46 protein-coding genes (1 of these 46 running past the window's edge) are annotated in these 57671 nt (G+C 62.7%); 11 read left to right on the top strand and 35 right to left on the bottom strand.

Going from position 1 to position 57671, the window contains the following annotated elements:
- Positions 1-1836, bottom strand: partial view of an ABC transporter ATP-binding protein/permease gene (locus NCS58_RS02545; RefSeq protein WP_250537778.1) — the 5' portion only. Its footprint begins 42 nt before the window's first position; 1836 of the gene's 1878 nt are visible here — the first part of the coding sequence; its start codon is at positions 1834-1836; its stop codon lies off the left edge, out of view.
- 234 nt (positions 1837-2070) lie between these two features.
- Between NCS58_RS02545 and NCS58_RS02540 the strand changes: the two genes are divergently transcribed.
- Entirely contained in the window at positions 2071-2466 is a 396-nt protein-coding gene (locus NCS58_RS02540) for an acyl-CoA thioesterase (protein ID WP_061117830.1), read from the top strand.
- 6 nt (positions 2467-2472) lie between these two features.
- On the opposite strand, the gene NCS58_RS02535 is transcribed toward NCS58_RS02540, so the two are convergent.
- Both NCS58_RS02535 and NCS58_RS02530 read right to left on the bottom strand, forming a co-directional pair.
- Positions 2473-5586: an EAL domain-containing protein gene (locus tag NCS58_RS02535; RefSeq protein WP_250476280.1), complete on the bottom strand. Its 3114-nt coding sequence runs from the start codon at positions 5584-5586 to the stop codon at positions 2473-2475.
- Between the two features lie 198 nt (positions 5587-5784).
- Positions 5785-6264: a nitrate reductase associated protein gene (locus NCS58_RS02530; RefSeq protein WP_061117831.1), complete on the bottom strand. Its 480-nt coding sequence runs from the start codon at positions 6262-6264 to the stop codon at positions 5785-5787.
- 189 nt (positions 6265-6453) lie between these two features.
- On the opposite strand from NCS58_RS02530, the gene fdhD reads away from it, so the two are divergent.
- Positions 6454-7281 carry a formate dehydrogenase accessory sulfurtransferase FdhD gene (gene fdhD / locus NCS58_RS02525; protein WP_061117832.1) on the top strand — a complete coding sequence of 276 codons (828 nt, stop codon included), beginning with the start codon at positions 6454-6456 and terminating at the stop codon, positions 7279-7281.
- 6 nt (positions 7282-7287) lie between these two features.
- On the opposite strand, the gene NCS58_RS02520 is transcribed toward fdhD, so the two are convergent.
- The 18 genes from NCS58_RS02520 to NCS58_RS02435 all read right to left on the bottom strand — a co-directional run bounded on the left by NCS58_RS02520 (position 7288) and on the right by NCS58_RS02435 (position 29851).
- Positions 7288-8052, bottom strand: a complete 765-nt coding sequence (locus NCS58_RS02520; protein ID WP_061117833.1) for an enoyl-CoA hydratase — start codon at positions 8050-8052, stop codon at positions 7288-7290.
- A 55-nt stretch (positions 8053-8107) separates the two neighbouring features.
- Entirely contained in the window at positions 8108-9304 is a 1197-nt protein-coding gene (locus NCS58_RS02515) for an acetyl-CoA C-acyltransferase (RefSeq protein ID WP_250537777.1), read from the bottom strand.
- Between the two features lie 14 nt (positions 9305-9318).
- Positions 9319-11748 carry a 3-hydroxyacyl-CoA dehydrogenase/enoyl-CoA hydratase family protein gene (locus NCS58_RS02510; RefSeq protein ID WP_061117835.1) on the bottom strand — a complete coding sequence of 810 codons (2430 nt, stop codon included), beginning with the start codon at positions 11746-11748 and terminating at the stop codon, positions 9319-9321.
- Positions 11749-12045: 297 nt separating this feature from the next.
- Entirely contained in the window at positions 12046-13833 is a 1788-nt protein-coding gene (locus NCS58_RS02505) for an acyl-CoA dehydrogenase C-terminal domain-containing protein (protein WP_061117894.1), read from the bottom strand.
- 70 nt (positions 13834-13903) lie between these two features.
- Entirely contained in the window at positions 13904-14578 is a 675-nt protein-coding gene (locus NCS58_RS02500; protein ID WP_061117836.1) for a TetR/AcrR family transcriptional regulator, read from the bottom strand.
- Positions 14579-14848: 270 nt separating this feature from the next.
- A complete protein-coding gene (locus tag NCS58_RS02495; protein ID WP_061117837.1) occupies positions 14849-16138 on the bottom strand; it encodes a phosphatidylserine/phosphatidylglycerophosphate/cardiolipin synthase family protein in 1290 nt (429 codons plus the stop codon).
- Entirely contained in the window at positions 16135-16611 is a 477-nt protein-coding gene (gene nudB, locus NCS58_RS02490; protein WP_250476275.1) for a dihydroneopterin triphosphate diphosphatase, read from the bottom strand. Before nudB ends, NCS58_RS02495 begins: the two co-directional genes overlap by 4 nt.
- Positions 16612-16719: 108 nt before the next feature.
- Positions 16720-18522 carry an aspartate--tRNA ligase gene (gene aspS, locus NCS58_RS02485; protein ID WP_250537776.1) on the bottom strand — a complete coding sequence of 601 codons (1803 nt, stop codon included), beginning with the start codon at positions 18520-18522 and terminating at the stop codon, positions 16720-16722.
- Positions 18523-18616: 94 nt separating this feature from the next.
- Positions 18617-19279 (bottom strand): DUF502 domain-containing protein, encoded by a 663-nt coding sequence (locus NCS58_RS02480; RefSeq protein WP_061117840.1) that lies wholly within the window; start codon positions 19277-19279, stop codon positions 18617-18619.
- Positions 19280-19413: 134 nt separating this feature from the next.
- Entirely contained in the window at positions 19414-19758 is a 345-nt protein-coding gene (locus tag NCS58_RS02475; protein WP_250537775.1) for an FmdB family zinc ribbon protein, read from the bottom strand.
- Between the two features lie 144 nt (positions 19759-19902).
- Entirely contained in the window at positions 19903-20520 is a 618-nt protein-coding gene (locus tag NCS58_RS02470; protein ID WP_250476273.1) for a methyltransferase domain-containing protein, read from the bottom strand.
- Between the two features lie 11 nt (positions 20521-20531).
- Positions 20532-22100 carry a ubiquinone biosynthesis regulatory protein kinase UbiB gene (gene ubiB, locus NCS58_RS02465; protein ID WP_061117843.1) on the bottom strand — a complete coding sequence of 523 codons (1569 nt, stop codon included), beginning with the start codon at positions 22098-22100 and terminating at the stop codon, positions 20532-20534.
- A gap of 22 nt (positions 22101-22122) precedes the next feature.
- Positions 22123-22794, bottom strand: a complete 672-nt coding sequence (locus NCS58_RS02460) for an SCP2 domain-containing protein (RefSeq protein WP_061117895.1) — start codon at positions 22792-22794, stop codon at positions 22123-22125.
- A gap of 218 nt (positions 22795-23012) precedes the next feature.
- Complete coding sequence (locus tag NCS58_RS02455; RefSeq protein WP_250537774.1) at positions 23013-24017, bottom strand: Tim44 domain-containing protein; 1005 nt, start codon at positions 24015-24017, stop codon at positions 23013-23015.
- Between the two features lie 25 nt (positions 24018-24042).
- The gene (gene ubiE, locus NCS58_RS02450) at positions 24043-24774 is read right to left on the bottom strand and encodes a bifunctional demethylmenaquinone methyltransferase/2-methoxy-6-polyprenyl-1,4-benzoquinol methylase UbiE (RefSeq protein ID WP_250537773.1); all 732 of its coding nucleotides are present in this window, start codon (positions 24772-24774) and stop codon (positions 24043-24045) included.
- Between the two features lie 83 nt (positions 24775-24857).
- A complete protein-coding gene (locus tag NCS58_RS02445; protein WP_061117846.1) occupies positions 24858-25265 on the bottom strand; it encodes a gamma-butyrobetaine hydroxylase-like domain-containing protein in 408 nt (135 codons plus the stop codon).
- 9 nt (positions 25266-25274) lie between these two features.
- Positions 25275-25721, bottom strand: coding sequence for an HIT family protein (locus NCS58_RS02440; RefSeq protein WP_061117847.1), 447 nt, complete (start codon positions 25719-25721; stop codon positions 25275-25277).
- Between the two features lie 35 nt (positions 25722-25756).
- Positions 25757-29851, bottom strand: coding sequence for an FAD/FMN-binding oxidoreductase (locus tag NCS58_RS02435; RefSeq protein WP_250537772.1), 4095 nt, complete (start codon positions 29849-29851; stop codon positions 25757-25759).
- A gap of 92 nt (positions 29852-29943) precedes the next feature.
- Here NCS58_RS02435 and NCS58_RS02430 point away from each other — a divergent pair, with 92 nt between their 5' ends.
- The 4 genes from NCS58_RS02430 to queF all read left to right on the top strand — a co-directional run bounded on the left by NCS58_RS02430 (position 29944) and on the right by queF (position 33642).
- On the top strand, positions 29944-30147 hold the full coding sequence (locus NCS58_RS02430; protein ID WP_250476267.1) for a hypothetical protein: 204 nt from the start codon (positions 29944-29946) through the stop codon (positions 30145-30147).
- Positions 30148-30376: 229 nt separating this feature from the next.
- Complete coding sequence (gene ilvA / locus NCS58_RS02425) at positions 30377-31900, top strand: threonine ammonia-lyase, biosynthetic (protein WP_061117849.1); 1524 nt, start codon at positions 30377-30379, stop codon at positions 31898-31900.
- 6 nt (positions 31901-31906) lie between these two features.
- Positions 31907-32821, top strand: coding sequence for a 5'-nucleotidase (locus NCS58_RS02420; RefSeq protein ID WP_061117850.1), 915 nt, complete (start codon positions 31907-31909; stop codon positions 32819-32821).
- Entirely contained in the window at positions 32818-33642 is an 825-nt protein-coding gene (queF, locus tag NCS58_RS02415) for an NADPH-dependent 7-cyano-7-deazaguanine reductase QueF (protein ID WP_061117851.1), read from the top strand. The genes NCS58_RS02420 and queF overlap by 4 nt, the downstream gene beginning before the upstream one ends.
- Positions 33643-33697: 55 nt before the next feature.
- Here the strand turns inward: queF and NCS58_RS02410 are convergent, their stop codons facing one another.
- The 3 genes from NCS58_RS02410 to NCS58_RS02400 are packed head-to-tail and all read right to left on the bottom strand — an operon-like array spanning position 33698 to position 36484.
- The gene (locus NCS58_RS02410; protein WP_106854831.1) at positions 33698-34078 is read right to left on the bottom strand and encodes a RidA family protein; all 381 of its coding nucleotides are present in this window, start codon (positions 34076-34078) and stop codon (positions 33698-33700) included.
- Between the two features lie 31 nt (positions 34079-34109).
- Positions 34110-35594: an amidohydrolase family protein gene (locus NCS58_RS02405; protein ID WP_250476265.1), complete on the bottom strand. Its 1485-nt coding sequence runs from the start codon at positions 35592-35594 to the stop codon at positions 34110-34112.
- A gap of 2 nt (positions 35595-35596) precedes the next feature.
- Positions 35597-36484 carry a MurR/RpiR family transcriptional regulator gene (locus NCS58_RS02400; RefSeq protein WP_061117854.1) on the bottom strand — a complete coding sequence of 296 codons (888 nt, stop codon included), beginning with the start codon at positions 36482-36484 and terminating at the stop codon, positions 35597-35599.
- Between the two features lie 145 nt (positions 36485-36629).
- On the opposite strand from NCS58_RS02400, the gene NCS58_RS02395 reads away from it, so the two are divergent.
- The gene (locus NCS58_RS02395) at positions 36630-37904 is read left to right on the top strand and encodes an amino acid deaminase (RefSeq protein WP_250537771.1); all 1275 of its coding nucleotides are present in this window, start codon (positions 36630-36632) and stop codon (positions 37902-37904) included.
- Here NCS58_RS02395 and NCS58_RS02390 read toward each other — a convergent pair.
- Both NCS58_RS02390 and NCS58_RS02385 read right to left on the bottom strand, forming a co-directional pair.
- Positions 37901-38371 carry a MarR family winged helix-turn-helix transcriptional regulator gene (locus tag NCS58_RS02390; protein WP_250537770.1) on the bottom strand — a complete coding sequence of 157 codons (471 nt, stop codon included), beginning with the start codon at positions 38369-38371 and terminating at the stop codon, positions 37901-37903. The two genes, NCS58_RS02395 and NCS58_RS02390, sit on opposite strands and share 4 nt — an antisense overlap.
- Positions 38372-38388: 17 nt before the next feature.
- A complete protein-coding gene (locus NCS58_RS02385) occupies positions 38389-39984 on the bottom strand; it encodes an MFS transporter (RefSeq protein ID WP_061117856.1) in 1596 nt (531 codons plus the stop codon).
- Positions 39985-40090: 106 nt separating this feature from the next.
- On the opposite strand from NCS58_RS02385, the gene NCS58_RS02380 reads away from it, so the two are divergent.
- Positions 40091-40939 (top strand): EcsC family protein, encoded by an 849-nt coding sequence (locus NCS58_RS02380; RefSeq protein WP_250537769.1) that lies wholly within the window; start codon positions 40091-40093, stop codon positions 40937-40939.
- Here the strand turns inward: NCS58_RS02380 and NCS58_RS02375 are convergent.
- From NCS58_RS02375 to NCS58_RS02365, 3 genes are all read right to left on the bottom strand, one after another.
- A complete protein-coding gene (locus NCS58_RS02375) occupies positions 40909-41835 on the bottom strand; it encodes an alpha/beta hydrolase (protein ID WP_250537768.1) in 927 nt (308 codons plus the stop codon). The two genes, NCS58_RS02380 and NCS58_RS02375, sit on opposite strands and share 31 nt — an antisense overlap.
- Positions 41836-41860: 25 nt before the next feature.
- On the bottom strand, positions 41861-42262 hold the full coding sequence (locus tag NCS58_RS02370; protein ID WP_409241784.1) for a CHRD domain-containing protein: 402 nt from the start codon (positions 42260-42262) through the stop codon (positions 41861-41863).
- Positions 42263-42481: 219 nt separating this feature from the next.
- The gene (locus tag NCS58_RS02365) at positions 42482-43627 is read right to left on the bottom strand and encodes a porin (protein WP_250537836.1); all 1146 of its coding nucleotides are present in this window, start codon (positions 43625-43627) and stop codon (positions 42482-42484) included.
- 440 nt (positions 43628-44067) lie between these two features.
- Between NCS58_RS02365 and NCS58_RS02360 the strand changes: the two genes are divergently transcribed.
- Positions 44068-45003 carry a LysR family transcriptional regulator gene (locus NCS58_RS02360; protein WP_250537766.1) on the top strand — a complete coding sequence of 312 codons (936 nt, stop codon included), beginning with the start codon at positions 44068-44070 and terminating at the stop codon, positions 45001-45003.
- Between the two features lie 40 nt (positions 45004-45043).
- Here NCS58_RS02360 and NCS58_RS02355 read toward each other — a convergent pair whose 3' ends face one another.
- The 6 genes from NCS58_RS02355 to NCS58_RS02330 all read right to left on the bottom strand — a co-directional run bounded on the left by NCS58_RS02355 (position 45044) and on the right by NCS58_RS02330 (position 53088).
- Positions 45044-48343 carry an ATP-binding protein gene (locus NCS58_RS02355; protein ID WP_250537765.1) on the bottom strand — a complete coding sequence of 1100 codons (3300 nt, stop codon included), beginning with the start codon at positions 48341-48343 and terminating at the stop codon, positions 45044-45046.
- A 270-nt stretch (positions 48344-48613) separates the two neighbouring features.
- Positions 48614-49264, bottom strand: a complete 651-nt coding sequence (locus NCS58_RS02350; protein ID WP_250476256.1) for a response regulator transcription factor — start codon at positions 49262-49264, stop codon at positions 48614-48616.
- A gap of 110 nt (positions 49265-49374) precedes the next feature.
- Entirely contained in the window at positions 49375-50031 is a 657-nt protein-coding gene (locus NCS58_RS02345) for a response regulator transcription factor (protein ID WP_250537764.1), read from the bottom strand.
- Between the two features lie 146 nt (positions 50032-50177).
- Positions 50178-50807, bottom strand: a complete 630-nt coding sequence (locus NCS58_RS02340; protein WP_284502105.1) for a response regulator transcription factor — start codon at positions 50805-50807, stop codon at positions 50178-50180.
- 429 nt (positions 50808-51236) lie between these two features.
- Positions 51237-51767, bottom strand: a complete 531-nt coding sequence (locus NCS58_RS02335; RefSeq protein WP_061117863.1) for a single-stranded DNA-binding protein — start codon at positions 51765-51767, stop codon at positions 51237-51239.
- Positions 51768-51885: 118 nt separating this feature from the next.
- Positions 51886-53088 (bottom strand): MFS transporter, encoded by a 1203-nt coding sequence (locus tag NCS58_RS02330; RefSeq protein WP_250476252.1) that lies wholly within the window; start codon positions 53086-53088, stop codon positions 51886-51888.
- A 342-nt stretch (positions 53089-53430) separates the two neighbouring features.
- On the opposite strand from NCS58_RS02330, the gene uvrA reads away from it, so the two are divergent.
- Both uvrA and NCS58_RS02320 read left to right on the top strand, forming a co-directional pair.
- Positions 53431-56304: an excinuclease ABC subunit UvrA gene (gene uvrA, locus NCS58_RS02325; protein ID WP_250537763.1), complete on the top strand. Its 2874-nt coding sequence runs from the start codon at positions 53431-53433 to the stop codon at positions 56302-56304.
- Positions 56305-56413: 109 nt separating this feature from the next.
- The gene (locus NCS58_RS02320) at positions 56414-57505 is read left to right on the top strand and encodes an AI-2E family transporter (protein ID WP_061117865.1); all 1092 of its coding nucleotides are present in this window, start codon (positions 56414-56416) and stop codon (positions 57503-57505) included.
- The last annotated feature ends 166 nt before the right edge of the window (positions 57506-57671 follow it).

The raw sequence follows: 57671 nt of genomic DNA, 5'->3' as shown, positions 1-57671 counted from the left end.
CGCCCGCTGCTGCTGCAACGCCCACATCTGCGCAAACAGCCCGCTCGCGCGCAGCAGTTCGGCGTGCGTGCCTCGCTCCACGATGCGCCCGTGATCCATCACGATGATCTGCTGCGCATGCACGACCGTCGATAACCGGTGCGCGATGATGAGCGTCGTCCGCTCGCGCGCGATCGAATCGAGTTCGTGCTGAATCGCGCGTTCGGACTTCGAATCGAGCGCCGACGTGGCTTCGTCGAAGATCAGGATCGGCGGGTCTTTCAAAAGCGTGCGCGCGATGGCGACGCGCTGCTTTTCGCCGCCCGACAGCTTCAGCCCGCGCTCGCCGACAGGCGTGTCATAACCCGCCGGCAACGCCTCGATGAACTCGTGGATATGCGCCGCGCGCGCCGCCGCGATCACTTCGTCGCGGCTCGCCGAAGGACGTCCGTACGCGATGTTGTAGTAGATCGAATCGTTGAAGAGCACAGTGTCCTGCGGCACGATGCCGATCGCCGCGCGCAATGAATCCTGCGTCACGTCGCGAATGTCCTGTCCGTCGATCCTGATGCTTCCGCCCTGCGCGCGATCGAGATCGTAGAAGCGAAAGAGCAGCCGTCCGAGCGTCGACTTGCCCGAGCCGCTGTGTCCGACCACGGCCGTCGTCGTGCCTGCGGGAATCGTGAAATCGACGCCATGCAGAATCGGCCGCGCCTTCTCGTATGCGAAGCTCACGTTCTCGAAACGCACTTCGCCGCCGCGCACGGCAAGCGCCTGCGCGCCCGGCGCATCGGGGACTTCGCGGCCCGCGCCGAGCAGCGTGAACATTCGGTCCATGTCCGTCAGCGCCTGCTTCAGCTCGCGATACACGACGCCCAGGAAGTTCAGCGGGATATAAAGCTGCAGCATGAACGTGTTGATGAGCACGAGGTCGCCGAGCGTGAGACGCCCCGCCATCACGCCCTGCGTCGCGCGCCAGAGAATGAATACGAGCCCGACGCCGATGATCATCTGCTGCCCGAAGTTCAGCATCGACAGCGAGCGCTGTGACTTGATCGCGGCCGCGCGGTAGCGTTGCAGGTTTTCATCGTAACGGCGCGTTTCCCATTCTTCGTTACCGAAGTACTTCACGGTCTCGTAGTTGAGCAGCGAATCGATCGCGCGCGAGTTCGCCTTCGAGTCGAGATCGTTCATCGTGCGGCGGAAATGCGTGCGCCATTCGGTGACCTTCACCGTGAAGACGATGTACGAGGCGAGCGCGACGAGCGTGACGATCGCGTAATACGCCTCATACTTCGTCACGAAGAATGCGAGCACGAGACCGACTTCGACGAGCGTCGGCAGGATGCTGTAAAGCGAGTAGGACACGAGTTGCTGGATGCCGCGCGTGCCGCGCTCGATATCGCGCGACATGCCGCCCGTTTGCCGCTCCAGATGGAAGCGCAGCGACAGCGAATGCAAATGCCGGAAGACTTGCAGCGCGAGTTGCCGCACGGCGCTTTCGGTGACCTTCGCGAAGAGCAGCTCGCGAAGCTCGGTGAAAAGCGATGTCGAAAGCCGCGCGCCCGCATAAGCGATCACCAGCAGCCCGATGCCGCCGATCAGCACGATGCCCGGCGCGTCGTTCGCGCGTCCGAGCGCGGTGAGGTGCTGCACGGAAGCGAGGCTATCGACGATGCGCTTCATCACGATCGGCACGCCGAGGTTCGCGACCTTCGCGCCGATCAGGCATGTCAGCGCGAACGCGACCCGCCATTTGTACGTCGTGAGATAAGGCAGCAGCGAGCGAATCGTCTGCCAGTCGTTGCGCGGACCCTGGGCCATCGGGCCGGGCTCGCTGTTGGAATCGCGGCGCATGAGTCGTATCGTTTGAGCGCGTCGCTTGGGCGCGGCGTGGGGACGCTGTTATCGGCGGAACGGGCGCACGTCTCTCGCATGCTTTCCCGTACAATTTACTTCAGGCCCCGGCGTCATGGAGGTTTCCGCCTCGCGCGCTGGGGCTCATTCATCAACATGCATTGTCGCAGAAGGTTCGAGGGGCCGCTCACGCCGGCGGGCCTTCCGCCGCAATCGCAAACCGGAACGCCTCCCATGACAGACCACTCCAGCCTTCCCGAGAAGCACGTCGCGCTGCGCGTCGTGCCGCAGCCCGCCGACGCCAACGTCCACGGCGACGTCTTCGGCGGATGGATCATGGCGCAGGTGGATATCGCCGGCTCCATTCCGGCGAGCCGCCGCGCGAACGGCCGCGTCGCGACCGTCGCGGTGAATTCGTTCCTGTTCAAGCATCCGGTGTTCGTCGGCGACCTGTTGAGCTTCTACGCCGATATCGTCAAGACGGGCAATACGTCGATCACGGTATCGGTCGAAGTCTGGGCGCAGCGCATGAGCCTCGCCGAAGAAGTCGTCAAGGTCACGGAAGCGACGCTCACTTACGTCGCGACCGACCGCGATCGCCGTCCGCGCGTGCTGCCGTCGCTCGATTAAAGGCGATCAATGGGGCAGCACGCCCTGCTGCAACAAGCCCGGAATCGCTTCGTGCGGCATCGGGCGCGAGAACAGATAGCCCTGCATTTCGTCGCAATCGCGCTCGCGCAGGAAATCGTGCTGCGCGTGCGTTTCGACGCCTTCCGCGATCACCTGCAATTCCAGCGAATGCGCGAGCGCGATGATCGCCGACGTGATCGTTTCGTCATCCCCCGACGAGCCGATATCCGCGACGAACGAGCGGTCGATCTTCAACCGGTGCACCGGGAAGCGCTTGAGATACGACAGGCTCGAATATCCGGTGCCGAAGTCGTCGATCGCAATGCCGATGCCGAGCGCCGATAACTCCGAGAGCATCGTGATCGCTTCCTCGGCGTTGCGCATGATCGCGCTTTCCGTGAGCTCCAGTTCGAGATAGCGCGGCTCCAGCCCGGTCTCTTCGAGCACGGACGTCACGAGCCGCGCGATGTCGCGCTGCTGAAAATGGCGCGCCGACAGATTCACCGACACGCGCGCCGGCGGCAGCCCGGCATCCTGCCACGCCTTGTTCTGACGGCACGCTTCGCGCAACACCCACTCCGACAGCGGCCCGATCAGGCCGCTCTCTTCCGCGACCGGAATGAACGACGCCGGCGACACGAGCCCCTGCTCCGGATCGCGCCAGCGCACGAGCGCCTCGATGCCGACGATCGCGCGCGTCGTCATATCCACTTGCGGCTGATAGTGCAGCAGGAACTCGCCGTCGCGCAGCGCGCGCCGCAAGCGCCGTTCGAGATTCATGCGCGCGCCGACGCTCGCGTTCATCTCCGGCTGATAGAACTGATACGTGTTGCGGCCCATGTCCTTCGCGCGATACATCGCGAGATCGGCCTTCTTCATCACGGATTCGGCGTCGTCGCCGTCCTGCGGATAGAGACTCGCGCCCATGCTGCAGCCGACGTAAAGCTCTGTATCGTCGAGCCAGACCGGTTCCGAGATCGCCGCGCGCGTGCGTTCCATCCATGCGATCAGCCCGGCTTCGTCGGTGATATCGGGCAGCACGACCACGAACTCGTCGCCGCCGTGACGCGCGACCGTATCGCTCGATCGCGCCGAGCGCGCAAGCCGCTCCGCGATCACCGCGAGCAGGCGGTCGCCGACGCTGTGACCGAGACTATCGTTGACGTTCTTGAAGCCGTCGAGATCCATGAAGACGACGGCGATCTTCGTCTCGCGCCGCCGCGCGGTTTCGATCGCGTGCTGCAAGCGGTCGCGCAGCAGATTGCGGTTCGGCAGGCGCGTGAGCGTGTCGTAGTTCGCCTGATATTCGAGTTCTTCCTGATAGCGCATCAGATCGGTCACGTCGTTGATGATGCCGATGTGATGCGTCGTCATGCCCTGCGCGTCCGGCACCGGCGCGACGAAGAGCTGATTCCAGAAGAGCGCGCCGTCCTTGCGATAGTTGCGCACCACGACGCTCGCCTCCGTGTTCACGGCGAGCGCGCGGCGAATCGCGGTGAGTCCGTCCTGATCGCCGTCGGGACCGTGCAGAAAGCGGCAGTCCTGCCCGATCACCTCGCTCGGGTCGTAGCCGGTGATGCGCTTGAACGCCGGATTCGCATACTCGATCACGTTCGCGCCGTCCACGACGCCCGTGATCAGAATCGCGTTCACGCTCGCGTCAAGCGCGCGGCTTTGCAGGCGCAGCGCGAGTTCGGCGCGCTTGCGATCGGTGACATCGTGATACGAGCCGAGCACGCCGATTGTCTGTCCTTCGCCGTCGAGCAAGGGCAGCTTGCTCGTGACCACGGTGCGCAGTTGCTCGCCCATCACGATGTCGCGCTCGTAATGCATCTTCGGCACCGTCGTGACGATGACTTCCTCGTCGTCCGCGCGCACGACGTCCGCAAACGCGCTCCACGGCAGCTCGAAATCCGTCTTGCCGATGACCTGCTCGTTGTACGCGAGACCCGCATCGCGCGCGAACGCGTTGTTGCAGCCGAGATAACGCAGGTCGCGGTCCTTCCAGAACACGCGCTGCGGAATGTTGTCGATGACCGCTTCGAGCATCTCGTTGGATCTGCGCGCCTCGGCTTCCGCATTGATGCGGTCGGTCACGTCGTTCGCCAGCATGAAGATGCCAGGACGATTCGAATACGTGAGCGAGTGATGCGAGACATCCGCGCCGACGATCGCGCCATTCTTGCACCGATAACGCCACACGCCCGCCGAGCCTCGCCCCGATGCGGCACGCTCGCCGCTCTCGCCGCCGCTGCGCGCGAGCCGTGCGGCGAAGCGGTCGAAGTCGTCCGCGTGATGCAGATCGCGCAGCGTCATGTTCATGAACTCCGGCTCGTTGAAACCGAAGTGCTCGATCGCAGCCTGATTCACGGCGACGAAGCGCATCGTCTCGCGATCGACGATCCACATCGGCACCGGATGCGCCTCGAACATGCCGCGAAAGCGTTCGTTGCTGCGCTGCCTCGCACGCACGACGCCGAGCTTCTCGCGCGATTGCCGCTCGCGGCTCGCGAACAGATAGATCAGCACGGCGCTGCCTGCGAGCATCGTGAAGACGAGCAGCAGCATCGCGCCGCCCGAGGCCTGCGCGGACTCATCGAGGGCGACGATGGTCGCGTTATCGATGTGTGAGCGCACGACGTCGAGTTCCTCGTCGACGCTCTGCTGATCTTCGCCCAGCGCGACGAACGCGGCGTCGGCCCACGCGCGCGATTCGCCGGGGTCGGCGTGCTTGGCGCGCTCGAATGCGCGATCGGCATCGTGGCGCATCGCCGCGGCGCGCGCGGCGAGCGCATCGAATGCGCCCGACATGCCCGGCTCGGCTGCGATCTGCGCGCGCAGCCCGCTTTCCAGTGCATCGAGATGCGCCTCGCGCGCCTGATGCTGCGCATCGCTTTCGACGATGCCGGTCGCTTCGAAGCGGCTCAGTTGCGTGAGGGATTCGCCGAGCGTGCCGCGCCATGCCGCGAGATCGCGCAGGAGACTCATCGAGCGCAGCGTGCGCGCGTCGCTTTCGCGCAGCCCGCCGATGCGCTCGCAGGCGACGAACGCGTTCGCGCCGAGCGCGGCCAGTACCACGGCAATATTGACGAGCAAACCTCTGGAGAGGAATCGGGTCATGAGCGGCGGGCTTAATCCTTTGATGCGCGTCGGACGCGCGTCGAGGCGACGCGCGTCCACGCGAATGCGCGGCGTGAAACTCGTCCACGCCGCGATTGATGGATAACGCCCAATAACGGCACCGCTCGCCCTACATGTAGGGCTAGTCCGCAAATAATCTGATTAAAACGCGCGCTTAACGTTTGCGCGCCCCGGCGCTCACTCGGCGAGGCCGAATTCCTTCATCGCGGGGAGGAAATCGTGATTCACCTTGTCGGTGTTGCGCGAGAGTTTCGCGAGCGCGTATCGCTGGAAACGGTCGAGCCTGCCCCAACGATCGAGACTCGGCGCGCTCACGCCGCACAGGCTGCTCTGCCGGATCACGGTTTCGGGCACGGCATCGGCGTGCATCCACACCGGTTCCGGATCGCGCTCGATCTTTTCTGGCGCTGCGTTCGCGTGCGTCTTCAACATCTCTTCGAGCGCGAGGTCGAAGTTCTTCTCGAGTTCGGCATCGTCCTCGACCGGGAAGCGGGCGAGCAGCGCGCGATCGTCGTAAGGAAGCGCCTGCCATTGATCGAGCGTGATGCGCATGCCGAAGCGATCGAGATTAAAGCGCACCGCAAGCGGGATGAAGCGCAGATTGTCAGAGGATTCGACTTCGAATCCGAAGAGACGGGCGGCGTCGTAGAGTCCCATAGCGAAGCCTCGTTGGATTGAGCGGAGGTGCGCGACGCGCATCGCCGCTTAAGTTATTGTAGGGCCTTGGATCTGGCTGGAACCATTGCACTCTAGCCGCTGCTCGCGCAGCAAAGCGTGCGAACAGCAACGATAAGCAGCAAGTCATATACCCGACTTTACTCGAAGTGAGCGGTCAGGAGCATTGAAGTGAATCAACTCGAAACCGACGATCAACCAGGCTTCGTCGAGCGCCAGGTGCGCAGGCATCGCAGGAACGAGAGCACCGTCGCCGCGGACAAGGTCGGTCAGGAATGGCCCGTCGCGCTCGTTTTCAATGGCATCTCCCACGCGGTGATGATGTGCACGCCGCGCGATCTCGAAGCGTTCGCCGTGGGATTCTCGCTGACGGAGGGCATCGTCGAGCGTGGCAGCGACATTCACGATATCGAGGTCCATTTCCGCGATGACGGCGTCGCATTGCCGCATGCCGAAGTGCATCTTCAGGTCGTGCAGCAGGCCTTCGCCACGCTCAAGGACAAGCGCCGGGCGCTCGCCGGGCGCACGGGCTGCGGCGTGTGCGGCATCGAAAGTATCGAGTTGCTCGATCTTCAGCCGGAACAGGTGCCGGACACGGGCTTTCTCGCGCGCCTTGCGCCCGATGCGATCGAGCGCGCCGCACGCGAATTGCCCGCGCATCAGCAGTTGACGAAGCTCACGGGCGGCCTGCATGCCGCCGCATGGTGCGACGAAACCGGCGCGGTGCGCTACGCCTTCGAGGACGTCGGAAGACATAACGCGCTCGACAAGCTCATCGGCCAGTTGATCCTGCGGCGTGAGGACACGACGCAAGGTTTCGTGTTTCTGTCGAGCCGCGCGAGCTATGAACTCGTGCGCAAGTCGGCGCGCGTCGGCGTGCCGATGGTCGCGACGATCTCCGCGCCCACATCGCTCGCCATCGCGATCGCGAAGCAGGCGGGCTTGCGGCTCGTCAGCTTCGCGCGCGAGAACAGCTTCGTCGAATACGACGTCGAATGAAGCGCCTTACTCGAACTGGCTGAAGCTCGGCTTGCGTTTTTCGAAGAACGCCTGAAACGCTTCGCGGGCTTCGGGCGCAACCAGCATCCGCGCGAAGTGCGCGGCTTCGTCCTCCATGCGCGCGCTCACTTCATGCGTCTGCGCGCCCTTCATCAACGACTTGGTCACACGCAGCGACGATGCCGGCAGCATCGCCAGCCGCTTCGCTTTGTCGAACGCGTAGGCGTCGAGCTCGCCTGCGTCGATCGCGCCATTCACGAAGCCCATGCGGATCGCTTCGTTCACGTCGAACGCTTCGCCGAGCAGGAGCTTTTCCGCCGCGCGCTGATAACCCGCCGTGCGCGGCAGCAAAAGACTCGACGCCGCTTCGGGACACAATCCGAGCTGCGAGAACGGCAGCGAGAACTTCGCGTTCGTGCTCGCGTAGACGATGTCGCAATGCAGGAGCATCGTCGTGCCTATGCCCACCGCCGTCCCCGCGACCGCCGCCACGATCGGCTTCGGAAAGCCGCTGATGCGCCGCAGGAACTGGAACACGGGCGCGTCGAGACCCTTGGGCGGATCGTTCAGAAAATCCTCGAGATCATTGCCCGCGCTGAACGTACTGCCGTTCGCGCGAATCAGCACCGCCCGCACGGTCGCGTCCATCTCGGCTTCGTAGAGGCCGTCGGCCATTTCCTGATACATCGCCGCGGTGATCGCGTTCTTCTTTTCCGGACGATTGAGCACGATGCTCAGCACGCCGTCCGCGCGTTCGATCTGAATGTCCATCCGCTGTCTCCTTCATGCCGGTCCGCGAGCGACGACACTCGCGGACCATTCACGATCAAAGGCGTTCGATGATGCCCGCCGCGCCCATGCCGGTGCCGACGCACATCGTCACCATGCCGTACTTCAGGTTGCGCCGGCGCAGACCGTGCACGACCGTCGATGCGCGGATCGCGCCCGTCGCGCCGAGCGGATGGCCGAGCGCAATCGCACCGCCGAGCGGGTTGACCTTCGACGGGTCGAGACCGAGATCGCCGATCACCGCGAGCGCTTGCGCCGCGAAGGCTTCGTTCAGTTCGATCCAGTCGATGTCGTCCTGCTTCAGCCCTGCCGCCTTCAACGCGGCCGGAATCGCTTCCTTCGGCCCGATGCCCATGATTTCCGGCGGCACGCCGCGCACCGCGAAGCTCACGAAGCGCGCGAGCGGCGTCAGGTTGAACTGCTTCAGAACCTTTTCCGACACGACGATCAGCGCGCCCGCGCCGTCCGAGGTCTGCGAACTGTTTCCCGCCGTGACCGAGCCCTTGTTCGCGAAGACGGGACGCAGCTTCGCCAGCCCTTCCAGGTTGGTTTCGCGCGGGCCTTCATCGAGCCTGATTTCGCGATTATTCGTGCGCACTTCGCCCGATGCGAGATCCGGAAAACGCTCGTTCAGCGTGTAGGCGGCGATTTCGTCCGCGAATTCGCCCGCCTGTTGCGCGGCCAGCGCGCGGCGATGCGACTCCACCGCGAACGCGTCCTGCGCCTCGCGGCTCACCTTCCAGCGTTCCGCGACCTTTTCCGCCGTCAGGCCCATGCCGTACGCAATGCCGACGTCTTCATTGCGATCGAAGATATGCGGCGACAGCGACGGCTTGTTGCCCATCATCGGCACCATGCTCATTGATTCGCAGCCCCCCGCGATCATCGCCTCGGCTTCACCCACGCGGATGCGGTCCGCCGCCATCGCGAGCGCGGTCAGGCCCGACGCGCAGAAACGGTTCACCGTCACGCCGCCGACCGTGTTGGGCAAGCCCGACAGCAGCGCGCCCATGCGAGCGACGTTCAGACCTTGCTCGGCTTCGGGAATCGCGCAGCCGACGATCGCGTCTTCGATCACGCTCGTGTCGAGTCCCGGCACTTGCCCGACCGCGGATTTGATCGCGTGAACGAGCAGCTCGTCGGGGCGCGTGTTCTTGAACACGCCACGCGGCGCCTTGCCGATCGGCGTGCGGCTCGCGGCGACGATGTATGCGTCTTGAAGTTGTTTGCTCATTGATTGCTCCGCGATTAGTTGCGAACCGGCTTGCCGGTCTGCAGCATGCCCATGATTCGCTCTTGCGTCTTCTGCGTGCCGAGCAGTTCGACGAACGCGCGGCGCTCGAGCGCCAGCAGCCATTCTTCGTCGACGAGACTGCCCGCTTCGACATCGCCGCCGCAGACCGCTTCCGCGATGCGGCTCGCGATCAGATAGTCGTGGTCGCTGATGAAGCGCCCGTCGCGCATGTTCACGAGCGACGCCTTGATCGTCGAGATCGCCGAGCGCCCCGCCACCGGCACCTGCTTCACGCGCAATGGCGGCCGATAGCCCGATGCGCTCAACGCACGCGCCTCGCTCTTCGCGATGTCGAGCAACTCGTGCACGTTGAAGACGATCGTGTCGGACGGCTTCAGATAGCCCATCGCGCGGGCATCGAATGCGGACGACGAGACTTTCGCCATCGCCGCGTTCTCGAAAGATTTCTGCAGGAACTTGAGCAGATCGCTGGTCGCATTGACCGCGCCCGCTGCTTCCGCCGCGCGCAGCGCGGCCTCCTTCAGACCGCCGCCCGCCGGCACCAGACCGACGCCCACTTCCACGAGACCGATATAGCTCTCGACATGCGCGACGCGCTTCGCCGAATGCAGCAGCAGTTCGCAACCGCCGCCGAGCGCGAGGCCCGACACAGCCGACACCACCGGCACGTTTGCGTACTTCACGCGCAGCATGCCTTGCTGAAACTTCTTCACGAACGGATCGATGCCTTTGGCGCCGCCCATCATGAACGCGGGCATCGCTTCTTCGAGATTCGCGCCCGCCGAGAACGGGCCACCCGGCGCGCCGAGTTGCAGCGACGTCGGCTGCCAGATCACCACGCCGCGATATGCCTTCTCCGCGAGTTCGATAGCCTGCGTGAGGCCGTCGATCACGCCCGGGCCGATGGTGTTCATTTTGGTCTTGAACGAGACGATCACGACATCGCCGTCGTCACGATCGAGCCAGGCGCGGACGCTCCCGGTTTCGAACAGCGTCTTGCCGAAGGTCTTCGGATCGGCGCCCGTCACGCCTTCGAGCGGCGCGCGGAACACCTGCTTCTCATAGACGGGCAGCGCCGAACGCGGTTCGAAGCGCTTCGATTTCGGCGACCACGATCCTTCGTTCGTGTGCACGCCGTTCTTTTCGGCGACCGGACCTTCGAGCACCCACGCGGGCAGCGGCGCGTTCGAGAGCGCCTTGCCCGCATCGATATCCTCCTGCACCCACTTCGCGACTTGCTGCCAGCCCGCCGCCTGCCAGCTTTCGAACGGCCCCTGATTCCATCCGAAGCCCCAGCGGATCGCGAGATCGACGTCCCGGGCATTGTCCGCGATCGATTCGAGATGCACCGCGATGTAGTGGAACACGTCGCGGAAAATCGCCCACAGGAATTGCGCCTGCTTGTTGTCGGTTTCGCGCAGGAGCTTGAAGCGCTCGGCGGGCGGACGCTTCAGGATGCGGCCGATGAGCTCGTCGGCCTTCGCGCCGCCATCGACGTAAGCAGCCGTTTTCGGATCGAGCACCTTGATCGCGCGTCCTTCCTTGCGATAGAAACCCGCGCCCGTCTTCTGGCCGAGCGCGCCATTCTTCACCAGCGCTTCGAGCACCGGCGGCGTCTTGTAGACAGAGAAGAACGGATCGTCGGGCAGGTTGTCCTGCATCGTCTTGATGACGTGGGCCATCGTGTCGAGACCGACGACATCCGCGGTGCGGAACGTCGCCGACTTCGCGCGGCCGAGTCGCGCGCCGGTCAGGTCGTCGACTTCATCAAAGCGCAGGCCGAACTTCTCCGCTTCGGCAATCACCGCGAGAATCGAGAAAACGCCGACGCGGTTCGCGATGAAGTTCGGCGTGTCCTTCGCGCGCACGACGCCTTTGCCGATCACGCTCGTCAGGAAGGTTTCGAGCTGGTCGAGAATCTCGGGCTTCGTGGATTCGGTCGGGATCAGCTCGACCAGGTGCATATAGCGCGGCGGATTGAAAAAGTGCACACCGCAAAAGCGCGACTTCAGTTCGTCGGAGAAGCCGTCCGACAAAGCCGTGATCGACAGGCCCGACGTGTTGCTCGCGAAAATCGCGTGCGGCGCGATATGCGGCGACACTTTCTTGTAGAGATCGTGCTTCCAGTCCATGCGCTCGGCGATGGCCTCGATCACGAGGTCGCATTCGGCGAGCTTCGCGATGTCGTCGTCGTAGTTGGCGGGCTCGATGTATTGCGCGTCGTCCTTCACGCCGAACGGCGCGGGTGACAGCTTCTTCAGGTTCTCGATGGCCTTCAGCGCGATGCCGTTTTTCGGGCCTTCCTTTGCGGGAAGATCGAAGAGCAGGACGGGCACACGCGCGTTGATCAGATGCGCGGCGATCTGCGCGCCCATCACGCCCGCGCCGAGCACGGCGACTTTCTTGATGTTCAGGGTGCTCACAGGTTTGTCACTCCGGGGTTCGTGAACGTGGGTTGATTCGGTTTGCTTTCGGCGCCCTTGGAACGACTGGTGCGACGGACCGTGCGCCGTCCAAGCCGCGAGAGTTTTGTGTGGGCACTCGCTACGGAGCCTACGAACACTTGGCAAGCATGGCCAAACTGCGTGTGACCGCGGGCGTCTCGAGCTGCTTTCCTTGGCTACCTTCTTTGCAGCAGCAAAGAAAATGACTGCCGCCCCCGCACAGGGGCAACGCCGATAGACCAATAAAAAACGGGATCCGGCAAAAGCCCAAATAAATCAGAAAAGCGCTTCGTCGTAGTCCATCATCGGCTTGGCCCCGGCACGGGCAGCCCGAATCGTCGAAGCGGTCTCAGGCAGCAGCTTGGCGAAGTAAAACCGCGCGGTGGCGAGCTTGGCCTTATAGAAGGCATCGCCGGAAGGGGCATTGTCCAAAGCAACCCGTGCCATCCGCGCCCAGAAGTACGAAAACACCAGATGCCCGACCGTACGCAAATACGGCACGGCCGCAGCGCCCACTTCATCAGGATTCTGCATGGCCTTCATGCCGATCTCCATGGTGAGCTTCTGCACCTTGTCGCCGATATCCGCGAGCGGGTTGATGAACTCCTGCATCTCCGGCTTTACGCCTTCCTGCTCGACGAAATCGGCAACGAGCTTGCCGAAGCGCTTCAGCTTGGCGCCCATGTCACCGAGAATCTTGCGCCCGAGCAGATCGAGCGCCTGAATGGAGTTCGTGCCCTCGTAGATCATGTTGATGCGCGCATCGCGGACATACTGCTCCATGCCCCATTCGGAGATGAAGCCATGGCCGCCGTAGATCTGCATCGCCATATTCGTGCCTTCGAACGCGTTGTCCGTCAGGAAGGCCTTGATCACCGGCGTGAGCAGCGCGACGAAATCAGCGGCCTCTTGACGCACGGACTCGTCCGCGTGCGAGAGTTCCTTGTCGATATTGAGCGCCGCCCAGTACGTGAACGCGCGGCCCGCTTCGGCATAGGCCTTCTGCGTGAGCAGCATGCGGCGCACGTCCGGATGCACGATGATCGGATCGGCAGGCTTCTCCGGTGCCTTCGGGCCGGTGAGCGAGCGCATCTGCAAGCGCTCTTTCGCATACACGAGCGAGTTCTGATACGCGACCTCGGTCAGGCCGAGACCCTGCATGCCGACGCCCAGCCGCGCGGCGTTCATCATCACGAACATCGCGTTCAAGCCCTTGTTGGCCTCGCCGACGAGCCAACCCTTTGCGCCGTCGAGATTCATCACGCAGGTCGCGTTGCCGTGGATGCCCATCTTGTGCTCGATCGAGCCGCACTTGATGCCGTTGCGTTCACCGATCGCACCGTTCGCATCGGGGACGAACTTCGGCACGATGAAAAGCGAGATGCCCTTCGTTCCCATCGGCGCGCCCGGCAGACGCGCGAGCACCAGATGAACGATGTTCTCGGCCATGTCGTGCTCACCGCTCGAGATGAAGATCTTTGTGCCGGTGAGTGCGTAGGAACCGTCGGAATTCGGCTCGGCTTTCGTGCGCAGGATGCCGAGATCCGTTCCGCAATGCGGTTCCGTCAGGCACATCGTGCCGGTCCACTCGCCCGAGACGAGTTTCGATAGATAGGTCGACTTTTGCTCCGGCGTGCCGTGCGCGTGCAGGCATTCGTACGCGCCGTGCGAGAGACCGGGATACATCGTCCAGGCCTGATTCGCCGAGTTGAGCATTTCGTAAAGCGCGTTGTTCACGAACGCAGGCAAGCCCTGACCGCCGTACTCGGGATCGCACCCGAGTGCGGGCCAGCCCGCATCGATGTACTGGCGGTAGGCCTCTTTGAAGCCGGCTGGCGTCCTGACGACGCCGTCGCCCTCGTAAGTGCAGCCTTCGCGGTCGCCGCTCTGGTTGAGCGGAAACACGACTTCGGAGCAGAACTTGCCGGCTTCCTCGAGCACCTGATTGATGGTGTCGGCGTCGAGGTCGGCATGCCGCGGCATGCTCTTCAGTTCAGCTTCCACGTTCAGCACTTCGTGCAGCACGAATTGCATGTCGCGAAGGGGGGCGGCGTACTGTCCCATGAGTCTCTCCAGTTTCTTCAAGCTTCTGGTTGCGCGCCGCCGAGCCACCTTCTCGATGCGAACGGCGCCGCTAACGGCTGTCGGTGTGTTGTGATGTCAGATTCGTCGCCGTATTCGCCGCCGGTTGAGGGATGCCCGTTCCGGCTCCCGCATTCGACGTCTGATACGACACGATCGTCTTTTCGAGCGCGTCCCGCGTCAGTTGCACGGCTTCCGGCAGATGCAGGAAGCGCGCGTCGTGATGCAGGCCGAGCGTGAAGCTGTACAGCTCGAAAAGCATCAGATGCGGGTCCGTCTCCGGCTTCAGATGCCCTTCGTCCTTCGACTGGCGGATCGCGCGCAAGAGCGCCTCGCGCCACATGCTCACGCTGTGCACGAGCTGCTCGCGCACGGCGCTCGCGGCGCGGTCGTCGTACTCCACCGCTCCGCTGATATAGATACAACCCGTGGTCACTTCCTGGATGCGCTTCTCCATCCAGCGATTCATCATCGCGCGCAATCGCGGCAGGCCGCGCGCTTCACGCAGACTCGGAAAGAACACTTCATCTTCGAAGCGCCGGTGGTACTCGCGCACCACCTCCACCTGCAAGTCCTCGCGCGACCCGAAATGCGCAAACACACCGCTCTTGCTCATTTGCATCCGCTCGGCCAGCAGGCCGATCGTCAGCCCTTCCAGCCCGTCCCGACTTGCCAACTCCAGCGCTGCGTCGAGAATCGCGGCCCGCGTCTGTTCGCCTTTTCGCATGATGTCCCTACCGTTCTTATGTGACCCGTAAAATCGAACGGCCGTTCTATTATTGTGGCCGAACGCTGGTGATACAAGCAAATTTTTAGATACGCGTTTCTAAAACGCTAGGGCATGTCTATAGGATAAATCTCAACAATGCCTGCGCCCATTGTCGCGTTTTATGTACGGACTGCCTGTAAGTGACTGCCCGAGTTCCCGATTCGTGGGATCCTTTACCTGACGATGCTTGTAGTCCAGTATTCTTGCGCAATCGCTGCTAAATAGCAGTTAATCGTACTGACCAATGGTGATCATTTTCATCATGAGGCGATAAGTGTTGTACGCAAGCCAACTCAGCGCCCGCTCCGTAACAGGCCGCGACGCATAGTGTTTTTCATCGATCGGGCGGCCTTCGTCAAACGCCTGAAGAATGGCATCGTGCAATCCGGCGATTTCGGCGTGATTCACGAGCACCATGTTGGCCTCGTTGTTGAGCACGAGCGACAGCGCATCGAGGTTCGATGAGCCGATGGTGGCCCAATCCGCGTCGACGACCGCGACCTTGCCGTGAAGCATCGTCTTTTCATACTCGGCGATCCGCACGCCGTGCTTCAGCAGGTTGCCGTAGAGGAACGGCGTCGCGTAGTCGAGAGCCACGAATTCCTTGCGACCGATGACCAGCGACACGCGTACGCCACGCTCGGCCGCGTTGACGAGCGCGCGCCTCAACTTGCGCCCCGGCATGAAGTAAGGATTCGCGAGCAACACTTCGCTCTCGGCGTGGGCGATTGCCCGCAGATACGCCTTTTCGATCGCGCGACGATTCAGCAAGTTGTCGCGCGCGACGAACGCGATGCACGGCTGGTCCACCGCGTGAATTTCACCGAGCCGCGCGCGCCGGCGCGCCAGCATCGCGCGGCGTGCGTTCCATCGGCCGGGCCCGCGATCGTTTTCCTGCTGCTCGCAACCCGGCTGCGACGGCTGCCGCGGCTTCACGCCGAGCCGAATGCGCTGCCATTGAAGGTCGAACGCTTCGATCACGTCCTTCACGACGGGGCCTTGCGCCTCCATCGCGAAATCCCAGCGCGGCCGTTCGAGACGCGTGCCGTTCTGATCGTAGTCGTCGACGATATTGATGCCGCCGCAAAACGCATACGTCTCGTCGATCAGCGCGAGCTTGCGATGCGTGCGCGAGAAGCCGAGCGGCCCGAACAGCAGATGCGGGTTGTAAATACGATGCTCGACGCCGCGCTCCTGCCAGAGCTTGAACATCGGCAGATTGCTTTCCGTGCCGATGCCATCCGTGATCACACGCACCTTGAGGCCGCGTTCGGCGGCGCGCACGAGCGCATCGGAGACGGCGCGACCGATGTCGTCGTTGGCAAAGATGTACGTTTCCAGCGACACCGACTTGCGCGCGTTGTCGATCCGCTCGATCAACGCCGGGAAGAATTGCACGCCGCACTTGAAGAGCCGAACGTGGTTGCCGGACGTGAAGCAAAGGCGCGGCGGTCGACGGCCCAGAAACAGCGCCTGGCGCAGCCGCTTGAAACTGCGCCGTGGACGCAGTCCGATCATCGGTTATGCGCCGCGAGGCGCTCGGGCAATTGCAGGATGGCTTCCCGGTTCGACCACGAGAAGCATCGGTCGGCGGCCTCGCGAAACGGCAGCCACAGATGCGCGGTGTGCTCGCGCGGCGCGAGCGTCACTTCGAGACAATGCGGCACGAGCAGGCTGAACTGATGCTCGGTGTTGCGCGTGATGCCTTCGGCGTAACGATGCCGCCATTGCGGATAGATTTCGTACTGAATGCTGTGATGCCAGTCGAGCAGCGCGTTCTCGGGCACGAGCGTGCTGCCGATCACGATACCCGTCTCTTCCTCAACCTCGCGCGCGGCGGTCTCGATCAGCGGTTCGTCGATACGATCCTTCGAGCCTGTCACCGATTGCCAGAAACCCTTGTGATCCGCACGTTCGATGATGAGCACATCGAGTTCCGGCGTATGAATGACGACGAGCACGGATTCAGGGATTTTGGGCGGCTTCTGCATGTCTTTATGAATGCGCGTTTCATTATTTGTCTGTGCCCAAAGACTGTAACGCAAAAAGTGAAAAAGGCGCACCCGGCGCCTTTTTCATCACATCGACAACGAAGCGGCTCAGTGCGCCTTCTGCTCCGGCTGACGCAGACGGATGTGGAGCTCGCGCAACTGGCGCTCGTTCACTTCGCTCGGCGCCTGCGTGAGCAGATCCTGCGCGCGCTGCGTCTTCGGGAACGCGATCGTGTCGCGGATCGAATCGGCGCCGGACATCAACGTGACGATGCGGTCCAGACCGAACGCGATGCCGCCGTGCGGCGGCGCGCCATACTGAAGCGCGTCGAGCAGGAAGCCGAACTTCAGGCGCGCTTCTTCCGCGCCGATCTTCAGCGCGCGGAACACCTTGCTCTGCACGTCTTCCTGGAAGATACGCACCGAACCGCCGCCGATTTCCCAGCCGTTCAGCACCATGTCGTATGCCTTCGCAAGGCAGCGGCCCGGGTCGGTTTCGAGGTACTCGAGGTGCTCGTCCTTCGGGCTCGTGAACGGGTGATGCGCGGCCACGTAACGGTTCTCTTCCTCGTCGTACTCGAACATCGGGAAGTCGATGACCCACAACGGCTTCCAGCCGGTTTCGAGCAGGCCGGTCGCCTTGCCGAATTCCGAATGGCCGATCTTCAGGCGCAGCGCGCCGAGGCTGTCGTTCACGACCTTCGCGCGATCCGCCGCGAAGAAGATGATGTCGCCGTCCTGCGCCGCCGTGCGCTCCATGATCGCCGCGAGCGCCGCGTCATGCAGGTTCTTGACGATTGGGCTTTGCAGGCCGTCGCGGCCGCGGCTCTTGTCGTTGACCTTGATCCACGCGAGGCCCTTCGCGCCGTAGATGCGCACGAACTCCGTGTAGCCGTCGATGTCGCCGCGCGACAGTTCGCCGCCCTTCGGCACGCGCAGCGCCGCGACTCGGCCGTCCTTCGAGTTGGCCGGCATGCTGAACACCTTGAAGTCGACGTCCTTCACCGCATCCGTGAGGTCGGCAAATTCGAGCTTCACGCGCAGATCGGGCTTGTCCGAACCGAAGCGGCGCATCGCTTCCGAGTACAGCATGACCGGGAATTTTGCGGGCAGCGCGACGTCCATCGTCTCCTTGAAGACGTGACGGATCATCTCTTCGAACAGATCGCGGATTTCCTGCTCGTTCAGGAACGAGGTTTCGCAGTCGATCTGCGTAAATTCCGGCTGACGGTCGGCGCGCAGGTCTTCGTCGCGGAAGCATTTGGTGATCTGGTAGTAGCGGTCGAAGTTCGCGACCATCAGCAATTGCTTGAACAATTGCGGCGACTGCGGCAGCGCGAAGAACTGACCCGCGTTCACGCGCGATGGCACGAGGTAATCGCGCGCGCCTTCCGGCGTGCTCTTGGTCAGCATCGGCGTTTCGATGTCGATGAAGCCTTGCGCGTCGAGATACTTGCGCACTTCCATGGCGACGCGGTAGCGCAGGCGCAGGTTCTTCTGCATCTGCGGACGGCGCAGATCGAGCACGCGATGCGTGAGGCGCGTGGTCTCCGACAGGTTGTCGTCGTCGAGCTGGAACGGCGGCGTAACCGATGCGTTCAGCACGGTCAGCTCGTGGCACAGCACTTCGATCTTGCCGCTCGTGAGGTTCGCGTTGACCGTGCCTTCAGGACGCTCGCGCACGACGCCCTTCACCTGTACGCAGAATTCGTTGCGCACGCCTTCAGCCACCTTGAACATCTCGGCGCGGTCCGGATCGCAGACGACCTGAACGAGCCCTTCGCGATCGCGCAAGTCGATGAAGATAACGCCACCGTGATCGCGGCGGCGATGCACCCAGCCGCACAGCGAAACGGTTTGGCCCAGGCGGGCCTCGGTCACCAGACCGCAGTATTCAGATCGCATCGACATGATGTTTGTGTCTTTCGTTGTTCGTTGATCAACGGCTCGCGCGTTCGGGTCTCGCTCTTTCGGTCGGCGGACTCCAGGCTCGCGCGCGCCGGCATTACATCGGCGGCTCGGTGGGGCGGCGGGCGGGCGCGACCGGCGTCGGCGCGCTCGGGGCGGGGGCCACCACGCCCATCGAGACGATGTACTTCAGTGCGGCGTCGACGGTCATGTCCAGTTCGACCACTTCGCTTTTCGGCATCATGAGGAAGAAGCCGGACGTCGGGTTCGGCGTCGTCGGCACGTAGACGCTCACGTGCTCTTCGCCGAGATGATTCAGCACGTCGCCGCCCGGAATGCCTGTCAGAAAGCCAATGGTATACGAGCCCTTGCGCGGATATTCGATCAGCAGCGCCTTGCGGAACGCGTTACCGCTCGAAGAGAGCAACGTATCCGATACTTGTTTCACACTCGTATACAAAGGCCCGACCACCGGGATATGGCGCAGGATGGCGTCCCACCATTTCACGAGCTTCTGGCCAACGAAGTTCTGCGTCAATAATCCGACGATGAAAATGAAGGCAATCGTCAGCACGGCGCCCACGCCCGGCAGGTGAAAGCCGACGACGCGCTCGGGCTGCCACGATTCCGGAAGGAGCAGGAGCGTCTGGTCCATCGTCCCGATGACGAGGCCCAGTACCCACAAGGTGATCGCGAGCGGCACCAGCACGAGCAGGCCGGTGAGGAACACGGATTTCAGCGTAGTCTTTTTCGTGGTCATTTAACGGGGCGGAGGCTGCGCCGGCTCCCGATCGTGTCGGAAATCCGGCTTGGCAGGCGAGCCGCGCCCAAATTGCGCGCGGTCGGCGAGGTCATCTGCGCGCCATAGGCCAGGCGGACTGGCGATCCGGCGCTTCAGGCAGCGTCCGACGATGTGGAGGCGCCCGCCGCGGGCTTGGCGGCATCCGACGATGACGTGCTTGCCGGCGTTGCGTCGCCCGAATTCGCGTTGCCGGAGCCAGAGGTCGCAGCGTCCTCCGTTTTCGTTGCCGGTGCGCTGCCCTTCGAACCGTTATTGCCGCTTCGAAAATCGGTGACATACCAACCCGAGCCTTTCAGCTGGAATCCGGCGGCGGTCACCTGCTTCGAGAACGTATCCTTTCCGCAGGCAGGGCATTGCGTGAGCGGCGCATCGCTCAGTTTCTGAAGCACGTCTTTTTCGTGGCCGCAGTGTGCGCAGCGGTACGCGTAAATCGGCATGGCACTCTTCCTACAATGATCTGTCGACGCTTGCAAAGCCTTGAATTATAGCCGCAAACTTGACCCGCAATTTTCCGCAGGACGGGCACAAGCTTGATCGCCCGGTATTTCGGGGCGCCGTCGGCGGTTTTCAAGTCGGCCGGCTCAGATTCGTCGCCAGGTCATCCACCGTTCGCGGCCGGCGAATACGGGAATCGAGCCGCTCACCTCGCGGTCTTCGGTCAACTCGAAGTGCGGCGACAGCAGCGCGTCCAGTTCGCCGCGCCCGATGCCGAAAGGCGGCCCTTTCGGCGTCGACCCGATGAAAAAGAAGCCGGCGAGCAGCGCACCCGGTTCGAGCAACGCAGCCATCCGGGTGGCGTAGTCCTGCCAGCGGACTTTCGGCAGCGCGCACAGAAAGGCCCGTTCGTAAATCCAGTCGGGCGAAAAAGGCGGCGCGTATGCGAAGAAATCCGCCTCTTCGACGACGTCCGCATGCGCGCCGAGTCGCGCACGCGCCGCTTCAACGGCGCCCGAGGAGAAGTCGATCGCGCGCACCGGCCAGCCGCGTTCGGCCAGGTAAAGCGCTTCGTACGCGCTGCCGCAGCCTGGAATGAGCACATTCTGCGCATGGCGCGACTCGACGAACGTCTTGAACATTTCCGGGACGCCCGCCTGATCCCACGGCGTGAACCGTCGGTCGAAGCGTTCATCCCAAAAACCCGGCGAATTCGGATCGCGGTTCTGAAAATCGGGAACGTCTGGATTCGTCGGATCGCTCATGATGTCGGCGTTCAGTGAAGCAAAAACTGCGCGACCACGACACCCGCGCCCGCCATCGCAACGAGGCCGGCGACGAGCAGCGTCACCAGCAGGCGGTTCGTGCGCTTTTGCTCGGCTAAAAGCATCCGCATGAGTTCGTCACTGCCGCTCCTCGGCGCGTCGTGGCGCTCCGCAAGAATATGGTGAACCAGTCGCGGCAACTGTGGAATCGTCTTGCTCCACTGCGGCGCTTCCATCTGCAGGCGCTCGTACCAGCCGCGCCAGCCAATCTGCTCGTTCATCCAGCGCTCGAGATACGGCTTGGCCGTTTTCCACAGATCGAGCTCCGGGTCGAGGGAGCGCCCGAGCCCTTCGACGTTGAGCATCGTCTTTTGCAGCAGTACGAGTTGCGGCTGGATCTCGACGTTGAAGCGGCGCGACGTCGAGAAAAGGCGCATCAGCACCTGCCCGAGCGAAATGTCCTTCAGCGCGCGATCGAAGTACGGCTCGCACACCGCGCGAATCGCGCTTTCCAGCTCCTCGACGCGCGTGCTCGGCGGCACCCAGCCGGATTCCAGATGCAGCGTCGCGACACGGTGATAGTCGCGCTTGAAGAACGCCAGAAAATTCTGGGCGAGGTAGTTCTTGTCGAAGTCCGACAACGCCCCGACGATGCCGAAGTCCAGCGCGATATAACGCCCGAACGTCGCCGGATCAAGGCTGACCTGAATGTTGCCGGGGTGCATGTCGGCGTGGAAGAAGCCGTCGCGGAACACTTGCGTGAAGAAAATCTCGACGCCCTCGCGCGCGAGCTTCGGGATATCGACGCCGGCCGCACGCAGCGTTTCCACCTGGCTGATCGGCACGCCGACCATGCGCTCCATGACGAGCACCGTCGGCGCCGACAGATCCCAGTACATTTCCGGCACTTGCAGCAGATCGAGGCCCTGGAAGTTTCGGCGCAACTGGCTGCCGTTGGCGGCCTCGCGCATCAGGTCGAGCTCGTCGTGCAGATATTTGTCGAATTCGGCGACGACTTCGCGCGGCTTCAGGCGACGGCCGTCCGCCCACAGGCGCTCGGCCCACGTCGCGATATCGCGCAGCAACGCGAGGTCGGAGTCGATCACGGGAAGCATGCCCGGGCGCAGCACCTTCACCGCAACCGACTTGCCCGCGTGCTCGCCGTACCTGATCTTCGCGAAATGCACCTGCGCGATCGACGCGCTCGCCACCGGCACGCGCTCGAAATCGTCGAACAGTTCGTCGATGGGCGCACCGAGCGACTTTTCGATGATGGACACCGCCACCGCCGAATCGAACGGCGGAACCTGATCCTGAAGCTTGGCGAGTTCATTGGCGACATCGACGGGCAAAAGATCGCGCCGCGTCGACAGCACCTGCCCGAACTTCACGAAGATCGGTCCGAGGCTTTCCAGCGCGAGCCGCAGACGGATGCCGCGCTCGATCTCGAACCGGCGGCCGAAGGTCGTGATGCGCATGAGAAAGCGCACGCGTCGATCGTCGATGCCGCTCATCACGAGTTCATCGAGCCCGAAGCGGACGATCGTGAAAAAAATCTTGAGAAAACGCAGAAAACGCATGGTTCGAATTCGCTTCAGCTCGTTATTCGTGCGAGTCGCGCACAGACTCGCCGCCGGTTCGCGCTGAGGCACCGCTTGCCGGCCGTGGTTGTTCGGTTCGTTGTCCGCTTTGTTGCTCGATTCTTTCGATGCGCTTTTCGACGCGCGCAAGCGCATCGCGCGTTCTCGAAAGCTCGGCGTTGAACGCGTCGAGCGCGCTCTTGCGCACGAGTTGCGGCCGCTCGTCGAGGAAGTATTCGGTGAAAGTGTCCAGCAGATTCCGCCCGGTGCGCTGCGCCTGCTCCTGCACCGCCCGCGCGACGAGTCCCACGCGATGCGCAGGCGCGTCGCCGATCACGCGCGCCAGATCCTCTTCGGGATCCCAGCGCAGATGCTCCGCGAGCTTTGCGAGGGTCGTCGCAAACTCCGCGTCGCCTTCGATCCGGACATGCTTCATCACCGCGGCCTGACCGCCTTGCAGAAATACCGGCAGCGCGTCGAGCGGAACGGCGATCGTCACGTCGAATGCGCCCGCCTCGGCGTCGGTGGTCGCGGCAAAAAGGCCATCAGCTTGCACCGCGAGCGCGATCGAAACCGGCGTGCACGACAGCTTCACACGCTTGCTCGCGTACGGCTTGAGGCGTTCGAGCGCCCAAGGCTCACGCACGAGCAGATGATTCACGGCGGCCGCGAATCCACTGGATACGGTCTTCATGGCGGGATTTGCTACGGAACGGGCGGATTCGTCTGCGTTCGTCATCGATTCGGAGATAAAAAAACCCGCGCAAGCGGTGGCTCGCGCGGGTCCTATTCTACGGGGTAAATCTGCGCGAGACGCTTTCGCGCGGTTTCCCATAACTATCTCGACATACGCTGCGCAGACCGCGCCGGACAGCAACGCGGTGGCGCTCTACAGATTTGCGCTTGCCGGCATCAACTTACCTGCTGAATCCCCGCCAGCAGCCAGCCTTCATTGCCGACTTTTTGCTTCGACAGGTTCCACACCTCGACGAACGGCTCTGCCGCCGCGCCTTCCGACTCGCGGATGAGACCGTGGAAGCGCACGCTAGCGAGGTACTCGTTCGGGCGATCTTCGACGCCTAGCAGATCGGCGTTGAGCTGCACCACGTCCGTGCGGTTCGGCGCGCTGCCGCGGGCATCGACGTCGAGTTTCACTTCGGCGAACATTTCGGGCGTCGTGAATTCGCGGATGTCGTTGACATTGCCGCGGTCCCACGCGTCCTGAAGTCGCACGAAGTATACCTTCGCGTTACGCAAGAATGCGTCGGTGTCGAAGCCAGCCGGCACGTTTGGATTCACGGCCGGTTGCGGCGCCGCGGATTCGATGTAGTTCGCGCCGAAGCCGCTCGGCTGTTGCGGCACTTGCGGCGGGTCTTGGTTCAGGCTCGTGCGCGCGGAGGCGCCGTACGGCGAACCCGAGGCCGAACCCGCACCAGCGTATGCAGGCGTGTTATTGCCCTGACGCTTGCGCATGATGAAGCGGAACAGCATGACGGCCGCCAGCACGATCAAGGCAATGATGATCATGTTGGCCATCGCGCCGGCGAACGCTTCGCCCAGCCCGAAGTGCGACAGCAGCGCCGCGATACCGAGACCCGCCGCAAGACCGGCAATCGGTCCGAGCCAGCGATTGCGCGCGGGTTGCGCCGCTGCCGGTGCAGCGGGCGCGGGCTGGGCGCGCTGAGCCTGCGCCGCCTGCCCCTGCTGCATGGATTGCGACGGCGGCGTGGCTTGATGCTGCTGCGTCGCCGTGGCCGACTGACGGCCCATGCTGCGGCCGCTGCCCATGCGCTTGGCTTCCGCCGTTTCCGCGAAGATTGCGCCGGCCGCAATAACGCCAGCCAGCGCCAAGATTCCGGCCTTCCTGAAAAAGAAGCTCAGGAAACCCCGGGATTGGGGTTTGCGCGAATCGAACATATCGAATCCTTAAGAGAGTGGAACACTAAAATTTTGTCCCGACGTGTAACGCTACCACGCCACCTGACAAATTGTAATATTCGACTCGATCCAGGCCTGCTTGTTCCATCATCGTTTTCAAAGTTTCCTGGTCCGGGTGCATGCGGATCGACTCGGCGAGGTACCGATAGCTGTCCGCATCTTTGGCCACTTTTTCGCCAAGCCACGGCAAAATCTTGAAACTGTAGATATCGTACGGCTTTTTGAGCGGTTCCCACACCTTCGAGAATTCCAGCACGAGAAGCTTGCCACCCGGCTTCAGCACGCGGGTCATTTCCGCCAGCGCACGGTCCTTGTGCGTCATATTACGAAGACCGAAAGCAACCGTAACAACATTGAAATAATTGTTTGGGAACGGAATCTTCTCCGCGTCGCACAGCAATGCGGGCGTCAGCACGCCTTTGTCGATAAGCCGGTCGCGGCCCACCCGCAGCATCGATTCGTTGATGTCCGTGTGCCAGACTTCGCCGGTTTCGCCTGCCTGCCTGGCAAAGGCCATCGCCAGATCACCCGTGCCGCCCGCGATATCCAGCACCTTGTAGCCCGCCCGCACCTTGGCCTGCCCGATCGTGAAGTGCTTCCAGATCCGATGCAGTCCGCCGGACATCAGGTCGTTCATCAAGTCGTAGTTGCCAGCAACGGAGTGGAACACGCCCGCCACTTTCTTCGCCTTGTCCTGCTCGTCGACCGTTTCGTATCCGAAGTGGGTCTTGCTCATCGCGCTCTTCCTCGCCTGTTGTTCGTTCTATGTATGCGCAATCGTCGCGCCGGCTGTGCGGCCGTATGCCGCAGCCTTGATGCTTAGTGGCAGTGGCCACCGGTTGGTTTGGCTGCCATCGGCGTGTCGCGGTCCACGCCCGCGGCTTCCAGTTTCGCCAGATACTCGCGCCACAATTGGTCCTGCCGCGTCGCCAGGTTGTGCAGGATGTCCCAGGAATAGATGCCCGTATTGTGGCCGTCCGAAAAATTCAGTTGCAGCGCGTAATGCCCGACCGGATCGATGCCGATGATCGTCACCTCGCGCTTGCCGGTCTGCAGGGTTTCCTGGCCCGGTCCGTGGCCCTGCACTTCAGCGGAAGGTGAGTAGACACGCAGCAACTCGAACGGCACGCGATACGACTCCCCGCCGTATTGCAGTTCGAGCACGCGGGATTTCGAATGCACGACGACGCCGGTGGGAATCGGCGTCGTTGAAGTGAGTCCGCTCATGATGTCGTCTTATGGGTGACCAACCTGCGGGCCGAACGCCTGGTTCAGCTCGTTGCGCACCTGCTCGCGCAAGAGCGTCGCCTGCGCGCGGCGTTTCGATAGCTGCGATTCGGACACCGTGCGCTGGCGTGGCGCCCAGATCGGCAGAGGGAAGCGGGAATCGTTGGAAAAGCGTGGAATGATGTGCCAGTGGACGTGCGGCACCTGATTACCGAGGCTCGCCAGATTGATCTTCTCCGGCACGAGCACGCGGCGCATCGCGCGCTCGACGCCGTTCACGGCCGTCATCACGCGCGCACGGTCACCATCCGATAAATCGGACATTTCGGCGACATGCGCGCCCCAGATCACGCGGCACAGTCCCGGCCAGTCGGGCTCGTCAGCGAGGACGACGCGCAATGCGTCGTCCGACCACAGCACCTCACCGCCGTCTTCACGGCAAAACACACAGTCCATCTTGAACCTCTAGCGAATCAACCTCGATTTCGCTATTACACCAGCACGCGCTCGATACCGCCATTGTTCGCGCTTTCGACATACTGTTCCATCCAGTTTTCGCCGAGCACCTTGCGCGCCATTTCCACGACGATATAGTCCGCCTCGATGTTGGCGTCCTCGTTGTAGCGCGACAGGCCCTGCAAGCACGACGGGCAGCTCGTGAGGATTTTCACGTCCTGGCCATTCGGTTGCGGACCTTCGCCGGCCTTGAGCACCGAGCCCGGTTGCGCGCCCGCCGCACCGGCCGCCGCGTTCGCCATGTTGATGGCGTTCGCGCCCGCTTCGGCGACGAGCGGGATTCCGCGCAACCTGGCCGCGCCCTTGCGGATCTCCTCTTCCTTGCGGAAGCGCACTTGCGTCGAAATGTCCGGCCGCGTGACCGCCAGCGTGCCCGACTCGCCGCAGCAACGATCGTTCTTCTCGATCTTGTAGCCGTCGTTCTTGGAGCCCATCAGGTCGTTGACGAGCTTGACCGGGTCCATTGTCTTGATCGGCGAGTGACACGGGTCGTGGTACATGTAGCGCGTGCCCGTCACGCCGTCGAGCTTGATGTTCTTTTCGAGCAGGAATTCGTGAATGTCGATGATCCGGCAGCCCGGGAAGATCTTCTCGAATTCATAGCCCGCAAGCTGGTCATAGCAGGTTCCGCACGACACGACCACGGTCTTGATATCGAGATAGTTCAGCGTATTCGCGACCCGATGGAACAGCACCCGATTGTCCGTGACGATCTTCTCGGCCTTGTCGTACTGCCCCGAGCCGCGCTGCGGATAACCGCAGCACAGATAGCCCGGCGGCAGCACGGTCTGCACGCCCGCTTCCCACAACATGGCCTGCGTCGCGAGCCCGACTTGCGAGAACAGGCGCTCCGAGCCGCAGCCGGGGAAATAGAACACGGCTTCCGAATCGACGGTAGTCGTCTTCGGATTTCGGATGATCGGGACGATCTTGTTGTCTTCGATATCCAGCAGCGCGCGCGCCGTCTTCTTAGGCAGATTGCCCGGCATCTTCTTGTTCATGAAGTGGATCACCTGCGTGACCACGGGCGGCTTGCCGACCGTCGCGGGCGGTTTCGCCGTCTGCTTCTTCGCGAACTTCTTCAGCACGTCGTTGCCGAAGCGCTGCGCCTTGTAGCCGACACCCATCATCGCGGTGCGCGCGAGATTGATGGTCTGCGGATTCGTCGCATTGAGGAAGAACATGCCCGCCGCGTTGCCCGCGTTGAACTTCTTCTTGCCCATCTTGCGCAAAAGATTGCGCATGTTCATCGTGACATCGCCGAAGTCGATCTTCACCGGGCACGGCGTCACGCATTTATGGCAGACCGTGCAGTGATCGGCGACGTCGTTGAACTCGTCCCAATGCTTGATCGATACGCCGCGGCGCGTCTGCTCTTCATACAGGAACGCCTCGACCAGCAGCGAAGTCGCGAGAATCTTGTTGCGCGGGCTGTACAGCAGGTTCGCGCGCGGCACGTGCGTCGCGCAGACCGGCTTGCACTTGCCGCAGCGCAGGCAGTCCTTTATCGAATCGGAAATCGCGCCGATATCCGACTGCTGCATGATGAGCGACTCGTAGCCCATCAGCCCGAAGCTCGGCGTGTAGGCGTTGCGCAGGTCCGCCCCTTCGAACAGCTTGCCCTTGTTGAAGCGACCGTGCGGATCGACGCGCTGCTTGTACGCGCGGAAATCGCCGATTTCCTCTTCGGTCAGAAACTCCAGCTTGGTGATGCCGATACCGTGCTCGCCCGAAATCACGCCATCGAGCGAACGCGCGAGCTTCATGATGCGCGCCACCGCGTGATGCGCGTCCTGCAGCATCTCGTAGTTGTCGGAGTTGACGGGAATGTTGGTGTGCACGTTGCCATCGCCCGCATGCATGTGCAGCGCGACGAACACGCGTCCGCGCAGAACCTGCTTGTGGATGGCCTGCGCTTCGTCGAGGATCGGCTTGAATTCGCCGCCGTTGAAGATCTGGCGCAGTTCCGCGCGAATCTCCTGCTTCCACGAAATGCGCACCGTGCGATCCTGCGCGACGTGGAAGATGTTCGCATCCGGCTGCACGTCAACGCGATCCGCGAGCTTTTCGGCGAGCGCTGCGTAGCCGAGATTGACGAGATAGTGCTGCGCCTCGCGCAACGGCATGTCGAGCTTTTCGCTGACGAAGGTCCAGCGCTCGCGCACGCGCTTGAGCAGGTCGAGCGCCTGCTGCACGCGATCTTCGAGGAGTTCGGCGCTGGGAATTTCGTTCGCGTCGTCGGTCTTGCCGAGCGGCAGCTTGCCGGTGCGGAAGAACGCTTCGAGCGCATCGACGAGTTGCAGCTTGTTCTTGATCGACAGCTCGATATTGATGCGCTCGATGCCGTCCGTGTACTCACCCATGCGGTTGAGCGGGATCACGACGTCTTCGTTGATCTTGAACGCGTTCGTATGCTTTGCGATCGCCGCGGTGCGCGAGCGGTCGAGCCAGAAACGCTTGCGCGCCTCGGCGTTCACGGCGACGAAGCCTTCGCCGCTCTTGCCGTTGGCCATGCGCACGACTTCGGAAGTCGCGGCGGCGACGGCATCGGCGTCATTGCCGACGATATCGCCGATCAGCACCATCTTCGGGAAAGCATTGCGCTTGCTCTTGGTCGCGTAGCCGACCGCGCGCAGATAGCGCTCATCGAGATGCTCCAGGCCGGCGAGAATCGCGCCGCCCTGCTTCGACGTTTCGAAGAGATAGTCCTTGATCTCCACGATGCTCGGAATTGCGTCGCGCGCCTGACCGAAGAATTCGAGGCAAACGGTGCGCGTGTGCGCGGGCATCTTGTGCAGGATCCAGCGCGCGGACGTGATCAGCCCGTCGCAGCCTTCCTTCTGCACGCCGGGAAGGCCGGCGAGGAATTTGTCGGTGACGTCCTTGCCGAGCCCTTCCTTGCGGAACGTGCGGCCGGTGATGTCGAGATTTTCGGTACGCAGAAGTTTCTCGCCCGGCGGACGATTGCCGTCGAACCAGTCGAGCCGGAAGCGCGCCACTTCGACGTCGTGAATCTTGCCGCAGTTGTGATCCAGACGCGTGACTTCGAGCCAGTTGCCTTCCGGATCGACCATGCGCCACCACGCGAGGTTGTCGAGCGCCGTGCCCCACAACACGGCCTTCTTGCCGCCCGCGTTCATCGCGACATTGCCGCCGACGCACGAGGCATCGAGCGAAGTCGGATCGACGGCGAACACGAAGCCCGCCTGCTCGGCCGCCTCGGTGACGCGCCGTGTGACGACGCCCGCGCCGGAGAAAATCGTCGCGACCTTGTGATCGACGCCCGGCAGATCGGTCATTTCGACGGGACCGAGCTGCTCGAGCTTTTCCGTGTTGATGACGGCCGAGAACGGCGTGAGCGGAATCGCGCCGCCCGTATAGCCGGTGCCGCCGCCGCGCGGGATGACGGTGAGTCCCAGTTCGAAGCACGCCTTGATCAGGCCGGCGATTTCGCCTTCGGTGTCCGGCGTCAGCACGACGAACGGGTATTCGACGCGCCAGTCCGTCGCGTCGGTGACGTGCGAGACGCGCGACAGGCCATCGAACTTGATGTTGTCTTTCTGCGTCTCCTTGCCCAGCACGCGCGAAGCGCGCCGGCGCAAGTCGGCCATGCTGCCGAACTCGGAGGCGAAGTCGTCGACGGCGCGGCGCGCGGCGGTAATCAGCAACTGCACGCGCTCGGCGCGCTCGCGGCTGCCGGCTTCGTCGCTATGCGCGGTGAGATCGGCGCTGCGGCGCTTATCGATCTCCGTGAGCCGGTGATTCAGCGCCTCGACCAGCAGCGCGCGGCGCTTCGGGTTGTCCAGCAGGTCGTCCTGGAGATACGGATTGCGCCGCACGACCCAGATATCGCCGAGCACTTCGTACAGCATGCGCGCGGAGCGGCCCGTGCGGCGCTCGTTGCGAAGTTCGTCGAGCACGGCCCAGGCTTCGTCGCCCAGGAGCCGCATGACGATTTCACGATCGGAGAACGACGTGTAGTTATAGGGGATTTCGCGCAGACGGGGCTCGACATCGAGCGCCAAGGCGGCATGGGCGCCGTTCGGATCGAAGGCTTGAGGTGCGTTCATGTTCGACGGTTCGGTGTGCCGGCGGGCGCGCTTCGAAAAGCGGAAACGCCGACGATGCGCGTGGGGGCGCAAATTTTCGAATGAGACTTATCTTGGCGAAGGCCGCCGGGTCACGCAGCGTGAAACGCGGCGAAGTGAACTCCATCACGGCGCCTTCGATGTGCCCTGGATCAACGCCACGATCGCGCGCGGCGCGCATGCCGCTCGGCCGCCGGGTGCGACGCGCGGGAGACATGCGCCCAAAAATCGATCCGAAGCTGCCGGTGCATCTGCCGATCCTGATTGCTGATTCGTAAAAGGAAATTCTAACTCATCGCGGTGACGCGCGTTCGCGGTTGCTAGCAGCGAGAAGGGGCTTTTGCGTGCGCATTCGCGACGCGTTCGTGTCATTTTCGACGCTTTTTTGCACGACCGTCCGGACGGTAGAAACGCATGGCGTGCCCGGAAGGCGCGCGGTTGGCGCTATCATTGATGCTTTCGCCCTCAAAAACCCGCGCGCACCGTTGCCGCGTGACGATTCCACGCATGACACATCCCGACTACCTGAAGAAAGTGCTGACCGCGCGCGTGTACGACGTCGCGCGGGAGAGCGAGCTCGAACCCGCGCGCATCCTGTCGGCGCGTCTGCGCAATTCCGTGTTCCTGAAGCGCGAGGACAACCAGCCGGTGTTCTCCTTCAAAATTCGCGGCGCTTACAACAAGATGGCGAATCTGTCGGCGGACGAACTCGCGCGCGGCGTGATCACGGCGTCGGCGGGCAATCATGCGCAGGGTGTGGCGCTGTCGGCGGCGCGGCTCGGCTGCCGTGCGGTGATCGCAGTGCCGACCACGACCCCGCAGGTCAAGATCGACGCGATCCGCGCGCATGGCGGACCGACCGTCGAAGTGGTGCTCGCGGGCGAATCGTACAGCGACGCGTACGCGCGCGCCGTGCAGCTTCAGGAAGAGCGCGGCCTGACCTTCGTGCACCCGTTCGACGATCCGGAGGTGATCGCCGGACAGGGCACTATTGCCATGGAGATCCTGCGCCAGCACCAGGCCCCGATTCACGCGATCTTCGTGCCGATCGGCGGCGGTGGACTCGCGGCGGGCGTCGCGGCGTACATCAAGGCGGTGCGGCCGGAGATCAAGGTGATCGGCGTGCAGACCGAGGATTCCTGCGCGATGGCGCAGTCGATCGAGGCCGGCAAACGCATCACGCTGAACGAAGTCGGGCTGTTTTCGGATGGCACGGCGGTGAAGCTCGTCGGCGAGGAGACGTTCCGGCTGTGCAACGAATTGCTCGATGAAGTCGTCACCGTCGATACCGACGCGCTTTGCGCAGCGATCAAGGACGTGTTTCAGGACACCCGCAGCGTGCTCGAGCCGGCGGGATCGCTCGCTGTCGCGGGCGCCAAGCTCTACGCGGAGCGCGAAGGCATCGAAGGCAAGACGCTCGTCGCGGTGACGTCGGGCGCGAACATGAACTTCGACCGCATGCGCTTCGTCGCGGAGCGCGCGGAAGTCGGCGAGGCGCGCGAAGCCGTGTTCGCCGTGACGATTCCCGAGGAGCGCGGCAGCTTCAGGCGCTTCTGCGAGCTCGTCGGCACACGCAGCGTGACGGAATTCAACTACCGCATTGCCGATGAAAAGGCCGCGCATATCTTCGTCGGCGTGCAGATCAAGTCGCGCAAGGAAACGGCGCAGATGATGTCGTCGTTCGTCGAGCATGGTTTCGCGACGGTCGACCTGTCGCACGATGAACTTTCGAAACAGCACATCCGTTACATGGTCGGCGGTCATTCGCCGCTCGCGCGGGACGAACGCCTGCTGCGCTTCGAATTCCCGGAGCGCCCGGGCGCGCTGATGAAGTTCCTGTCGTCGATGGCGCCGGACTGGAACATCAGCCTGTTCCATTATCGGAATCAGGGCGCGGATACCAGCTCGATTCTCGTCGGCATTCAGGTGCCGCAGTCGGACAACGCGGAGTTCGAGCGCTTCCTCGCGACGCTCGGCTATCCGTGGTGGGACGAAGGCGCGAACCCGGTGTACAAGCTGTTCCTGGCTTAAGCAGCGATGCCGAAGTTCACGCTCGAAGACAAGCTCGTCGTCGCGATTTCGTCGCGCGCGCTTTTCGATTTCGAGGAAGAGAACCGCGTCTTCGAGACGGGCGATCTCGCCCAATACGAAGCGTTGCAACGTTCACGGCTGGAGACGCCCGCGAAGCCGGGCGTCGCGTTCGGGCTGATCCGCAAGCTGCTCGCGCTCAACGCGGGCGAGCAGCGCGTCGAAGTGGTGATTCTGTCGCGCAGCGATCCGATCAGCGGTCTGCGCGCGTTTCATTCGTGCCGCGAGCATGGTCTCGCGATCGAGCGCGGCGTGTTCACGCGCGGCCGCTCGCCGTTCGCGTATCTGAAGCCGCTGCGGGCGTCGCTGTTTCTGTCGGCGAATCCGCACGATGTGCGCGACGCGCTCGCCGCCGGTTTTCCAGCTGCGCGCGTACTGCCGGAAACGCCGCGCGCCGCGAGCCGTTATGCGGACGAGATTCGCATCGCGTTCGACGGCGACGCCGTTCTGTTCTCCGACGAAGCCGAGCGCATCTTTCAGAGCGAGGGGCTCGGCGCGTTCGTCGGCCACGAAACGCAAAAGAAGGATTCGCCGCTTCCCGGCGGCCCGCTCAAACCGCTGCTGGCGGCGTTGAACAAGTTGCAGCGCATCGCCGACGACAACGAAAGCAAGTCGCCGATGCACATCCGCACCGCGCTCGTCACCGCGCGCTCCGCGCCCGCGCATGAGCGCGCGATCCGCACGCTGATGGCCTGGGACATCGAAATCGACGAAGCGATGTTTCTCGGCGGCCTCGACAAAGGCGAATTCCTGCGAGAATTCGAGCCCGATTTTTTCTTCGACGATCAAATTCGCCACTGCGAATCGGCCCGCGTCGTCACCGCGACGGGGCATGTTCTCAGCGGCATTGCGAACGCATCATGACACCCGATCAATCTCCGCTCGGCAAGCCCGTCCACTACACCGAACAGTACGACGCATCGTTGCTGTTTCCGATCGATCGCAAGCGCGCGCGCGATTCGATCGGCGTGCCCGCGCGTCTGCCATTCTTCGGCACGGATATCTGGAACGCCTATGAATTGTCGTGGCTGAACCGGCGCGGCAAGCCGCAGGTGGCGGTCGCGACCTTCTTCGTGCCGGCGGACTCGCCGAATATCGTGGAGTCGAAGTCGTTCAAGCTGTATCTCGGCTCGTTCGCGCAGACGCAGTTCGATTCCATCGACGACGTGCGCGCCGCCATCAAACGCGACGTATCCGCGATCTGCGGCGCGACGGTGTCGGTACAGCTCGCGGCGCCCGGCGACTTCGGCAAGCTGACGATGGAAGAATTCGACGGTTTGTCTCTGGATCGACTCGATCTCGATTGCGAGGTTTTCACGCCGGATCCGTCGCTCCTGAAGGCGGCGCACGACGAAACGCCGACCGATGAGACGCTGTTCTCGAATCTGTTGAAATCGAACTGCCCGGTGACGGGACAGCCGGACTGGGGCAGCGTGCAGATTCGCTACTACGGCGGACAGATCGATCATGCGGGATTGTTGCGATACATAGTTTCTTATCGCGGACATACCGGGTTCCATGAGCAATGCGTCGAGCGCATCTTTATGGACATCATGCGGGAATGCAGACCGGAGCGGCTGGCGGTGTATGCCCGATACACGCGGCGCGGCGGGCTCGACATCAACCCGTTTCGGACGAACTTCAATCTGCCGATGCCGGATAATGCGCGGCTGGCGCGGCAGTAAAACAGATTAATGATGACGCGGCTCTGCTTTCGATGAACCAGAGCCGCGATCGCGCTTACGCCTTCTTATAAGCCACGCAATCCACCTCGACCTTGCAGTCGATCACCATCGACGACACCACGCACGCGCGCGCCGGCGGATTCGCGCCGAAGTACTCTTTGAAGACCTTGTTGAACGACGCGAAATCGCGCGGATCGTCCAGCCACACGCCGCAGCGCACGACATCTTCCGTGCCGTAACCGGCTTCCTTCAGAATCGCGAGCACGTTCTGAATCGCCTTGTGCGATTGCTCGACAATGCCGCCGTTGATCACCTCGCCGTTTTCCATCGGCGTCTGGCCCGACACGAACAGCCAGCCATCCGCCTCGACCGCGCGTGCGAACGGCATGTGCGCGCCGCCTTGTCCCTTGCCACCTTCCACGCCATAACGCTTCATCGTCCTGCTCCTTTTTCCATGCGATAAGAATTCAAAACGCGCCCTGCGCATCGAGCTTCGATGCCGCGCCGCGCGCCACGAAACGTCCCGCGCGCGCGCCGGTCACGGCCTGCTCGCGATACGTCAAAACGCCATTCACCCACACCGCGTCGATGCCGTCGGCCGCCTGCTGCGGCTTCGCGAACGTCGCGGCATCGCGCACACGCTCCGGATCGAACACGACCAGATCCGCGTGATAGCCGACCTTCAACTCGCCGCGCTCCGTCAGACCGAAGCGCCGCGCCGACAGGCTCGTCATCTTGCGCACCGCTTCCTCGAGCGAAATCAGCGCCGTGTCGCGCGCGTAGTGGCCGAGCACGCGCGGAAACGCGCCCCACAAACGCGGATGCGGCAGCGGATCGTTCGGCAAGCCGTCGGAGCCGACCATCGTCGCGGGATGCGAGAGGATGCGACGCACGTCGTCTTCCGACATGTTGTGATACACCGCGCCCGCCGGCTGCAGGCGCTTCGCCGCTTCCTGCTGGCTGACTTTCCACTCGTCGGCGACTTCGCGGATCAGCTTGCCCGCCATCTCCGGATGCGGCGTCGACCACGTGATCGTGATGTCGATATCGCCCGTGACCTGCTTCAGATCGAGCGTCGACGAACTCCGGTTGTACGGGTAGCAATCGCAGCCGACCGGCTGGCCGTCGCGCACGGTTTCCATCGACTTCAACACTTCCGTGCTGCGTCCCCAGTTCGACGGCCCCGCGCACTTCAGATGCGAGATCACCACCGGCACGCGCGCATGACGGCCGACGCGATACGCCTCGTCCATCGCATCGAGAATCGCGTCGAATTCGGTGCGCATGTGCGTCGTGTAGAGCGCGCCGGCTTTGGCGAGCGGCTCGGCCAGCGCCTGCACTTCTTCCGGCGGCGCGCTGAACGCCGATCCGTACGCGAGCCCGCTCGACAAGCCGAGCGCGCCGTTATCCAGCGCTTCTTCGAGTTGCGCGCGCATGCCCGCGACTTCATCGGCGCTGGCCGCGCGATCCAGCCGGTCCATATGATTGTTGCGTAGTGCCGTATGCCCGATCAGTGCGCCGACATTCACCGCCGGACGCGCTTCGTTGACGGCATCGACATACGCGGCGAAGGTCGGATATCTGAATGCGGTGGCGTCGCCGAGCAGGTTCATCGGATCGGGCGGATCGCCCTTCAACGTCACCGGCGACGCGCTGATGCCGCAATTGCCGACGATCACCGTCGTCACGCCCTGCGTGATCTTCGGCATCATCTGCGGCGAGCGGATCACGTGCGTGTCGTCGTGCGTGTGAACGTCGATGAAACCGGGCGCGAGCACTTTGCCCTCGGCGTCGAAGGTTTCATCGGCATGCCAGCCGGACAAGCCGCCCGGCGCCTCGATCGCCACGATGCGCCCGTCGCGCACGGCGACATCGCGCTCGACGGCGGGCGCGCCCGTGCCGTCGATCACGCGCGCGCCGACGATCAGCGTGTCGGCTTTCAACGATTCCATGATCAGTCTCCCAAAGGTTGACGCTCGCCGCCGCCGCGATGCGAATCGAGCGCGTGTTTCATGCGGCGCAACAGTTCGCGGCTGTGGTCGGCCTGCTTGACGGCCAGTTCGGTGACGAGCAAATCGAGCGCCATCATCATCGCGTAGCGCGACGACGACGGTTTGTAGATGAAATCCGTTTCGATCGCGATAACCGGAATCAGCCAGTCCGCAAGCGCGCCGAGCGGCGACGCGGGCGCGGTCAGTGCGATCACGCGCGCGCCGTACTGTTTCGCGAGCTGACAGCTTTCGACCATCTCCGGCGTCTGCCCCGTCACCGATAGCGCAACCACGAGATGTTCTTTCGATAACGTCGACGCGACCATCCGCTGCAACAGCCCGTCCTGATAGGACGCGACCGGCCGTCCGAGCCGCACGAGACGAAAACGCATCTCGTCGGCGAGCGCGGTCGAGCCGCCGCCCATGCCGAACACGTAGATCATCGATGCCGCGGCGAGCGCGTCCGCGGCTTCGGCGATCGGCGCGGCGGCGAGCGCGCCCTGATTCTGCGCGAGCGTCGCCTGCACTTCCTCGAAAATGCGCGCGGCGAGCGAATCGGGCACCGCATCAGGCTCGCGCTTCAGAAAGCGCTGACCCACGGCCGCCGCCTGCGCGAGCCGAAGCTTCAATTCGCGCACGTCCACGCAGCCGACCGCCTTCGCGAAACGCGTCACGGTCGCGATGCTCACGTCCGCCTTGTCGGCGAGCGCACCGATGCTCGCGCGCGATGCGCCCGTCAGGTCGTCGAGAATCAGCGCGGCGACCTTGCGCTCGGCGCTGCGCAACTCGGGCGCGCGCTCCGCGATGCGTGCGACGATGTCGAAACTGAGCATGTCGGCGTGGCCGTTCATATCGGGTTGCGGGTTTACGTGAAGCTCGTGTTACTAAATAACATTTCCATCGCGGATGCTACTTTGGTTAACATAGCACCGTCAACTCTGATGCGCATCGAGTCGTGCGCAAGGTTTATTTAAACGGACGATGGAGTAGCAGCACATGAAAGTTACAAACTATCAGAACGCGACGATCGACCCGTTCGGCAAGGGTCTCGGCATGGTGCCGGGCACGGGCATCCAGTTGAACGACGCGTCGCGCCTGCAATGGAATCTGCTCGAAGAGGACGTGAGCCTGCCCGCCGCCGTGCTCTATTCCGATCGCATCGAGCACAACTTGAAGTGGATGCAGGCGTTCGTCGGCGAATACGGCGTGAAGCTCGCGCCGCACGGCAAGACGACGATGGCGCCGCAACTCTTTCGCCGTCAGCTCGACGCCGGCGCGTGGGGCATCACGCTCGCGACCGCGCATCAGGTGCGCGCGGCGTATCGCGGCGGCGTGCATCGCATCCTGATGGCCAATCAGCTCGTCGGCAAACGCAACATGGGCATGATCGCCGAGTTGCTCACCGATCCGAATTTCGAGTTCTTCTGTCTGGTCGATTCAGCCGACGGCGTCGATCAGCTCGGAGAATTCTTCAGTTCCGTCCGCAAAAAGCTGAACGTCCTGATCGAGCTCGGCGTGCCGGGCGGACGCACCGGCGTGCGCGACGACGCGCAGCGCGATGCGGTGCTCGCTGCGATCGCGCGCTGGCAAGGCACGATCGAACTTGCGGGCATCGAGTTGTATGAGGGCGTGCTGCAGGACGAAACGAAAGTTCGCGCGTTCCTGCAAAGCGCGGTGGACGTCACGCGCAAGCTGATCGCGGACGGCAAGATCGCGCGCAAGCCCGCGATTCTCTCGGGCGCGGGATCGGCATGGTATGACGTCGTCGCTGACGAATTCGCGAAGGCCAACAGCGACGCGATCGAAGTCGTGCTGCGCCCGGGCTGCTATCTGACGCACGATGTCGGCATCTACAAGAAAGCGCAGAGCGAGATCTTCGCGCGCAATCCGATCGCGAAGAAGATGGGGCAAGGTTTGAAGCCGGCGCTGCAGTTGTGGGCGTATGTGCAGTCGATTCCCGAACCGGATCGCGCGATCATCGGGCTCGGCAAGCGCGATTCCGCATTCGATGCGGGCATGCCCGAGCCGGCGAAGCATTATCGTCCGGGCAATGAAGCGCCTCGCGATGTTTCGCCCGACGAAGGCTGGGAGATTTTCGGCCTGATGGACCAGCACGCGTACTTGCGCATCAAGCCGGGCGACGACGTGAAAGTCGGCGACATGATCGCGTTCGACATCTCGCACCCGTGCCTGACCTTCGACAAGTGGCGTCAGATTCTCGTCCTGGATCCGAAATACCGGGTCACCGAAGTGATCGAAACGTTCTTTTAAGCTTTCTCTTCGACGACGGCCGCTTGCGACGCGTTCGCGGCCGCCACTTCCTGAATGCGTCCCTCGAACATGTGAAGCGCGCTCGACAACGCTTCGATCGCTTCATCGGGCAACGAAGCCATCGTGTCGTGCAGAAACGCGTTGCGACGCGGCAGGCTTTCTTCGGCCATCGCGCGCCCTTGCGCCGTCAGCGCGACATTCGACACGCGATTGTCGCGTGCATCGACGCTGCGCACGATCCAGCCGAGCCCTTCCAGCGTCTTCAACTGCCGCGTCAGCGCGCCCGGGTCCACCTTCAAACGTTCGACGAGCCTCTTCTGCGACAGCACGCCCGCGTGTTCATGCAACGCGAGCAGGATGCGCCAGCGCGGCATCGGCTGGCCGACGGCCGCCTCGAACGCCGACATGAACGCGCGATACGTGCGCCCGAACTGCTGCACCACGGCGATACGGTCCTGTTCATTCATGCTTTCGATTTCCGTATTCATTCGGCGAGGATGACCGGTTCCTGCGGCCCTTTCAGGCGCACCGGCGGCACACGGCGCGACTGCCACAGCGACACCACCGCGACCACCGCCGCCACTGCAAGGCCGATGTGAATCGCGGCGACGAGCGCCTCGCGCGCGGCTTCGAGCAGCATCGCCCCGCTATGGCCAGCCGCCGTCAGTTGCGAGAGCAACGCCTGCTGCCCTTCGCGGTTGATGAGAATCTGCGGATCGGAGAGATCGCCGACCCAGCGCATCGCGTGATCCTTTTCGAGCGCGAGACTCACGCCGCTCGCGTACAGATGGCTCACGAGCGTACCGGTGAGCGCGGTGCCAATCATCCCGCCGATCATGCGCAGCGATTGCAACAGCGCCGTCGCGATACCCAGATGCGCGCGCCCTGCGGTCTGCTGCGCGAACACGGTGAGATTCGGCATCACGAAGCCGAGACCGAGGCCACCGAGCAGCATGATCACGAGCAGCAGCGAGCGCGGCATGTTGTGCGTGGCGACGACGATGCCCAGACACGAGACGGCGAGCAACGCGAAGCCGACATACAGCATCAGATTGGCGTTCTTCAGGCGCGTGACGATGCGCCCGTTTACGATACTGCCGATCGTGATGAACACGACGAGCGGCGTGATCATCATGCCTGCGTCTTTCGGCGACATGCCGAAGCCGCCCTGAAACAGCAACGGCGCGTAAAACAGCAACGAAAACATGGTGAAGCCGCCGAGAATCGCGAGCGTGAAGAGCGCGGCGAGCGCCTTGTTGCGGAACATGTCGACGGGCAGAATCGCGTAGTCGCAGCGCATTTCCCATTTCCACAGCGCGACGCCGGCGGCGACGCTCAGCGCGAGCAACGCGGCGGTCTCGGCGCCGAGTCCATGCTTCGGCAGCATTTCGACGAACAATTGCAATGCGCCGAGCGCCACCGCGATGAGCGCGGCGCCGGGCCAGTCGAGGCGCATTTTGCCTTCATGCGCGACGTGGCGCAGATGCGGCAGAAAACGCCATACGAAATAAAGCGAGACGATGCCCACCGGCAGGTTCACATAGAACACCGAGCGCCAGCCGTAATATTGCGTGAGAAAACCGCCGAGCGACGGCCCGACCGCGTTCGCGATGCCGAACGCCGAGCTCATCAGCACTTGCCAGCGCAGGCGCACGACGTTGTCCGGAAAGAGATCGGCGATGCACGCGAACGCAGTGCCGACGAGCATACCGCCGCCGATGCCTTGCAACCCGCGCGCCAGCACGAGGAACATCATGCTGTTGGCGAGTCCGCAGAGCACCGAGGCGACGGTAAACACGACGATCGACGCGATCACGAACGGCTTGCGTCCGTAGTAGTCGCCGAGCCGGCCGAAAATCGGCACGGTGATGACGGAAGTCAGAAGATACGACGTGGCGACCCACGCGTAGAGATCGAAGCCTTTAAGCTCGGCGACGATCGTCGGCAGCGCGGTGCCCACCACCGTTTGGTCGAGCGCGACGAGCATCGTGACGAACGAGACGCCCAGCATCGCCATGAGGGATTCGCGGAAAGGCAGGACCTGTCCGCTGGAATGGTGCGCGGCTGTGTGAACGGCCATTTTTTGTAGACGCAATGATTGACTAGTCAATTGAAATGGAATCATAGCACGGCGCCGCGCTCTAATTTGCGTGGCAACTCACCATTTACCGGACAGAAGACATCGCATGGAACCGACGCCGATCATCACCTCGCCGCTCACAACCGAAGATTTTGCGGCGCTCACACGCGCGAAGGAAGCGCTGGAAAGCCCCTCGCTGACGATGAAGCTGGCGAGCGTCGTCGGGGCGCCCATCGAAAAACTGATGGGCCGCTTGCCTGCCGCCGCGCAAGAGAAGGTCGACGACGCGACGCAACTGGCGCTGAGAAAGTGCCTCCAGCTCGCATTGCGCACGCTCGGCAAGAGCGCGCCGTCCAGTTCGCTGCTCGCGCCGCCTCCCGACAAACCGCACAATCTGATGCACAAGCTGGCCGTCGCGACGACCGGCGCGGCAGGCGGCGCTTTCGGGCTGTTCGCATTGCCTGTCGAATTGCCGGTGACAACCACGCTGATGTTCCGCTCGATTTGCGATATCGCGCGTAGCGAGGGCGAGGACGTGCATCGCGTCGAAACCCAGCTGCAATGCATGATGGTGCTCGGCATGGGCGGCACCAAAGCCAGCGACGACAACACCGATCTCGGCTATTTCATTGTGCGCGGCGCGCTCGCGCAGTCCGTGTCGCGCGCGACGAACGAGATCGCGGCGAAGGGACTCGGCAGTCATGGATCGACGGCGTTGCTCAAGTTTTTGCAGACGATCGCATCGAGGTTTTCGGTGCAGGTCAGCGAGCAAGTGGCCGCGAAGTCCATTCCGGCGATCGGCGCAGTGCTCGGCGCGATGGTCAACACGGTGTTCATCGACCACTTCCAGCAGATGGCGCATGGCCACTTCACCGTGCGCAGGCTCGAGCGGCGCTATGGCGCGCCGGCCGTCGAACGTGCCTATCAGACGATCGAGGTCATGGGCGGCAGATGAGTCCGGGGCGCGGCGGTCGCGGCGTCGATAAACGCGGCGGCGCGCGCGAGCGCGTCGCTTGCTTCGGGCATGAACGGCGCCCAGATCTGGAAGATGTGCGGAACGTTGCGCCAGATCTCCAGTTCGACGCGCACGCCGGCCGCGCGCGCTTTAGTCGCGACGCGAGTCGAATCGTCCAGCAACAGTTCGGTGTCGCCGACCTGAATCAGCAGCGGCGGCATGCTTTCGAACTGGCCGAATACCGGCGAGGCGTAAGGATGTCGCGCGTCGGCTGCGCCGAGATACTGCGCGGCCACGCGAGGAAAGATGGCCGCCTGATACATCGGATCGCGGCCGTCGTTGGTTCGCATCGACGAGCCGCTGCAGGTCAGATCCGTCCACGGCGAAAACAGCACCGCAGCCGCGGGAAGCGGATCTCCCGCGTCGCGCAGCGCGAGGAGCGTCGCGAGCGCGAGGCCGCCGCCGGCCGAGTCCCCTGCAATCGCGATCCATTGTGCCGGAATGCCGTCTCCGAGCAAGCGACGGTATGCGGCAACGCTATCGTCGAGCGCTGCGGGAAAGCGATGTTCCGGCGCAAGGCGGTAATCGAGCGAGAAGACGCGCGCATTTGCCTGCGTGGCCAACCCGAACGTAATCGCCCGATGACTGCGCGGCGAGCAGAAGTAATAGCCTCCACCGTGCAGATAGAGAATGGTTGCACGTGGATTGGTCGGCGGTGTGAGCCATTCGCCGCTCGCGTCGCGCGTATCGAGCCGCCAGCCTTTCGGCACGCGCGGCGACCAGATTCGACGCGAGGCGTAGCTTCGCGCCAACTCGACGTCGAGTTCGGGCTTCGCGCTGTGCGGGCGCATGCGCGTGCGTACGGCCCAGCAAGCCAGGGTGCTCTGCCAGCTCATCGTTGATTGATCCGGCCGGTGCGTTTCAATTCGCCGGCATCACCTGACCGCGGATCTCGCCAGTCGGATTTTCCTGCGTGTGGATGTTGAAGTACCACTGCCCGGTCATCAGGTCGTTTACTTGTTGTTCCGATAGCGTCGCCTGTCCCTTCATGGGACTCGCGAGGGCTTTCGTGTCGATGGGCACTTGCACTTTCGCGTTCTGACCGACCGGCGCGGGGCCGTGGAAATGAGCCATCGTCACGGGGCCCGATAACTCCGCGTAGGTTGCGGTCCAGGTGAATACTTTGGTGTCGGTATCGAACGTCGCGTCCACTGTGCCGTGACCTTTGCTCACGCGCGGCGGGACTTCACTCGAGGGCTGGAGATTTGCTTTCAGGGCGACGGTGTCCGCACGAGCCGCGCCTGACGCGAGAATGGCGAACATCAGAACGGTCGTCCAGCGTACATGTGGTCTGCATGTCGAGGTCATGGCTCTTCTCCTGTTTGGCGGACAGCGCGTTTTCGATGCGATGACCACATCGCCATGGTAGAGCATCCGAATGCGGGATGCGCTTCGCTTCAGTGGCAACAGGCAAACATGCGAAAAGGGCGCCTTGCGGCGCCCTTTTCTAACTAGCTAAAGCTCGGTATTGCTCCGATGGCTTTAGAAGCGGTGACGGATACCCGTCGAGAGAACGACTTGACGGCTGCTCGTCGAAGTCGGAACGCCATTGATGCCGGCAGCCGGATACACGCCTTCGTCACCGCCGCTGGCGATCTGCACTACGCCTTCAGCATAGATGTCAGTGCGCTTGGACAACGCGTAGTCCGTCTGCAGGCCGAACTGGTGCGCATGGACCGCGGCGTCGCTCAAGAAGCTGTCGCGGTAGCGGCTGTACGTGTACGCAGCGCCCAGCGACAATGCCGGGGGGAGCGCGTAACGACCGTTGACTTCGTAGTTGTTGGTGATAACCGAACCGTCGGACGAGTTACGATCCAGACGGGTCTGCGTCCACAACGCGCCGAACGTCGCAGCGCCAATCGAATAGCTCGCGCCCGCGCCGAACGTGCGCTGACGAACGTCGGTGGCGACTTGGTTGTCGTCGTTGTTCAGGAACACGAAGTCCGTAATCGCACCCCGAGCATTGCCGCCGACACCGTTCCCTTGCATGTATGCGAGGCCGAGCTTCAGACCAGCGTTCGCGTAGCCCGCGCCGATGCTGTATGCACGGTTCGCTGCGAAGTTACCCACGTTCGAAAAGCCATACAGGCCGCTGAACGAGAAGCCGGCGTAGTTCGCGCTTTGGAACTTGATCGAGTTGTTCTCGCGGAAGTCGTCGCCGTTCAGGTTATCCAGATTGCCCGGGTGCGCGAAGTACGTACCGCCCCACGTGCCAGTCGCGCTAAGCGGGCCGAGGTAGTCGGTCACGGAGTCGGTCTGGCGACCCAGCGTTACCGTACCTGCATTGGTCGACAGGCCGACGAAAGCCTGACGGCCGAAGCCGCTGCCGCCAATCGAGGTGCCGTTGGTCACGTCGAAGCCGTTCTCCAACGTGAAGATCGCCTTCATGCCGCCGCCCAGATCTTCGGTGCCGCGCAGGCCCCAACGGCTCATCTGCACGTTGCCGCCCTTCATTTGGAACGAGCTGCCCTTGATGCTATCGGAGCCATCCGTAGCCGGCACGTTATTCACGTACGTGAAGCCTGCGTCGATCAAACCATACAGCGTGACGCTGCTTTGCGCGTTCGCAGCGCCTGCGAACGATGCGGCCAGAGCTGCGATGGCCGTGACGATCAAATTCTTTTTCATGCGAGTTCCTTTGCTGAGTCGTGAGACTCGATGGGTTGCTTCAGGCCGAACGCCTGTCGAGCTTGGATTGCCTCTTTGCTCGTTTAGCTCAGCACCGATATTCGGCACGACAAAGTTTATTGCCCGGTCTTTTTGAGAAACGGCCAAACGAAACACAAAAGCCTTTTCGAATAATTCGAAAAATGTAATTTCGATATGGATAAATACTTACGGCGCCTGAACTTACAGATCGCATCACACGGTCGTCGCCGGTGCGTTGTGAGGGTTTAGTTGCACACATACGACAGTGGTTACATTGAGACACCTGATCGAGATCAGAAGCCTCCGATTTCCGAACATCCCTTTGCGCTATAACATCGCGCACGCGAGGCTGCGCTCCAACCGCTTGCCTCCTTCGCATACTCGAAGCGTCTAAAAGCGTTTCTCAAATCGCTCGCCCAATGAATCAACTTCAAGCGATGCGCGTCTTTCTTAAGGTGTCGGAAACAGAGTCATTCGGCCGCGCCGCTGCCGCGCTCGATCTCTCCAACGCCGTGATAACGCGCTACGTCTCACTGCTCGAAGCGCATCTCAACACGCGCTTGCTGAACCGAACCACGCGCAGCGTCTCTCTCACGGAGGCTGGGCGCGCTTATGCCGAAGGCTGCCGTGTGGTGATCGATCAGATCGAGACGATCGAGGCATCGGTGGGAACCAGCTCCGTCGATCCCTCGGGCACGCTCAAGCTGGTGGCATCGGCATCTTTTTCATTGCTCGGGCTCACGCCGATGCTGCGCGGATTCATGGAGCGATATTCGAATGTGAAGCTCCGTGTGACGCTGTTGCATCGTCCGGTCGATCTCGTCGCGGAAGGCTTCGACGTCGGCATCGTCGTGCCGCATCTCGTCAACAGCGGCATGCTGATCAACCGCCCGCTGGTGAAAGTGGCGGCCGTGCTCGTCGCATCGCCGGCCTATCTTTCGCGGCGCCGTGCGCCCGACCGTCCGGCGTTGCTGGCGGCACACGCGTTTCTCGCGCCAACCGCGGATATTCATGGATCGACGTGGTCCTTTGTCGGACCTTCGGGCATGGAGGAAAGCGTCGCCCTCGACCCGGCATACACCGTGAACAGCTCGCACATGTTGCGGCAAGCGGCGCTTTCAGGAATGGGAATCGCGGTGCTGCCGGAGAGCTATGTGGCGCAGGACATCGAAACGGGTTCGCTCGTGCGCCTGCTGCCGGGCTATTCGCTCAAGGATGCGGACAAGGAAGTGTCGATTGTCTACCCGGGACGCCGACACGTGCCGGCCAAGACGCGCACATTCGTGGACTTCGCGCTGGCCCACTTCCGCGACCGCGAACCGGTCGATGCGAGTCACGAGACATTTCTGGATTAAGAAGGAGGCGGACGCGGCGCCGTTGCGCCACGTCGCCCCATCAGGCAAGTGCGGCACCTTTCGCCTGGATGCGCTCGACGAGTTGTTCGCATCGCGCGATCAAGGCAAAGCCTTCGCGCCGGCGTGCGTCGCGGGTCTTCACATGCAGATCCCGACGAAAATCCTTCAGCGCACCAAGCAGCGGCCGATACTGCAAAACGCTGGCCGCCCCGACGACACGATGATGCCAATCCCGTAGATCGTCCACCGTGCCGCGATCGAGCAACTGCCGAAGCGTCACGAGATCCTCGCGGAACGACGATACGAACGCGTCCAGCAATGCCTTCACGGTCGTTTCACTCCCCCATAGCTGAGCCATCGCGCTCAGGTCGAGATCATCGTCGTCGCGCGCCGGCACGTCCGTAGCTTGCGGTGAATGCGCGCCGGTCTCGGGCGCGGCAGCCTCGGTCACCCACCAGCGGTTCAGATGTTCGCGCAACGTCGCGAGCCGGGTCGGCTTGACGAGCCGGTCATCCATGCCCGCGTCGCGGCACCGCTGCAGTTCGTCGGGCGCGGTGCTCGCCGTGATGCCGAGAATCGGCAGGCGACGCGTCGTGCCGGCTTCATCGGCCCGGATCCGACGCGCCAGTTCGTACCCCGTCATGTTCGGCATGTGGCAGTCCGTGATCAGAAAGCCATAGCGCGTATCCGCCAGCGCGGCGTACGCCTCGGCACCATCGTGCACGACATCGCAGGCGAAACCGAGCAGCGAGAGCTGATGACGGATCAGTTCCTGGTTCACCGGATGATCCTCGGCCACAAGCACGAGTTTGCCGCTGCGCAGTGCGTCTTCCCGGTCCGGCGCCGCCATCTTTGCTTCGTGGCGGAGCGTGAGTCCCGATGCGATCTGCGGCATGCCTGTCAATGCTGCGACGCAAGCCGCGCCAAGCCCGTGCCATGAAATCGGATTGACGCTCACGCGGATGTCATCTTCGAGAATCCGGTATCCGGTGGGCTTTGGCTTTTCGGTCATGTGAATCACGCGCGAACCGAGCGGAAGCGCGAGCGTGTGCGTATCGCTCAGAAAGACGATCTCGATGTCGTCGAGCGACCCCGGCTGCGACCGCGCGAGTTCGTTGGGCGTGTAGCGCTGCAACGCGAGACCGAGCGCCTCGCCATAGTGCATGAGCGCTGCCGCTACTCGGTCGTCGTCGATCGCGACGATGCCCCGCTTTCCGCGCAACCCGTCGATCTGATATCGCAACGTTTCGATGGGCATTGCGAGACGAACGGTCATCGCCGTTCCGACGCCGATCGCGCTTTCGAGACTCATCGCGCCGCCCATCAATTCGACGAGACGATTGCAGATCGTCAGCCCGAGCCCGGTGCCGCCGAAGCGGCGCGTCGTGGAAGTCTCCGCTTGCACGAACGGCTCGAACAGGCTTTGCTGAGCCTCCGCGGCAATCCCGATGCCGGTGTCCTTCACACATAGTTCGATCACCTGTTCCGATGCGCCCTGCTCGATCGCGCGTACGTGGAGCGCGACATCGCCCTTGATCGTGAACTTGATCGCGTTACTCATCAGGTTGAAGAGAACCTGCCTCAGGCGCACGCTGTCGCCCCTTACCGTCGCAGCCACTTCCGGCGCCACGTCGACCCGCACGCGAAGACCCTTTTCGTGCGCCCTTCCGGCGAGCAGGCCGACCGCACTATCGACGAGTTCGCGCAAATCGATCGGAGTCGACTCGATCGTCAACCGGTTGGCCTCGATCTTCGAATAGTCGAGGAGATCGTCCAGGATCTGCAGGAGCGCACTCGCGGAATCCTGAATCATGCCGAGCATCTGCGACTGATCGGAATTCATCGGCGTGTTCTGGAGCACTTCGACGAGCCCCAAAACGCCGTTCATCGGCGTGCGGATCTCGTGACTCATCATCGCCAGGAAGTCGTCCTTCGCGCGCGACGCGGCTTCGGCGATATCCCGTGCTCGGGCGAGTTCGTCCGCGCGGGCGCGCTCCACGCTGGCATCGGCCCAATAGCCGCTCCAGACCACGGCCCCGTCGTCCTCACGCTGCGCGACGAGGTCGGCGCGAATCCAGCGGGTAACGCCTTCCACCGTTGAGCGAAACTCGGTATGCAGCGGCTCGAGTGTGCGCGCCGACGCTTCGATTTCTTCGAGCAGACGCGCGCTGTCGTCGGCGTGAATGCGCGTCAACGCGTGAATCGGATCGTCAGCCAGTGCGACGACGTCCAGTGCGAGCAACTGCCGGGTATCGCCGTCGATATAGGGAAGGCTGTATGTGCCGTCGCTTGCGCGCCGCAACTGGAACACGACTGCCGGCAGCGATCGCGTCACGTCGCGAAGCCGCCGCTCGGTTTGCCGCGCGCGGGTTTCGGCGTCGCGGATATCGGTGATGTCGATCATCGTGCCGACGACGCCCGCTCGCTCCCCGTTCAATGCCGTGAATGCGCCGGTCCAGAAAAGGCCGCACCGCGGGTGATTCTGATTGTCGAGGAACTCAGCTTCGACTTCCTGTCGCTGACCGGTGGCCAGCGTCGTACCTGTCAGTTCATTCAGCACGCGGCTATGCGCTTCACCCCACGCCGTCACCTCGAGGCTCGTGCGCCCGATAATGTCTTCGCGCTGTACCCCGAGCACTTCCTCGAAGGCGCGATTCACCATGATGTAGCGGTTCTGCATGTCCTTCGCGACGAGCGGGTACGGAACCACCTCCATCATGGTTTGCTGAAAACTGAGTTGCGTCCCGAGACGCTGCTCCGTTTCGATGCGCCGGTTCATTTCCTGTTGCAGTCGAATGAAGGCGCGCAGCGTGACTAACAGCACGGCGGCAATGCCGATGAGCGCCGGCAGCAGACGCAACGCCGTGACGTTCCAGCCGGCGGATCCAGCCGTCTGCGGGCCTCCGGATTGCGACGCCCCCGATTGCGCGAATGCGCGCCCGATGAGCAGATCGAGCGGATGCAACTCAGAGTGCATGGCGTAGTTAAGCCTTCCCGGCGGGCTCGGCGCGACGATCATGTCGATCTCGCCCCGCTGAAAGGCCGACGCGGCCCTTGCCCAATCGCTGAAGTGCTTCGGTTGGAACGTGACGCCGAGCGATTTCTCGATGTCTTCCAGTGCGACTTCTGGCCGCTGGAGCGACTCATCGGCGGAGTCGCCCGTTGCCTCGATCAATCCGACGGCGACGGGCTTCAACGTGCGCAGATAACTGCGCTCGGGTTCGTCGAGATTCAGCGTGGCTGCTGCGCTCTTCGGTTCGGCCCGGACGCCAGCTGTTGGCTGTGAGGCCCTGGTGTGAACATGCGACTCGGCTGCCTGGCTGGATAGCGGGACAGTCACGCTGATCAGGGCGAGTAGAAGCAGACAACGTGCGAACAGAAATCTCAATTCGAACCCCTCGGATACGAGGCCGACGCGTGCAACGAAAGCTGCGTGGCCGGCCGGGCAAGCCCACGATGTCAGTCCACCGCTTTTGACGGACGAATGCCAACGCGCTTCATGCTTGCCTGTCGAAGCAAATGAGTTGAGTCTGATCCGCAATGCATCGGAATCGAATAAGAACCGTCCCAATTTGCTTTAGAATCGGGCGTTGCTGACGGCCACGCCGACTCAGATCAATCCGACCTGCTGCAGATATGCAACCATTTCCTCTTCGCTTTCGAGGCCCAGCTTGCGCATGCCGCTTCGCTTCTGCGTCGCGATTGTCTTGCGGCTTCGCCCGAAGTGATCCGCGATTTCGTGAATGAGAAGGCCGCGTGCATAGAGCTGAAATACTTCCCACTCTCGCCGGCTCAATACGCCTGCGCGCGCCGGCGATGTCGCCGGCAGATGACTCACCGCCGCCTCCACGCGCGGCGAAAGGAAGCAGCCGCCCGCCTCAGCCACCGATATCGCGTCGCGCAAGTATTCGAGTCCGTCGCGCTTGTCGATCAGGCCATCCACGCCGAGTTGAACCAGGCCCGCCAGCATTCGCGTCTGTGAAATCATCGTCAGGACGATGACCTTCGGGCGTCGTTCCTGCCACGCCAAACGCCGAAGAAAAGCGATCGAACTGCTTTCGCCGTCGATACCGCGCATGCCGATATCCGAGAAAACGAAGTCGCACGGCGTCGTATCGACCGCCTCCGCAAGCTCCAGCGTGTCCCGCGCGGTAGCGACCACTCGTATCGCGCCGTCTTGCTCCAGGAAGCTTTGGATTCCTTTGATGACAACCGGATGGTCGTCCGCAACAATCGCTCGTTTCAGCGTTTTTGTTGTCATTGTTTGTGCGTTCTGATGAAGTTGTCCGGCGCGCCACAGTCGTCGACCGACTGAGCGCTGTCTCCTTGCCGGCCTTTACTGCTAACCGCCCCCGCGCTGCCCAGTCCGCCTTAGATCAAGCCGCTGTCTGCGATGAATCGATACAAATCAGCGTCGGTCGACAGATCGAGCTTTCGCATGGCCGCACACTTCTGCGCGCTGATTGTCTTCACACTACGGTCGAGTTCCTTCGCGATCTCGGTGACGTTCGCGCCGCGGGCATAGCGCTCGATTACATCCAGCTCACGACTCGTGAGTCTCTGACGAATGAAGCGTGCATGACTTTCAGAGTCCGCGAGTGCCAGCATTCGGCGAATGCCTGGTCCGAGGTAGGTCTCATTGGCGATGGCCGAAACAATGGCCACGTAGATCAGGTCGAGCCGGTCCTCCTTGCTCAGGAACGCATGCGCCCCTGCCTCCAGTGCTTGTTTCACGATCGAGGCGTCGTCGTTGCGTGACAGGACGACGATGCGAACTTCGGGATACCGGTTCGCTATATGCTGAATCAGGTCGATGCCGTCACCGTAGCGCCCGCCCGGCATGAAGAAGTCGATGATCGCTACGTCGCATTCGCCGCGAGCCAGCGACTCTTCGAGCTGTGTCGAATTCGTGCTACGACTCACCACTTCCACACTGGGAAAATTCCCGGCAAAACGCTCGACTGCAAGGATGACGAGAGGATGGTCATCCGCTATCGCCAGTCTTATCCGTTTAGCGTGCGAGAACACTTGGCTCCCGTTCCCGAACTCCATTGACTCCAACCCCTTATCGAACTGCGGACCCGATTCTGAATCCGGAAATGAAACATAAGCATCGGATACCGAATTATTTAGATACATAAGACGCATCCGAAATCAAAAACGCACAACAAAATTCATCCGAGTCCGCGCGCGCGAACGAATGCGAACAATCCGGGATCGTTTCGTACGCCGAGCTTATTCATCGCGTCGCGCTTCTGGCGACTGATGGTGCGGACGTCGCGCTCGAGCTCTCTCGCGATCTCTGTAATTGAATGACCTTTGGCAAACAGGCGGACGACTTCGATCTCTCTCGGCGAAAGGCGCGGCTCCTCGGCCGAAAAGTCCGTCTCCGTGCCCGCCTCCGCGAGCGCGGCGAGAAACGACGCGCTCACGAAGCGACGTCCGACGCTCGCATGCCGCACGGCCGTCCCAACGAGTTCGATCGGCTCGGCCTTGCTGACGAGGCTCATCGCGCCGGCGTTCAAGATGGAGCGCAGAATCGCGACATTGCTGACGCTAGTGAGCACGACGATGCTGACGTTTTCGAAATCCTGACGCACTTTGCGGATGAGACGAAGGCCGTCATTCGCATCTCCACCCGGCTCGGGCATGGCGAAGTCCGTGACCAAAACGTCGCATGACTTGACGGCAAGCTCGGCCAGCAAAGTGCTCGCGTTATTTGCCTCGCCGACGACCTCAATTCCACGGTCTGCGGCAAAGAGCGCTTTCATCCCAAGGAGTACGAAAGGATGATCGTCAGCCAATATTATTCGAAGCTTCAAGAGGCCCCCATTGAAGTTGCTGGTCTTGGTGAGTTTGCTTGGGTCGACCTGCTCAGCGGATTAATCCGAGACGGTAATCGATAGGCGCGCTTTTACCCGAATCTGTGCTCGACAAAATCGATGATCAAATACGGTGAAAATGCCTAAATCAATGACATCAAGCAAAATTATGTTCTTTATTCTCTTGAATAATTACTTCAAAAATAGGACGCGAATAAATCACAGGCCATAGGAGAAGTCCGATTAGACATCGCCGTTCGCCCCACGCATATCGAGAGATTAATATGTCCGGCGAGAAAAGGGGGAGCGCGCGCGATAATTCGGAAAGCGCCTTGCCGAAGCGAAAAAATGGGCCTCGGGCTAATTCAGCCGGAGGCCCATCCTTTCGATGCGCAAATCGTTTCCTGTTCGTCAGAACGGGATATCGTCGTCCATGTCGTCGAAGCCGCCGCCCGCCGGCGCGCTCGGGCGGCTCGAACCGGCGCCTGCGCCTCCCGCTCCGCCACCGCTCGGGCGTCCGCCCGCAGGCGCGCGCCCGCCGCCGCCGGAACGCTCCATCGGCGCGCTTCGGCTGTAGCTGCCTTCATCGCCGCCGCCAACCGCGCCGCCGCGGCCGCCGAGCATCTGCATCTGGTCCGCGACGATTTCCGTCGAATAGCGCTCCTGGCCCGATTGGTCGGTCCATTTGCGCGTGCGGATACGGCCTTCGATATACACCGACGAGCCCTTCTTCAGATATTCGTTCACGATCTCCGCGAGCCGGCCGAAGAACGCCACGCGATGCCACTCCGTGAGTTCCTTGAATTCGCCGGAGCTCTTGTCCTTGTAGCGGTCCGTCGTCGCGAGACGGATGTTGGCCACGGCGTCGCCGCTCGGGAGGTAGCGGGTTTCCGGGTCCGCGCCCAGATTGCCCACGAGAATGACCTTGTTGACTGATGCCATGATTTCTCCGGTAGATTCCTTGCTAACTGTCAGCCGAATGCTGGGATTGGAACGATCCGGTCTTCAGACGTGGATTCGCCCATACCAGCCGGCTTTGATTCGATGGTTCAACTATCTGTCAGGCCACGCGCTCGGCCCTGCGCGGCGGCGGTTTCATCCATGCTGCGACAACGAGCCATGCGAGCACCAGCCCCGAACAGGCGAAGAAGACCGCACTCGGCCCGTCGAGCTTGAGCAGCCAGCCGCCGATCACCCCGCCAAGCGCAAGGCCGATCGACTGTGTCGTGTTGTACACGCCCGCCGCCGCGCCCTTTCTCGTGCCCGGTGCGAGCTTCGACACCAGAGACGGCTGCGACGCCTCGAGCACGTTGAAGCCGAGAAAGTACACGAACAGAATGGCGGCCACGGACCACAGCGTATGGGGAGCGGCGCCCAATAACAACTGGCCGATCAGGATAAGCCCGATCGCGCCCAGCATGACGCTCTTCATTCTTCCACGTTTCTCTGCGGCGATGATCGCCGGAACCATCATCACGAAAGCGAGCGCCATCACAGGGAGGTAAATCTTCCAGTGCGACGCGACCGGCAGCCCGCCTTCCTCCAGAATGCGCGGCACGACGAGAAAGAGCGCCGTCTGGGTGGCGTGCAGCACGAGCACACCGAAGTTCAAACGCAGCAGCTCGACGTTGTGCAGGACTTCCGCGAACGGCGCCTTGACGTGGACTGGATGCGCCGGCGGATCCGGCACGATCCAGAACACGACGCCGATCGCGAGGATCGACAGCACGCCGATCACCGTAAACAGTCCGCTCATGCCGACCCAGTGGAAAACGATCGGCGCGCCGACGATCGCCACCGCGAACGACACGCCGATACTGCCGCCGACCATCGCCATCGCCTTGGTGCGGTTTTCCTCGTGAGTCAGATCGGCGATGAACGCGATCACCGCCGACGACACCGCGCCCATCCCCTGAATCACGCGCCCGGCGATGATCCACGCCATCGAATGCCCGATGGCCGCGACGAAGCTCCCGAGCGCGAACACGAGCAAGCCGAACGCGATGACCGGCTTGCGCCCGAACTTGTCAGAAATCCAGCCGTAGAAGATATAGAGCATCGACTGCGTGACGCCGTAGGCGCCCAGCGCGATGCCGACGAGCAGCACGTTGTCGCCGCCGGGGATGGTTTTCGCGTAGACGGAAAACACCGGCATGATCATGAACAGACCGAGCATGCGCAGTGCGAAGATGGCGGCGAGCGACACGGTCGCGCGCAGCTCCGGCGCGGAGAGACGTGTAGACGTGGCAGACGGATTGGACATCAGAAACGGGAAAAGGATGAGGGTCGCGTCGGGCCTGGCCTGCGGCGCAGGCAGGCGCGGTCGCCTTGTTCTTGCTCGTAACGGCACTATATGGAACGAATCGCCTGGGCGTACGGCTCGTTGCGCCAGCGCTCGCTCCGCACACGGCCTGCAAGTCCCCGCGCCGGCCGATTGACGTGCATCCGGCCCTCGGGCCCGGGAGCTGCGCCCTTCAAAAGTCGTTATAGTAGCAGGTTTGGTTCCCTCTCTTTCCGCCCGGCAATGGCTGTATGGCCCGTCCGGGCCGATGAAAGCGCCGCTGAAATCATCCGAAAGCATCCGAAAAAACGCCGGAACGAACTCGTGGAAGAAATTCGCATTCGTGGGGCTCGTACCCACAATCTGAAGAACGTCAATCTCGACTTGCCGCGCCACAAGCTGATCGTGATCACGGGTCTGTCCGGGTCGGGCAAGTCGTCGCTCGCGTTCGACACCCTTTATGCGGAAGGCCAGCGCCGTTACGTGGAAAGCCTCTCGGCGTATGCGCGGCAATTTTTGCAGTTGATGGAAAAGCCGGACGTCGATTTGATCGAAGGTTTGTCGCCTGCCATTTCCATCGAGCAGAAGGCCACGTCGCACAATCCTCGCTCCACCGTCGGCACCGTGACGGAAATCCACGACTATCTGCGTCTTTTGTACGCGCGCGTCGGTACGCCGTATTGCCCGGATCATCTGATTCCGCTGGAGGCGCAAAGCGTCTCGCAAATGGTCGATGCCGCGCTCGCCCTGCCTGAAGAAACCAAGCTGATGATCCTCGCGCCGGTGGTGGCGGATCGCAAGGGCGAGCATGTCGAACTGTTCGAGGAAATGCAGGCGCAGGGTTTCATCCGTTTTCGCATCCGCTCGGGCGGCGGCACGGCAAACGAGGGCGTCGCGAAAATCTACGAAGTCGATTCCCTGCCGAAGCTCAAGAAGAACGACAAGCACACGATCGACATCGTGATCGACCGCCTGAAAGTGCGCCCGGACATGAAGCAGCGCCTCGCGGAATCGTTCGAGACCGCGCTGCGTCTCGCCGATGGCCGCGCGATCGCGCTCGAAATGGACACGGACAAGGAAAAGCTCTTCAGCTCGAAGTTCGCGTGCCCGATTTGCTCGTACTCGCTGCCGGAACTGGAGCCGCGTCTTTTCTCGTTCAATAATCCGATGGGCGCGTGCCCCGAGTGCGACGGGCTCGGCCAGATCACGTTCTTCGATCCGAAGCGTGTGGTCGCGCATCCGTCGCTGTCGCTCGCGGCGGGGGCGGTGAAGGGCTGGGACCGGCGCAACCAGTTCTACTTTCAGATGCTGCAGAGTCTCGCGGCATTCTATGAATTCGAGATCGACGCGCCTTTCGAAGACTTGCCCGAGAAAGTGCGCAAGATCCTCTTGTACGGCTCGGGCAAACAGGCAATTCCCTTTTCGTACATCAATGAGCGCGGGCGCGCGTCGGTTCGCGAGCATGCGTTCGAAGGCATCATCCCGAATCTGGAGCGACGCTATCGCGAGACGGATTCTGCCGCCGTGCGCGAGGAACTCGCGAAATACCAGAACAATCAGCCCTGCCCGGCTTGCGAAGGCACGCGCCTGCGGCGCGAAGCGCGCTTCGTCAAAGTCGGCGCCAATGACCAGGCGCGCGGCATCTACGAAATCAGCGGCTGGCCGCTGCGCGATGCGCTCGGCTATTTCCAGACGCTGCGCCTAGAGGGCGCGAAGGGCGAGATCGCCGACAAAGTGATCAAGGAAATCGTCGCGCGGCTCTCGTTTCTGAACAACGTCGGGCTGGATTATCTGTCGCTGGAACGCAGCGCCGAAACGCTTTCCGGCGGCGAGGCGCAGCGCATCCGGCTCGCGTCGCAGATCGGCTCCGGGCTCACCGGCGTGATGTACGTGCTCGACGAGCCTTCCATCGGCCTGCATCAGCGCGACAACGACCGGCTCATCAGCACGCTCAAGCATCTGCGGGATATCGGCAACTCGGTGATCGTGGTCGAGCACGACGAGGACATGATCCGCATGGCGGATTACGTCGTCGATATGGGACCGGGCGCGGGCGAACATGGCGGCGTGATCGTCGCGCAGGGCACGCCGGTTCAGGTGCAGAAAGACGCGAACTCGATCACCGGCCAGTATCTGTCGGGCAAGCGCACCATCGGCTATCCCGCCGAGCGCACCAAACCGGACGATCGCATGCTGCGCATCGTCGAGGCGCACGGGAACAATCTGAAGCGCGTGACGCTCGATCTGCCTGTCGGACTTTTGACCTGCGTGACGGGCGTCTCCGGCTCGGGCAAGTCGACGCTCATCAACGACACGCTGCAGCACGCGGTCGCGCAGCATCTGTACGGCTCGGCGACGGAGCCCGCGCCGTACGAGTCGATCGAAGGTCTCGAGCATTTCGACAAGGTGATCGCCGTCGATCAGTCGCCGATCGGCCGCACGCCCCGCTCGAATCCGGCCACCTACACGGGGCTCTTCACGCCCATCCGTGAACTCTTCGCCGGCGTGCCGGCAGCCAAGGAGCGCGGGTACGATCCGGGCCGCTTCTCGTTCAACGTGAAGGGCGGGCGCTGCGAAGCCTGTCAGGGCGACGGCGTGCTGAAGGTGGAAATGCACTTCCTGCCGGACGTCTACGTGCCCTGCGACGTGTGCCACGGCAAGCGCTACAACCGCGAGACGCTGGAAGTCCAGTACAAGGGCAAGAACATCAGCGAAGTGCTGGATCTGACGGTCGAGGCGGCGCACGAGTTCTTCAAGGCGGTGCCGGTGGTCGCGCGCAAGCTGAGAACGCTGCTCGATGTCGGTCTCGGCTATATCCGGCTCGGCCAGTCCGCGACGACGCTGTCGGGCGGCGAAGCCCAGCGCGTCAAGCTTTCGCTGGAACTGAGCAAGCGCGATACCGGTCGGACGCTATATATCCTCGATGAGCCGACGACCGGATTGCACTTTCACGATATCGCGTTGCTGCTCGAAGTGATCCATCGGCTGCGAGATCAGGGCAACACGGTCGTCATCATCGAGCATAATCTCGACGTGATCAAAACCGCTGACTGGGTGATCGACCTCGGTCCGGAAGGCGGCGCGGGCGGCGGGCAGATCATCGCTCAGGGGACGCCGGAACAGGTCGCGAAATCGAAGGCGAGTTTTACCGGCAGATATCTGGCACCCTTGCTGCAACGGGCCAAATCGGCGGCCTGAACCACGGGCCGGGCCTCGCGGCCGGGCGCGCCAGCCGGGACCGCTGGAAGCGCCGCGCGCGCCGCGGCAAGAATAACCGTCTTACGCAGCAGGGGAAAGGAACGCAGTCATGCCGAAGCGCAACGAAGCTGCCAACGAAGAAGCGCGTGTACGGGACCTGCCCACCCGGCACGTCAGGCTGACGAGCGACATGAGCTTGCCGAAGCTGTCCGCGGTGGAGATCGGTAGTTATGCCCTCGCGCTCTTCGCAATGTGGCTGGTGCTCGATCTGAAACTGCTCGGCGGCCTTCTCGCCGGCATGCTTGTGTTCCAGCTCGTACACATGATTTCGCCGGTGATCGAGCGCCATGTGGTGAGCAAGGGCGCGCGGCTCATCGCGGTCGGGCTGATTTCCGCCATCATCGTCGGCGGGCTGACGGGCGCCACCGTCGCCACCATCGAACATTTCGAACACGACGTGCCGAGCCTGCAAAAGCTGCTCGATCAGTTGATGACCATCACGTCGAGCGCGCGCCTGCGCGTACCGGACTGGATCGCGAACTATCTCCCGGTCGATGCCGGCCAGATGAAGGACAAAGCCACCGAGTTGATGCACAGGCACGCCGAAATGCTCCAGCAAGGCGGCAAGGAAATGGCGCGCGGTTTCGGGCACATCGTGATCGGTATGATCATCGGCGCGATCATCGCGGTGAGCGCGCCGCGGCCTTCGCATCACCGCTTGCCGCTGTCCACGGCGCTCATCGCGCGCGTGTCGCGCTTCGCAGACGCGTTTCGCCGCATCGTGTTCGCGCAGATCAAGATTTCCGCGATCAACGCCGTCTTCACCGCGCTGTATCTCCTCGTCGCGCTGCCGATCTTTCACGAAAGGCTGCCGCTTTCCAAGACGCTCGTGCTGGTCACGTTCATCGTCGGGCTGCTGCCGGTGATCGGCAATCTGATCTCCAATACGATCATCGTCGGGATTTCGCTGTCGGTGTCGTTCGGCACGGCGGTCGCGTCGCTCGCGTTTCTGATCGTCATTCACAAGCTCGAATACTTCCTGAATGCGCGCATCATCGGCGGCCAGATCGAGGCGCGCGCGTGGGAACTGCTTCTCGCAATGCTCGCGATGGAAGCCGCGTTCGGCATTCCGGGCGTGATCGCCGCGCCGATTTTCTATGCGTATATCAAGCGTGAGCTGATTTATCTGCGGCTCGTCTGATCCGGCCGCCCCGAATGAAAACGCCCGCGATTTGAACTGCACCCCAAAAGTTGGACAACCGTCCAACGACTTGGGGTGTTTTTTATGAGCAAGCACAGCGCGCAATTTAAGCGAGCCGTCGTCGAAGACTATCTGTCAGGCAAATATGGTGGTAGTGGAGCAGTGG

The organism is Caballeronia sp. INML3B (genome assembly GCF_023631305.1).
GTDB classification, from domain to species: domain Bacteria; phylum Pseudomonadota; class Gammaproteobacteria; order Burkholderiales; family Burkholderiaceae; genus Caballeronia; species Caballeronia turbans.
This window is presented reverse-complemented; position numbering and strand designations above follow the sequence as displayed.

Bases quoted from the DNA above. Each gene is read 5' to 3' on its own strand.
- NCS58_RS02540 (WP_061117830.1), top strand. From the start codon at position 2,071: ATGACAGACCACTCCAGCCTTCCCGAGAAGCACGTCGCGCTGCGCGTC.
- NCS58_RS02535 (WP_250476280.1), bottom strand. From the start codon at position 5,586: ATGACCCGATTCCTCTCCAGAGGTTTGCTCGTCAATATTGCCGTGGTA.
- NCS58_RS02530 (WP_061117831.1), bottom strand. From the start codon at position 6,264: ATGGGACTCTACGACGCCGCCCGTCTCTTCGGATTCGAAGTCGAATCC.
- NCS58_RS02520 (WP_061117833.1), bottom strand. From the start codon at position 8,052: ATGGACATTCAGATCGAACGCGCGGACGGCGTGCTGAGCATCGTGCTC.
- NCS58_RS02515 (WP_250537777.1), bottom strand. From the start codon at position 9,304: ATGAGCAAACAACTTCAAGACGCATACATCGTCGCCGCGAGCCGCACG.
- NCS58_RS02505 (WP_061117894.1), bottom strand. From the start codon at position 13,833: ATGGGACAGTACGCCGCCCCCCTTCGCGACATGCAATTCGTGCTGCAC.
- NCS58_RS02500 (WP_061117836.1), bottom strand. From the start codon at position 14,578: ATGCGAAAAGGCGAACAGACGCGGGCCGCGATTCTCGACGCAGCGCTG.
- NCS58_RS02495 (WP_061117837.1), bottom strand. From the start codon at position 16,138: ATGATCGGACTGCGTCCACGGCGCAGTTTCAAGCGGCTGCGCCAGGCG.
- nudB (WP_250476275.1), bottom strand. From the start codon at position 16,611: ATGCAGAAGCCGCCCAAAATCCCTGAATCCGTGCTCGTCGTCATTCAT.
- aspS (WP_250537776.1), bottom strand. From the start codon at position 18,522: ATGTCGATGCGATCTGAATACTGCGGTCTGGTGACCGAGGCCCGCCTG.
- NCS58_RS02480 (WP_061117840.1), bottom strand. From the start codon at position 19,279: ATGACCACGAAAAAGACTACGCTGAAATCCGTGTTCCTCACCGGCCTG.
- NCS58_RS02475 (WP_250537775.1), bottom strand. From the start codon at position 19,758: ATGCCGATTTACGCGTACCGCTGCGCACACTGCGGCCACGAAAAAGAC.
- NCS58_RS02470 (WP_250476273.1), bottom strand. From the start codon at position 20,520: ATGAGCGATCCGACGAATCCAGACGTTCCCGATTTTCAGAACCGCGAT.
- ubiB (WP_061117843.1), bottom strand. From the start codon at position 22,100: ATGCGTTTTCTGCGTTTTCTCAAGATTTTTTTCACGATCGTCCGCTTC.
- NCS58_RS02460 (WP_061117895.1), bottom strand. From the start codon at position 22,794: ATGAAGACCGTATCCAGTGGATTCGCGGCCGCCGTGAATCATCTGCTC.
- NCS58_RS02455 (WP_250537774.1), bottom strand. From the start codon at position 24,017: ATGTTCGATTCGCGCAAACCCCAATCCCGGGGTTTCCTGAGCTTCTTT.
- ubiE (WP_250537773.1), bottom strand. From the start codon at position 24,774: ATGAGCAAGACCCACTTCGGATACGAAACGGTCGACGAGCAGGACAAG.
- NCS58_RS02445 (WP_061117846.1), bottom strand. From the start codon at position 25,265: ATGAGCGGACTCACTTCAACGACGCCGATTCCCACCGGCGTCGTCGTG.
- NCS58_RS02440 (WP_061117847.1), bottom strand. From the start codon at position 25,721: ATGGACTGTGTGTTTTGCCGTGAAGACGGCGGTGAGGTGCTGTGGTCG.
- NCS58_RS02435 (WP_250537772.1), bottom strand. From the start codon at position 29,851: ATGAACGCACCTCAAGCCTTCGATCCGAACGGCGCCCATGCCGCCTTG.
- ilvA (WP_061117849.1), top strand. From the start codon at position 30,377: ATGACACATCCCGACTACCTGAAGAAAGTGCTGACCGCGCGCGTGTAC.
- NCS58_RS02420 (WP_061117850.1), top strand. From the start codon at position 31,907: ATGCCGAAGTTCACGCTCGAAGACAAGCTCGTCGTCGCGATTTCGTCG.
- queF (WP_061117851.1), top strand. From the start codon at position 32,818: ATGACACCCGATCAATCTCCGCTCGGCAAGCCCGTCCACTACACCGAA.
- NCS58_RS02410 (WP_106854831.1), bottom strand. From the start codon at position 34,078: ATGAAGCGTTATGGCGTGGAAGGTGGCAAGGGACAAGGCGGCGCGCAC.
- NCS58_RS02405 (WP_250476265.1), bottom strand. From the start codon at position 35,594: ATGGAATCGTTGAAAGCCGACACGCTGATCGTCGGCGCGCGCGTGATC.
- NCS58_RS02400 (WP_061117854.1), bottom strand. From the start codon at position 36,484: ATGAACGGCCACGCCGACATGCTCAGTTTCGACATCGTCGCACGCATC.
- NCS58_RS02395 (WP_250537771.1), top strand. From the start codon at position 36,630: ATGAAAGTTACAAACTATCAGAACGCGACGATCGACCCGTTCGGCAAG.
- NCS58_RS02390 (WP_250537770.1), bottom strand. From the start codon at position 38,371: ATGAATGAACAGGACCGTATCGCCGTGGTGCAGCAGTTCGGGCGCACG.
- NCS58_RS02385 (WP_061117856.1), bottom strand. From the start codon at position 39,984: ATGGCCGTTCACACAGCCGCGCACCATTCCAGCGGACAGGTCCTGCCT.
- NCS58_RS02380 (WP_250537769.1), top strand. From the start codon at position 40,091: ATGGAACCGACGCCGATCATCACCTCGCCGCTCACAACCGAAGATTTT.
- NCS58_RS02375 (WP_250537768.1), bottom strand. From the start codon at position 41,835: ATGAGCTGGCAGAGCACCCTGGCTTGCTGGGCCGTACGCACGCGCATG.
- NCS58_RS02370 (WP_409241784.1), bottom strand. From the start codon at position 42,262: ATGTTCGCCATTCTCGCGTCAGGCGCGGCTCGTGCGGACACCGTCGCC.
- NCS58_RS02365 (WP_250537836.1), bottom strand. From the start codon at position 43,627: ATGAAAAAGAATTTGATCGTCACGGCCATCGCAGCTCTGGCCGCATCG.
- NCS58_RS02360 (WP_250537766.1), top strand. From the start codon at position 44,068: ATGAATCAACTTCAAGCGATGCGCGTCTTTCTTAAGGTGTCGGAAACA.
- NCS58_RS02350 (WP_250476256.1), bottom strand. From the start codon at position 49,264: ATGACAACAAAAACGCTGAAACGAGCGATTGTTGCGGACGACCATCCG.
- NCS58_RS02335 (WP_061117863.1), bottom strand. From the start codon at position 51,767: ATGGCATCAGTCAACAAGGTCATTCTCGTGGGCAATCTGGGCGCGGAC.
- NCS58_RS02330 (WP_250476252.1), bottom strand. From the start codon at position 53,088: ATGTCCAATCCGTCTGCCACGTCTACACGTCTCTCCGCGCCGGAGCTG.
- NCS58_RS02320 (WP_061117865.1), top strand. From the start codon at position 56,414: ATGCCGAAGCGCAACGAAGCTGCCAACGAAGAAGCGCGTGTACGGGAC.